The 57,671-nt window shown below is 32.9% G+C and carries 61 protein-coding genes, 2 tRNA genes, 1 pseudogene and 2 riboswitches (1 of these 66 running past the window's edge); of the genes and pseudogenes, 49 read left to right on the top strand and 15 right to left on the bottom strand.

Features of this window, described 5'->3' with window-relative positions; genetic code table 11:
- From addA to AB8U03_RS08775, 3 genes are all read left to right on the top strand, one after another.
- A protein-coding gene (gene addA / locus AB8U03_RS08785) for a helicase-exonuclease AddAB subunit AddA (RefSeq protein ID WP_369704174.1) crosses the window boundary here: on the top strand, nucleotides 1–408 show its 3' end. The gene continues 3,300 nt to the left of window position 1, outside the view; only the last 408 of its 3,708 coding nucleotides appear in the window; the start codon falls outside the window, past its left edge; it ends in the stop codon at nucleotides 406–408.
- A 151-nt stretch (nucleotides 409–559) separates the two neighbouring features.
- Nucleotides 560–1,789 carry a peptidase T gene (gene pepT / locus AB8U03_RS08780; protein WP_369704173.1) on the top strand — a complete coding sequence of 410 codons (1,230 nt, stop codon included), beginning with the start codon at nucleotides 560–562 and terminating at the stop codon, nucleotides 1,787–1,789.
- A 72-nt stretch (nucleotides 1,790–1,861) separates the two neighbouring features.
- Nucleotides 1,862–1,984, top strand: coding sequence for a hypothetical protein (locus AB8U03_RS08775; RefSeq protein ID WP_369704172.1), 123 nt, complete (start codon nucleotides 1,862–1,864; stop codon nucleotides 1,982–1,984).
- Between the two features lie 24 nt (nucleotides 1,985–2,008).
- On the opposite strand, the gene AB8U03_RS08770 is transcribed toward AB8U03_RS08775, so the two are convergent.
- The 6 genes from AB8U03_RS08770 to AB8U03_RS08745 form a co-directional block, all read right to left on the bottom strand.
- A complete protein-coding gene (locus AB8U03_RS08770) occupies nucleotides 2,009–2,647 on the bottom strand; it encodes an amino acid ABC transporter permease (RefSeq protein WP_369704171.1) in 639 nt (212 codons plus the stop codon).
- A gap of 20 nt (nucleotides 2,648–2,667) precedes the next feature.
- Nucleotides 2,668–3,471 (bottom strand): amino acid ABC transporter substrate-binding protein, encoded by an 804-nt coding sequence (locus tag AB8U03_RS08765; protein WP_369704170.1) that lies wholly within the window; start codon nucleotides 3,469–3,471, stop codon nucleotides 2,668–2,670.
- A 162-nt stretch (nucleotides 3,472–3,633) separates the two neighbouring features.
- Nucleotides 3,634–4,248 (bottom strand): thiamine phosphate synthase, encoded by a 615-nt coding sequence (thiE, locus tag AB8U03_RS08760; RefSeq protein ID WP_369704169.1) that lies wholly within the window; start codon nucleotides 4,246–4,248, stop codon nucleotides 3,634–3,636.
- Nucleotides 4,239–5,048, bottom strand: a complete 810-nt coding sequence (gene thiM, locus AB8U03_RS08755; RefSeq protein WP_369704168.1) for a hydroxyethylthiazole kinase — start codon at nucleotides 5,046–5,048, stop codon at nucleotides 4,239–4,241. Before thiM ends, thiE begins: the two co-directional genes overlap by 10 nt.
- 44 nt (nucleotides 5,049–5,092) lie before the next feature.
- A complete protein-coding gene (gene thiD, locus AB8U03_RS08750) occupies nucleotides 5,093–5,896 on the bottom strand; it encodes a bifunctional hydroxymethylpyrimidine kinase/phosphomethylpyrimidine kinase (protein ID WP_369704167.1) in 804 nt (267 codons plus the stop codon).
- Nucleotides 5,897–6,049: 153 nt separating this feature from the next.
- Nucleotides 6,050–6,152: riboswitch (TPP riboswitch) on the bottom strand.
- Between the two features lie 97 nt (nucleotides 6,153–6,249).
- Nucleotides 6,250–7,680, bottom strand: a complete 1,431-nt coding sequence (locus AB8U03_RS08745) for an amino acid permease (protein WP_369704166.1) — start codon at nucleotides 7,678–7,680, stop codon at nucleotides 6,250–6,252.
- Between the two features lie 368 nt (nucleotides 7,681–8,048).
- Between AB8U03_RS08745 and AB8U03_RS08740 the strand changes: the two genes are divergently transcribed.
- The 12 genes from AB8U03_RS08740 to AB8U03_RS08685 all read left to right on the top strand — a co-directional run bounded on the left by AB8U03_RS08740 (nucleotide 8,049) and on the right by AB8U03_RS08685 (nucleotide 20,944).
- Nucleotides 8,049–8,135 (top strand) — tRNA-Leu (locus tag AB8U03_RS08740).
- Between the two features lie 316 nt (nucleotides 8,136–8,451).
- Nucleotides 8,452–9,135, top strand: a complete 684-nt coding sequence (locus AB8U03_RS08735) for a GntR family transcriptional regulator (protein WP_369704165.1) — start codon at nucleotides 8,452–8,454, stop codon at nucleotides 9,133–9,135.
- A 421-nt stretch (nucleotides 9,136–9,556) separates the two neighbouring features.
- Complete coding sequence (locus AB8U03_RS08730; RefSeq protein WP_369704164.1) at nucleotides 9,557–11,671, top strand: AAA family ATPase; 2,115 nt, start codon at nucleotides 9,557–9,559, stop codon at nucleotides 11,669–11,671.
- A 51-nt stretch (nucleotides 11,672–11,722) separates the two neighbouring features.
- Nucleotides 11,723–12,376: an oxalate oxidoreductase subunit delta gene (locus AB8U03_RS08725; RefSeq protein ID WP_369704163.1), complete on the top strand. Its 654-nt coding sequence runs from the start codon at nucleotides 11,723–11,725 to the stop codon at nucleotides 12,374–12,376.
- Nucleotides 12,377–12,407: 31 nt separating this feature from the next.
- Complete coding sequence (locus tag AB8U03_RS08720) at nucleotides 12,408–12,701, top strand: 4Fe-4S binding protein (RefSeq protein WP_369704162.1); 294 nt, start codon at nucleotides 12,408–12,410, stop codon at nucleotides 12,699–12,701.
- Between the two features lie 52 nt (nucleotides 12,702–12,753).
- Entirely contained in the window at nucleotides 12,754–13,923 is a 1,170-nt protein-coding gene (locus tag AB8U03_RS08715) for an oxalate oxidoreductase subunit alpha (RefSeq protein WP_369704161.1), read from the top strand.
- A gap of 20 nt (nucleotides 13,924–13,943) precedes the next feature.
- Nucleotides 13,944–14,888 carry an oxalate oxidoreductase subunit beta gene (locus AB8U03_RS08710; RefSeq protein WP_369704160.1) on the top strand — a complete coding sequence of 315 codons (945 nt, stop codon included), beginning with the start codon at nucleotides 13,944–13,946 and terminating at the stop codon, nucleotides 14,886–14,888.
- A 209-nt stretch (nucleotides 14,889–15,097) separates the two neighbouring features.
- Nucleotides 15,098–16,390, top strand: coding sequence for an oxalate/formate MFS antiporter (oxlT, locus tag AB8U03_RS08705; protein ID WP_369704159.1), 1,293 nt, complete (start codon nucleotides 15,098–15,100; stop codon nucleotides 16,388–16,390).
- A 203-nt stretch (nucleotides 16,391–16,593) separates the two neighbouring features.
- The gene (locus AB8U03_RS08700; protein ID WP_369704158.1) at nucleotides 16,594–16,923 is read left to right on the top strand and encodes a hypothetical protein; all 330 of its coding nucleotides are present in this window, start codon (nucleotides 16,594–16,596) and stop codon (nucleotides 16,921–16,923) included.
- Nucleotides 16,924–17,135: 212 nt separating this feature from the next.
- Nucleotides 17,136–19,634 carry an MBL fold metallo-hydrolase gene (locus AB8U03_RS08695; RefSeq protein ID WP_369704301.1) on the top strand — a complete coding sequence of 833 codons (2,499 nt, stop codon included), beginning with the start codon at nucleotides 17,136–17,138 and terminating at the stop codon, nucleotides 19,632–19,634.
- 117 nt (nucleotides 19,635–19,751) lie between these two features.
- The gene (locus AB8U03_RS08690) at nucleotides 19,752–20,102 is read left to right on the top strand and encodes a hypothetical protein (RefSeq protein WP_369704157.1); all 351 of its coding nucleotides are present in this window, start codon (nucleotides 19,752–19,754) and stop codon (nucleotides 20,100–20,102) included.
- The gene (locus AB8U03_RS08685; RefSeq protein WP_369704156.1) at nucleotides 20,099–20,944 is read left to right on the top strand and encodes a diguanylate cyclase; all 846 of its coding nucleotides are present in this window, start codon (nucleotides 20,099–20,101) and stop codon (nucleotides 20,942–20,944) included. The genes AB8U03_RS08690 and AB8U03_RS08685 overlap by 4 nt, the downstream gene beginning before the upstream one ends.
- Nucleotides 20,945–21,142: 198 nt before the next feature.
- Here the strand turns inward: AB8U03_RS08685 and AB8U03_RS08680 are convergent, their stop codons facing one another.
- Nucleotides 21,143–22,066: a D-alanine--D-alanine ligase gene (locus AB8U03_RS08680; protein ID WP_369704155.1), complete on the bottom strand. Its 924-nt coding sequence runs from the start codon at nucleotides 22,064–22,066 to the stop codon at nucleotides 21,143–21,145.
- Nucleotides 22,067–22,296: 230 nt separating this feature from the next.
- Here AB8U03_RS08680 and pdxR point away from each other — a divergent pair, with 230 nt between their 5' ends.
- The 26 genes from pdxR to AB8U03_RS08550 all read left to right on the top strand — a co-directional run bounded on the left by pdxR (nucleotide 22,297) and on the right by AB8U03_RS08550 (nucleotide 46,471).
- Entirely contained in the window at nucleotides 22,297–23,742 is a 1,446-nt protein-coding gene (gene pdxR / locus AB8U03_RS08675; RefSeq protein WP_369704154.1) for a MocR-like pyridoxine biosynthesis transcription factor PdxR, read from the top strand.
- Entirely contained in the window at nucleotides 23,742–24,296 is a 555-nt protein-coding gene (locus AB8U03_RS08670) for an NUDIX domain-containing protein (protein WP_369704153.1), read from the top strand. Before pdxR ends, AB8U03_RS08670 begins: the two co-directional genes overlap by 1 nt.
- A 96-nt stretch (nucleotides 24,297–24,392) precedes the next feature.
- Nucleotides 24,393–25,199 carry an energy-coupling factor transporter transmembrane component T gene (locus AB8U03_RS08665; RefSeq protein ID WP_369704152.1) on the top strand — a complete coding sequence of 269 codons (807 nt, stop codon included), beginning with the start codon at nucleotides 24,393–24,395 and terminating at the stop codon, nucleotides 25,197–25,199.
- Nucleotides 25,196–25,921, top strand: coding sequence for an energy-coupling factor ABC transporter ATP-binding protein (locus AB8U03_RS08660; protein ID WP_369704151.1), 726 nt, complete (start codon nucleotides 25,196–25,198; stop codon nucleotides 25,919–25,921). Before AB8U03_RS08665 ends, AB8U03_RS08660 begins: the two co-directional genes overlap by 4 nt.
- A gap of 112 nt (nucleotides 25,922–26,033) precedes the next feature.
- Nucleotides 26,034–26,207, top strand: a riboswitch (cobalamin riboswitch).
- Between the two features lie 151 nt (nucleotides 26,208–26,358).
- On the top strand, nucleotides 26,359–27,876 hold the full coding sequence (locus tag AB8U03_RS08655; protein WP_369704150.1) for a cobyric acid synthase: 1,518 nt from the start codon (nucleotides 26,359–26,361) through the stop codon (nucleotides 27,874–27,876).
- Between the two features lie 72 nt (nucleotides 27,877–27,948).
- Nucleotides 27,949–28,902: an adenosylcobinamide-phosphate synthase CbiB gene (cbiB, locus tag AB8U03_RS08650; protein ID WP_369704300.1), complete on the top strand. Its 954-nt coding sequence runs from the start codon at nucleotides 27,949–27,951 to the stop codon at nucleotides 28,900–28,902.
- A gap of 30 nt (nucleotides 28,903–28,932) precedes the next feature.
- Nucleotides 28,933–30,024 carry a pyridoxal phosphate-dependent aminotransferase gene (locus AB8U03_RS08645; RefSeq protein WP_369704149.1) on the top strand — a complete coding sequence of 364 codons (1,092 nt, stop codon included), beginning with the start codon at nucleotides 28,933–28,935 and terminating at the stop codon, nucleotides 30,022–30,024.
- Nucleotides 30,025–30,040: 16 nt separating this feature from the next.
- Entirely contained in the window at nucleotides 30,041–30,697 is a 657-nt protein-coding gene (locus AB8U03_RS08640) for an NAD(P)-dependent oxidoreductase (RefSeq protein WP_369704148.1), read from the top strand.
- Between the two features lie 35 nt (nucleotides 30,698–30,732).
- On the top strand, nucleotides 30,733–31,605 hold the full coding sequence (gene hemC, locus AB8U03_RS08635; protein ID WP_369704147.1) for a hydroxymethylbilane synthase: 873 nt from the start codon (nucleotides 30,733–30,735) through the stop codon (nucleotides 31,603–31,605).
- Nucleotides 31,606–31,616: 11 nt separating this feature from the next.
- A complete protein-coding gene (cobA, locus tag AB8U03_RS08630; RefSeq protein WP_369704146.1) occupies nucleotides 31,617–33,083 on the top strand; it encodes a uroporphyrinogen-III C-methyltransferase in 1,467 nt (488 codons plus the stop codon).
- 50 nt (nucleotides 33,084–33,133) lie between these two features.
- Complete coding sequence (gene hemB, locus AB8U03_RS08625) at nucleotides 33,134–34,108, top strand: porphobilinogen synthase (RefSeq protein WP_369704145.1); 975 nt, start codon at nucleotides 33,134–33,136, stop codon at nucleotides 34,106–34,108.
- Between the two features lie 47 nt (nucleotides 34,109–34,155).
- Entirely contained in the window at nucleotides 34,156–35,490 is a 1,335-nt protein-coding gene (locus AB8U03_RS08620) for a cobyrinate a,c-diamide synthase (protein WP_369704144.1), read from the top strand.
- Between the two features lie 18 nt (nucleotides 35,491–35,508).
- Nucleotides 35,509–36,585, top strand: coding sequence for a nicotinate-nucleotide--dimethylbenzimidazole phosphoribosyltransferase (gene cobT, locus AB8U03_RS08615; protein WP_369704143.1), 1,077 nt, complete (start codon nucleotides 35,509–35,511; stop codon nucleotides 36,583–36,585).
- A gap of 33 nt (nucleotides 36,586–36,618) precedes the next feature.
- Nucleotides 36,619–37,242 (top strand): precorrin-8X methylmutase, encoded by a 624-nt coding sequence (locus tag AB8U03_RS08610; protein ID WP_369704299.1) that lies wholly within the window; start codon nucleotides 36,619–36,621, stop codon nucleotides 37,240–37,242.
- Nucleotides 37,243–37,262: 20 nt separating this feature from the next.
- A complete protein-coding gene (gene cbiD / locus AB8U03_RS08605) occupies nucleotides 37,263–38,342 on the top strand; it encodes a cobalt-precorrin-5B (C(1))-methyltransferase CbiD (RefSeq protein ID WP_369704142.1) in 1,080 nt (359 codons plus the stop codon).
- 23 nt (nucleotides 38,343–38,365) lie between these two features.
- A complete protein-coding gene (cbiE, locus tag AB8U03_RS08600; protein WP_369704141.1) occupies nucleotides 38,366–38,989 on the top strand; it encodes a precorrin-6y C5,15-methyltransferase (decarboxylating) subunit CbiE in 624 nt (207 codons plus the stop codon).
- Nucleotides 38,986–39,549, top strand: a complete 564-nt coding sequence (cbiT, locus tag AB8U03_RS08595; RefSeq protein ID WP_369704140.1) for a precorrin-6Y C5,15-methyltransferase (decarboxylating) subunit CbiT — start codon at nucleotides 38,986–38,988, stop codon at nucleotides 39,547–39,549. Before cbiE ends, cbiT begins: the two co-directional genes overlap by 4 nt.
- A gap of 54 nt (nucleotides 39,550–39,603) precedes the next feature.
- On the top strand, nucleotides 39,604–40,269 hold the full coding sequence (locus AB8U03_RS08590; protein WP_369704298.1) for a cobalt-factor II C(20)-methyltransferase: 666 nt from the start codon (nucleotides 39,604–39,606) through the stop codon (nucleotides 40,267–40,269).
- Nucleotides 40,270–40,282: 13 nt separating this feature from the next.
- On the top strand, nucleotides 40,283–41,059 hold the full coding sequence (gene cobM, locus AB8U03_RS08585) for a precorrin-4 C(11)-methyltransferase (protein ID WP_369704139.1): 777 nt from the start codon (nucleotides 40,283–40,285) through the stop codon (nucleotides 41,057–41,059).
- Complete coding sequence (gene cbiG, locus AB8U03_RS08580) at nucleotides 41,040–42,026, top strand: cobalt-precorrin 5A hydrolase (RefSeq protein WP_369704138.1); 987 nt, start codon at nucleotides 41,040–41,042, stop codon at nucleotides 42,024–42,026. Before cobM ends, cbiG begins: the two co-directional genes overlap by 20 nt.
- Before the next feature lie 35 nt (nucleotides 42,027–42,061).
- Nucleotides 42,062–42,796, top strand: coding sequence for a precorrin-3B C(17)-methyltransferase (cobJ, locus tag AB8U03_RS08575; protein ID WP_369704297.1), 735 nt, complete (start codon nucleotides 42,062–42,064; stop codon nucleotides 42,794–42,796).
- 23 nt (nucleotides 42,797–42,819) lie between these two features.
- Nucleotides 42,820–43,632 (top strand): sirohydrochlorin cobaltochelatase, encoded by an 813-nt coding sequence (locus AB8U03_RS08570; RefSeq protein ID WP_369704296.1) that lies wholly within the window; start codon nucleotides 42,820–42,822, stop codon nucleotides 43,630–43,632.
- Nucleotides 43,633–43,657: 25 nt separating this feature from the next.
- Nucleotides 43,658–44,422, top strand: coding sequence for a cobalt-precorrin-6A reductase (locus tag AB8U03_RS08565; RefSeq protein ID WP_369704137.1), 765 nt, complete (start codon nucleotides 43,658–43,660; stop codon nucleotides 44,420–44,422).
- Between the two features lie 164 nt (nucleotides 44,423–44,586).
- Nucleotides 44,587–45,429, top strand: coding sequence for a GHMP family kinase ATP-binding protein (locus AB8U03_RS08560; RefSeq protein WP_369704136.1), 843 nt, complete (start codon nucleotides 44,587–44,589; stop codon nucleotides 45,427–45,429).
- A gap of 63 nt (nucleotides 45,430–45,492) precedes the next feature.
- Nucleotides 45,493–46,014, top strand: a complete 522-nt coding sequence (cobO, locus tag AB8U03_RS08555; protein WP_369704295.1) for a cob(I)yrinic acid a,c-diamide adenosyltransferase — start codon at nucleotides 45,493–45,495, stop codon at nucleotides 46,012–46,014.
- Nucleotides 46,015–46,174: 160 nt separating this feature from the next.
- A complete protein-coding gene (locus AB8U03_RS08550; RefSeq protein WP_369704135.1) occupies nucleotides 46,175–46,471 on the top strand; it encodes a DUF2325 domain-containing protein in 297 nt (98 codons plus the stop codon).
- Nucleotides 46,472–46,571: 100 nt separating this feature from the next.
- On the opposite strand, the gene AB8U03_RS08545 is transcribed toward AB8U03_RS08550, so the two are convergent.
- The 6 genes from AB8U03_RS08545 to AB8U03_RS08520 all read right to left on the bottom strand — a co-directional run bounded on the left by AB8U03_RS08545 (nucleotide 46,572) and on the right by AB8U03_RS08520 (nucleotide 52,094).
- A complete protein-coding gene (locus tag AB8U03_RS08545) occupies nucleotides 46,572–47,366 on the bottom strand; it encodes a metal ABC transporter permease (protein ID WP_369704134.1) in 795 nt (264 codons plus the stop codon).
- A gap of 20 nt (nucleotides 47,367–47,386) precedes the next feature.
- Nucleotides 47,387–48,043, bottom strand: a complete 657-nt coding sequence (locus AB8U03_RS08540; RefSeq protein WP_369704133.1) for a metal ABC transporter ATP-binding protein — start codon at nucleotides 48,041–48,043, stop codon at nucleotides 47,387–47,389.
- A gap of 176 nt (nucleotides 48,044–48,219) precedes the next feature.
- Nucleotides 48,220–50,118, bottom strand: a complete 1,899-nt coding sequence (locus AB8U03_RS08535; protein WP_369704132.1) for a PTS fructose transporter subunit IIABC — start codon at nucleotides 50,116–50,118, stop codon at nucleotides 48,220–48,222.
- Nucleotides 50,119–50,186: 68 nt separating this feature from the next.
- A complete protein-coding gene (pfkB, locus tag AB8U03_RS08530; protein ID WP_369704131.1) occupies nucleotides 50,187–51,092 on the bottom strand; it encodes a 1-phosphofructokinase in 906 nt (301 codons plus the stop codon).
- On the bottom strand, nucleotides 51,092–51,841 hold the full coding sequence (locus tag AB8U03_RS08525; RefSeq protein ID WP_369704130.1) for a DeoR/GlpR family DNA-binding transcription regulator: 750 nt from the start codon (nucleotides 51,839–51,841) through the stop codon (nucleotides 51,092–51,094). The genes pfkB and AB8U03_RS08525 overlap by 1 nt, the downstream gene beginning before the upstream one ends.
- A gap of 118 nt (nucleotides 51,842–51,959) precedes the next feature.
- The gene (locus AB8U03_RS08520; RefSeq protein ID WP_369704129.1) at nucleotides 51,960–52,094 is read right to left on the bottom strand and encodes a hypothetical protein; all 135 of its coding nucleotides are present in this window, start codon (nucleotides 52,092–52,094) and stop codon (nucleotides 51,960–51,962) included.
- Nucleotides 52,095–52,404: 310 nt separating this feature from the next.
- Here AB8U03_RS08520 and AB8U03_RS08515 point away from each other — a divergent pair.
- The 3 genes and pseudogenes from AB8U03_RS08515 to AB8U03_RS08505 all read left to right on the top strand — a co-directional run.
- A pseudogene (locus AB8U03_RS08515) lies at nucleotides 52,405–52,536 on the top strand (DUF2284 domain-containing protein); the annotation flags it as partial.
- A 148-nt stretch (nucleotides 52,537–52,684) separates the two neighbouring features.
- Entirely contained in the window at nucleotides 52,685–53,440 is a 756-nt protein-coding gene (locus tag AB8U03_RS08510) for an SDR family NAD(P)-dependent oxidoreductase (RefSeq protein ID WP_369704128.1), read from the top strand.
- Between the two features lie 280 nt (nucleotides 53,441–53,720).
- Nucleotides 53,721–53,795 (top strand) — tRNA-Glu (locus AB8U03_RS08505).
- Between the two features lie 86 nt (nucleotides 53,796–53,881).
- Here AB8U03_RS08505 and AB8U03_RS08500 read toward each other — a convergent pair.
- Nucleotides 53,882–54,235: a tyrosine-type recombinase/integrase gene (locus AB8U03_RS08500; protein WP_369704127.1), complete on the bottom strand. Its 354-nt coding sequence runs from the start codon at nucleotides 54,233–54,235 to the stop codon at nucleotides 53,882–53,884.
- A gap of 49 nt (nucleotides 54,236–54,284) precedes the next feature.
- Between AB8U03_RS08500 and AB8U03_RS08495 the strand changes: the two genes are divergently transcribed.
- Entirely contained in the window at nucleotides 54,285–54,440 is a 156-nt protein-coding gene (locus AB8U03_RS08495; RefSeq protein WP_369704126.1) for a hypothetical protein, read from the top strand.
- A gap of 94 nt (nucleotides 54,441–54,534) precedes the next feature.
- Here the strand turns inward: AB8U03_RS08495 and AB8U03_RS08490 are convergent, their stop codons facing one another.
- Nucleotides 54,535–54,771, bottom strand: coding sequence for a hypothetical protein (locus tag AB8U03_RS08490; protein ID WP_369704125.1), 237 nt, complete (start codon nucleotides 54,769–54,771; stop codon nucleotides 54,535–54,537).
- A 523-nt stretch (nucleotides 54,772–55,294) separates the two neighbouring features.
- On the opposite strand from AB8U03_RS08490, the gene AB8U03_RS08485 reads away from it, so the two are divergent.
- The 4 genes from AB8U03_RS08485 to AB8U03_RS08470 all read left to right on the top strand — a co-directional run.
- Nucleotides 55,295–55,717 (top strand): ASCH domain-containing protein, encoded by a 423-nt coding sequence (locus AB8U03_RS08485; protein WP_369704124.1) that lies wholly within the window; start codon nucleotides 55,295–55,297, stop codon nucleotides 55,715–55,717.
- 126 nt (nucleotides 55,718–55,843) lie between these two features.
- Entirely contained in the window at nucleotides 55,844–56,380 is a 537-nt protein-coding gene (gene terS, locus AB8U03_RS08480; protein WP_369704123.1) for a phage terminase small subunit, read from the top strand.
- Nucleotides 56,373–56,636, top strand: a complete 264-nt coding sequence (locus tag AB8U03_RS08475; protein WP_369704122.1) for a hypothetical protein — start codon at nucleotides 56,373–56,375, stop codon at nucleotides 56,634–56,636. The genes terS and AB8U03_RS08475 overlap by 8 nt, the downstream gene beginning before the upstream one ends.
- On the top strand, nucleotides 56,629–57,671 hold a 1,043-nt coding region (locus AB8U03_RS08470; protein ID WP_369704121.1), incomplete at its 3' end, for a terminase B. The genes AB8U03_RS08475 and AB8U03_RS08470, both read left to right, overlap by 8 nt.

Genomic DNA, 57,671 nt, shown 5'->3' with positions numbered 1-57,671 from the left:
AGAGAATTTATAACTGGTGAAGAGGCCAAATCTGTATCCATACAGAAAATATTAAAATTTTTTAATTCTCCTCTTGGAGCAGGAATGAAAGTGGCCAAGAATTTATACAGAGAAGTTCCATTTTATATGGAAATTGACAGTAGTGAAATATATAAAGAATTACCACAGGAGATCTATGGAAGTGAAAAGGTATTGGTCCAGGGAATAATAGATTGTTATTTTCAGGAAAAAAATGAATTAGTGCTTGTGGATTATAAAACGGATTATGTTGAAAGTGTAGAAAAGATAAAAGAAAAATATAGGATTCAAATTTATTATTATGCACGGGCATTGGAAAAACTAACAGGTAAAAGGGTTAAAAATAAATATTTATATCTATTTTACAGTGATAATACATTGGAAGTTTAAAAGTTAGATAAAGTGGGCATATAGTACAGTATAATTATTAATATAATTTTATGTAAAGCTTTAATGTTGTAAATTGTGGTTTTTATATAATGGTGATATAATTTCATAGAAGACCAATAAATAAATATTTTATTGCATGGGAGGAATTTATATGGAAAATGTTGTTGGCAAATTATTAAGATATGTAAAGTTCGATACTAGTTCTGATGAGGAATCCAATACTGTTCCAAGTACTTCAAAACAACTAAAACTGGCAGGTCAGCTGTCAAAGGAGTTATTAAGATTTAAAATGAAAGATGTGTCCCTGGATGAGAATGGTTATGTCATGGCTACTCTACCTGGCAATATTGAAAAATCAGTCCCTGCAATTGGATTTATAGCTCATATGGATACCAGTCCGGAAACTTCAGGAAGAGATGTAAATCCTCAGATAATAGAAAATTATAATGGTGAGGATGTAATCCTAAATAAGAAGGAAAATATAGTTTTAAGTGTTAAAGACTTTCCAGAAATAAAATCTTATAAAGGCAAGACACTGATAACTACGGATGGAACAACTTTGCTTGGTGCAGATGATAAAGCTGGTATTGCAGAAATAATGACTGCTGTAGAATATTTAATAGAGCACCCGGAAATAAAGCATGGAGATATAAAAATAGGATTTACTCCAGACGAGGAAATAGGGAGAGGTCCAGATCATTTTGATGTGAAAAAGTTTAATGCTGAATTTGCCTATACTATAGATGGAGGCTCCATTGGAGAATTAGAATTTGAGAATTTTAATGCGGCTTCTGCAAAAATAACGGTTTCAGGGAGAAATGTACACCCAGGTGAAGCAAAAGGTAAAATGATAAATTCAATGCTTATAGCCGGTGAATTTATAAACATGCTTCCTAAGGATGAAATACCAGCAGCTACATCAGGTTATGATGGATTTTATCATCTTGTTTCAATGAAAGGTGATGTGGATAAAACCACACTTAATTACATTATAAGAGATTTCAACCAAGAAAAATTTGATAGAAGAAAAAAATTGGTAGAAAAATATGCAAATGAAATTAATAAAAAGTATAATAAAGATGTCATGAAGGTTCATATATCAGAACAATATAAAAATATGAAAGAAAAGATTGAATCTGCAAAATATACAGTTGATATAGCTTTTCAGGCCATGAAAGAAGTTGAAGTAGAACCTAAGATTGTACCAATTAGAGGGGGCACTGATGGGGCTAGGCTTTCATTTATGGGACTTCCAACTCCTAATATATTTACAGGAGGACATAATTTCCACGGTAAATTTGAATATATACCAGTGTTTGCCATGGAGAAGGCAGTACAGGTTATAATTAAAATAGCTGAGATAGCCGCAAAAAAATTATAGTAACTCTTTTTAAAATTTGTAATATTATATTCAATATAAGATATCAAGTGATTTTTAGTGGAGGGGGTATGGATGAAGGATATTAATGAATTTAAAATAACAATGGAGATAATAGAAGAATGTTTACAAGAATGTCTTGAAAATAAAGATGGGCATGAAGAAAAGGATAAAGCACGCCCTGTTAGTAATAGATAAGAGCGTGCTTTTCATTATAAAAATTTAATCAATTGAATATTTTTTTTCAAGATGTCTAAAAGCGATGACTAAAATTGAAGTTATAACCAGATATATTACAGCAGCTATTATAAAGGGAGTAATGGTAAAATCACGAGTTACCACTTCCTTTGCTGCTCTTAAAAGATCACCCACTCCAATGGTTGCAACTAAAGCAGAATCCTTTATTAAATTTATACTTTCATTACATACAGGAGGAAGTACATTTCTAGCAGTTTGTGGAATTATTATTTTTGTCATAGTCTGATAATAATTCATTCCTAAAACCTTGGAAGCTTCGTATTGACCCTTATTTATGGATTCAATGCCGGCTCTAAATATTTCCGCCAAATATGCAGCGTAATTTATAGTAAAAGCAATGCTGGCAGCAGCTAAAGGGGATAATCTTATTCCAATTACAGGAAGACCAAAGTAAGCAAAAAATAACTGTAAAAGCAGAGGAGTTCCCCTGAAGATCCAGGTGTATAAACTCAGTAAAGCTCTTAATGGTTTGATCTTAGATGTTTTTCCTACTGCTACTATGCATCCAAGAGGTACTGAGAATATAGCAGTTATAAAAAATAATTCTGCAGTTATTAAACTTCCCTTTAATATAAATCCTGTAATATCCATAAGATCAACCAATTAAATCACATCCTAACCAATTATTTTGCAATTATATCCTTATCAAACCACTTCTGGGATATTTTATCTGCGGTTCCATCTTTTTTCATAGAATCCAGTGCTTCATTCAACTTGTTTTCAAAGGTTGTGTCAGTTTTTCTAATGCCAACACCATAATCTTCCTTTCCAAAATTGTCATCAAGTATTTTATATAATCCAGGTTTTTTCTGTAAATAGTACCTCCCGACAACTTCGTCCACTACAACAGCATCTATACGACCTTGATTCAAATCCAGTAGGGCTTCAGTATTATTTGAATATTTCCTGACCTCTTTTAAGGATTTAGAAGTGGCAGTATCTGACTTCAATGCAGTCTCACTGCTGCTTCCCAGTTGAAGCCCTACAGTTTTACCTGATAAATCTTTCTTGTTTTTTATGTTGGAGTCATTTTTTACCACAATTATTTGCTTATTTTGAAGATATACTTTTGAAAAGGATATCTGTTTTTTCCTGTCATTTGTTATAGTTAGACCATTCCATATAACATCTATGTCTTTGTTTTTTAAACTGAGAATAATACCGTCCCATTCTACGGGTTTAAAGACCACCTTCACCCCCATTTTCTTTGCTGCTGCCTTGGCCATATCTATGTCAAATCCTACAATTTGTCCTTTGGAATCCCTAAATCCCATTGGAGGAAAGCTGTCATCCAGACCTACTACAAACTCACCTTTTGATTTTATATCATCCCAGGATTTATCAGTCTGCTGAGTTTGTCCACATCCTGAAAGCATTGTTCCCACTAGAAAAGCCACAAGGGCTAAAACACCTAACCTTTTTTTCATTTTATTACCTCCCATTAAAATTATAATTACAATAAATATTATAATTTACCGTGATAAATTTGTAAACTGATAAATCTAGAGGAAGGATAATAATTAAATATAAAAAATACCGAGCAAATTATAAGACAGGATATAATTTACTCAGTATTTAGTATTTTTTAGTTAATATTGCCTGAGACTTTGGGCAGCAGCTTTTATATTGCTTTTTCCTAAAATGGCGGATATTACACAAATGCCGTCGACTCCTGTGGACAATATGTCTTTGAAGTTATGTTCATTAATACCTCCTATGGCAACGGCAGGTATGGTTATACTATTGTATATTTTACGGAGCCCTTCTATACCTATAGGAATATCTATGTCTTTTTTAGTTCCAGTATAGAATATGGTGCCTATTCCAATGTAATCTGCACTATTTTTTTCTGCCTCTACAGCTTCTTCTACATTGCCGGCAGATATACCTATTATTTTATCTTTACCTAATATTTTCCTGGCAGCAGTTAGGGGAATATCACTTTGACCAAGATGTACACCATCTGCATCTACAGCTTGAGCTATATCTAATCTGTCGTTTATTATAAAAGGGATTTTATAATGAGTGGTGACTTTCTTGATTTCCAAGGCAATATTGTAAAATTCTTTTGAAGAAATGTCTTTTTCTCTCAGCTGTACCAGAGTAACACCACCTAAAATTGCATCTTCTACAGCCTTGGATAAGTTATCTTCTTTTAATAGGTTTCTGTCTGTAGCAAGATATAAACTATAATCTATTTCCATGTTATTTTTGCACCTTCTTTTAATCTTTGCTCACTTAATTCATATATGCAGTCTATGAGTTTAATTCTGAAGCTTCCAGGGGCAGTGGCTATTTTAAAAGCTTCTTCTCCAGCTATATTCATTGAAAGTATGGCACTTACAGTAGCTGTAAATTTATCTTCGGAAGCTCCACAGGCAGCGCCACAAAGAGCACCTACCATGCAGCCTGATCCGGTAACTTTAGTTAACATTTTTGTTCCGTTTTCAATTATGGCACTATTTTCGCCATTTGTTATGAAATCTTTTTTACCAGTGGCGGCAACTATGCAATTATATTTACGGGATAAGGCTATGCAGCACTCTAAAGCTCCCTCTCCAGTGTCTAAAGAATCAACACCTTTTACCTTGGAAGATTGTCCTGCTAAAAATTTAATTTCTCCTATATTACCTTTTATAACATCAATTTTTCCAACCTGGAGTATCCTATTTATAACTTGGACTTTCTTTGGAATAGCAGCACAAGCTACAGGATCTAACACTACAGGGATATTATGGATTTTTGCAGAAGTACTGGCTAAAATTGCAGCCTCTTCTTGTTCTTTATTGAGAGTCCCTAAATTTACATATAAGGCAGATGATAATTTGACAAAATCAAAAACCTCATCATAGGCTTCACACATAGCAGGCGAAGCGCCATAAGATAAAAGAATATTTGCACAGTCGTTTATGGTAACGTAGTTGGTAATACAATGGACAAGAGGCATTTTATTTCTAACCTCTGATAATGTTTTTGCTACTCTGTCTAAATTTGAATTGTTCAATTTTTAACCTCCTTTAATTTTAATATATTAATTGTAATTTATATTTATTGAAAAGGTATACCAGCTTTTTTATAAATTTCAACAAAATGTCCTACAGGGCCAACGCCACTGCCTATGGGAAATGAATTTTCTATTGCCTTAGTTATATACTGCTTTGATAGTTCTACTGCTCTGTCGATGGTATAGTTTTTAGCCAGATAGGAGGCTATGGCGGAAGATATAGTGCAGCCAGTTCCATGTGTGTTTTTAGTATTTATTCTGTGGCCTTTCAGGGTAAGTATTTTATTATTGTAGAGTAAAATATCATTGGCGTCATTACATCTATGACCTCCTTTTATAAATACATTTTTTACACCTGATTCTTTTATTTTAAAAGCTGCCTCTTCCATTTCACTTTCACTTTTAATTTTTAATCCGGTTAGAACTTCCGCTTCCGGTATATTCGGGGTTACTATATCTGCAATATTTACCATATCTTTTATGGCTGTTTCAGCTTCAGGTTTTAGGAGGAAATACCCACTTTTTGATATCATTACTGGATCCAGTACTATATTTTTAGCCTTATATTCTATTAGGAGCTTTTTTATTACAGATATGGTTTTGCTATTTGAAACCATTCCAATTTTTACTGCATCTACTTTAATGTCATCAAATACAGATCTTATTTGAGCCTCTACAATTTCAGGACTTATATCAAGTACATTCTGTACTCCCACTGTATTTTGTGCTGTAACAGCAGTTATTACACTCATGCCGTATACACCAAGGGCACTCATGGTTTTTAAATCGGCTTGTATTCCGGCTCCGCCTGAGCTGTCAGAGCCTGCAATTGTCAATACTTTTTTCATCTAAAACACCTCTGATTTATATTTATAAAGTGATTCCAGGGTTCAACATTGCTTATCATTCCCGCTTTGAAAAAGCTGTGGATGTTAGCAATGGTAGCCATCGGATAAATATAAAAGGTGTATGCGGAAAAGCATACACCTAATAAAAATCAAAAATTATGTGAAATTGCTTCCCTACGCCAGTTTTACCTGGATCAGGTTCAAAGGGTTAGAGAATATCTCTTCTCAGCTATACAGAGCACCCCCACAAACTATCCTATTTTTAAATTTATTGTACTACAGTAATAAAAATTTGTAAATTAAATTTGTTAATAATAAGAAAAAATAATTATAAAAAACTTTTACTATTAATTTTATTTTCCTAGAATTTCTTGTCCAGAATCTGATTGCCCAGGATTTGGATCTTTAGAATCAGCACTTTTCTTGTTTAAACCAAATATAAAGTAAAAAGCAAATAAAAGTACGAACCAGATAGCTCCTACAACAAGAGAAATCATAGTATCTTTGTTAAAAGCCAACATTACAACGACAAAAGCCAAAAATGCTAGGGTAATCCAGTTTAGATAAGGATAGCCAAACATTGGAAAATGCAGTTTTTTCACCTGATCTGGATTAAGTTTCTTTCTAAATTTCATCTGAGCTATTAAAATTATTCCCCAAACCCAAATCGCACCAAGTGTAGCGACACTTGTTACATAAGTAAATACCTTCCCAGGAGCTAAATAGTTAAGGACGACCCCAATTAAAAGGAAAAATGCAGAAACTATAATACCAGTAGTTGGAACATGAGTTTTACCCAGCTTTCCAAATACTTTTGGTGCTGTTCCCTGCAGGGAAAGATTGTAAAGCATACGTCCGGTACTAAAAATGCCGCTGTTGCAAGAAGATAATGCCGCAGTTAATACTACAAAGTTTATTATACCTGCTGCTGCTGATATACCCAGTTTACTAAAAGTTAAAACAAAAGGACTTCCAGTTGTACCAAGGGTATTCCACGGATAAAGTGACATTATTACAAAAAGTGCTCCTACATAAAATATCAATATTCTCCAGAATACTTTATTGATAGCTGATGGTATCGTTTTCTCGGGATTCTTTGCTTCTCCTGCTGTAACACCGATAAGCTCTGTACCCAAATAAGCAAACATAACCATTGTTACTGCCAGTGCTGGTCCAAATGCTCCTTTAGGGAAAAATCCGCCATGTGTCCATAAATTTGAAATCCCCATAGGTTTTCCGCCATTACCAAGACCAAATACAATCATAAGTAGACCCAATACTATCATTGCAATAATTGTAACTACTTTAATAAGTGCAAACCAGAATTCAAATTCACCATAAGCTTTTACTGCAATTAAATTTACACATGTCATTACAACAAGTGCTGCTAGAGCAGGTATCCACTGGGGCATGGTTGGAATCCAGAATTTAACATATACACCTACCGCGGTAATTTCGGCCATACATGTTACCACCCACATGAACCAGTATGTCCATCCAGTCATGTAACCTGCCAATGGTCCTATGAATTCGTTGGCATAGGCACTAAAGGATCCAGAAACAGGATAGGAAGTTGCCAGCTCACCTAAGGCCCTCATTATGATAAACATAGCAAACCCAGCTATAACATAAACGAATAGAATTGCCGGTCCAGCCGTTTGAATAGCAGTAGCAGATCCTAGAAATAAACCTACACCAATTGCTCCGCCTAGGGCAATTAACTGAATATGACGTTCTTCTAGACCACGTTCGAGATTTTCATTTAACGCATCTTTTTTACTCATAGTATTCCTCCTTAGTAGTTAGATAGACTCTATAATAAGTAATAAAAAATATTTGATTGAATTTAAGTCACCTCCGTTAGTCATCATACACTATTTAGAATATTCTTAAATAAATAGTATCATATTTTTTATTTATTCACAACTACTATTTCAAATTTCTGTGAATTAACAATTATTTTAGATTTAAATTATATTATTTAAAAAAATATATAAATAGTCTAGTAAAAATCATATATTATTTTAAAATACAAATGTATTATGAAAATAAAATTCATTTTTAAAATTATTCTAAGAAATAGGACAAATTTGGATTTTATAACTACCCCTTGACCTTAAATAATATTTATGATATTATATCTTTGTTACATGCCGAAGTGGTGGAATTGGCAGACGCAACGGACTCAAAATCCGTCGATAGTGATATCATGCGGGTTCGACTCCCGCCTCCGGCACCATAATAATTATACATAAATACTTAAAAGCGCTTTGAATATTCTATTCAAAGCGCTTTTAAGTATTTTAATATAAAAATGAACTCTCATATTAAAGATATTTTTATAGATTAGGAATAATTTCAATTTTATCATCATAATTATTTTATATACAGATTTTTTCATTCAGGATCAATCTATTGATTACAAGAAAGAATATAGTAATGAATTTTATATTTGAAATAAATGGTATATTATATTTCACTTGCATTTAATATACTGGGGGAATTATAATTAATTATATAGAATTAATTAAAAAGTTTTGAGGGAGGTAATGCAAGTGGAATATCAATTTTCACCCATAAGATTTGATAACAGGGGTTATATTAGAGATTCGGTATTTTCTATTTTGCGAAATGCAATATTGGACGGAAAATTGGAACCAGGTCAGCGATTAGTGGAACGTAATATTGCAGATCAGTTGAGAATAAGCAGGACTCCGGTACGCGAAGCAATTCGTCAACTCCAATATGAAAGGCTGGTAACCTATATTCCACGTAAAGGTGTAGTGGTTTCGGGGTTTAGTAAGGATGATATTGAGGAAATTCAGCTTATTAGAACTACACTGGAAGCATTGAGCTGCAGTATTGCAGCTGTGAAAATTAGTAATAAGGAATTAGATTATCTAACTTCAATTATTAACCAGATATCAGATGAATGCGAAAAGGGAAACAATGGAAAACTGAGTTCGTTGAATAAAAAATTTCATGAATGTATCTGGAAAGCGGCGGATAGTCCTCATTTATATTATTTCATAAACACACTTTGTGAATATGTCAATAAATTCACTCATTTAACTTACACTAAACCTGGTAGAATTGAAGAAGTAGTATTAGAGCATAATGAAATAATTGATGCTTTACAAAAACATGATGGTTCAGCTGCCTATGAGGCCATGAAAAAGCATGCGGAAAAATCCGGAGAAATATTTCTTAAAATGGCTTATGCAGATAAAAAGCATTGATTATGCTGTAATGCTTATGTATTTTGATGAAAATAATTATAGTGGAATTGTGGTTTTTTATATATAGGAGATTAAATACTGACTAAAAATATTCTAAAAATATTCTGAAAATTTGTTGAAATTAATATCAAAGGGTGATATAATAAAAATTGGAAAAGTTAATATTTACACTGTGAGAGTTACAGATAATATATAAACATATAGTTGTTAATGGAATTAATAAAGGCAATAGTCTTATATCAATATGGTATACCGTATACCATATTGACACAAGAATAAATTTGATTTTACATTGATTCTATTATAATCAGTGAGGATAATAGGTAAAAGGTATACATTATTGATTAATGGTATACCGTATACCATTAATTATAATTTGATATAATTGATACTCGCTCTAGAACACCAGGAGGTAAATAAAATGGCTGGGCTTAATTCTGTTAAATTGAAAGTTAAAGAAGGGTTAGTGGAGGATTCTCGTAAGGGTATTGTGAGAATAAATCGAGAGGATATGGAACAATTAGGCGTGGATACTGGAGATGTTATAAGCATAAGAGGTAAAAGAACTACTGCAGCAAAGGTTTATCCATCTTTTAATGATATTTACGGTAGTCCATTAGTTCAGATGGATGGGATAATTAGACACAATGCTGGTGTGGGAATAAACAATGAAGTAACAGTGAGTAAAACTGAAGTGAAAATAGCACGCAAGGTGGTACTTTCTCCACTTGAAAACTTTTCTGATTGGACACAAGAAGATGAAGAGGAAATAAAGAGTATATTGAGAGGAATGCCAATGATCTGTGAAGATGAATTATCCTTAATCCTTTTTGGCAGCAGCGAGCGTGGCTTTCTTGTAAGTGGAACAGCGCCATCGGGAGTTGTCAAAGTGAATAAGGAAACTGATATTATTTTTGTACAACCAGAGCTTGGCACTACTGGATCAAGAATTACATATGAAGACATAGGTGGATTAAATGAACAGGTTCAAAAAATAAGAGAAATTGTGGAGTTACCTTTAAAATATCCAAATGTGTTTAAAAAATTAGGTATTGAGCCACCTAAAGGTATATTGCTTTATGGTCCTCCGGGTACAGGAAAAACTTTAATTGCCAGAGCAGTAGCTTCTGAGACAAAGGCTTATTTTGTCCATGTAAATGGACCGGAAATAATGAATAAGTTTTATGGGGAAAGTGAGGCCAAACTGCGAGAAATTTTTAAAGAGGCTAAAAGTCGATCACCAAGTATAATTTTTTTAGATGAATTGGACTCAATTGCACCAAGGCGAGAAGATGTACATGGTGAGGTTGAAAAAAGAGTAGTGGCCCAACTTCTTGCACTTATGGATGGATTGGAAAGTCGGGGGCAAGTTGTTGTAATTGGTGCCACCAATATACCTGATTCATTAGATCCGGCACTTAGACGTGCAGGAAGGTTTGATAGAGAAATTGCCATTATGCCTCCAAATAAAGAGGGAAGGCTTAAAATATTACAGATTCATACAAGAGCTATGCCACTTGATAAAGATGTAAAATTGGGCCGATTGGCTAAAATAACTTATGGATTTGTTGGATCAGATCTTTCAGCTTTGTGTAAAGAAGCTGGAATGATAGCATTGAGAAAGATATTACCAAAAATCACAGAGGGTAATAATATTCCTTATTTTAAGGTTTCAATGGATAATTTTACTGATGCACTAAGAGAAATTCAGCCTTCATCTACCAGGGAATATTATTCAGAAATTCCAGATATAAAATGGAAGGATATAGGAGGACTAAAAAAGACTAAAGAGATTTTGCAGACTTTAGTAGAACTTCCGCTTCATCATCCTGATTTGTGTCAGAAATATAAGTTTATGCCGCCTAAAGGTATTTTGTTGACAGGCCCTTCAGGTACAGGTAAAACCATGTTGGCAAATGCTGCTGGAAACTCTGCAAAAGTAAATTTTATAATCATAAATGGTCTTACATTAGATTCCCATTGGAGGGGAGAGGCAGAAAAGGCCTTACATGATATATTTGTTAAAGCTAAACAAACTGCTCCTTGTATTTTGTTTTTCGATGAATTGGATGGTATTGTCCGTTCTCGTTCCTCGGGGGCAAGTAATTTAAAAGACAGGCTTATAAGTCAACTCATATTAGAATTTGACGGTTTAGAAAAAATCCAGGGAGTTACGGTATTAGCTGCCACTAATAGAATAGATTTAATTGATCCCGTTTTATTCAGGGAAGGGCGCTTTGAATATATTTTGGAACTGCCTTTACCAGAAATTGACGAAAGGGAATCTATTTTAAAAATTCATTCCCAAGATTTGCCTATATCTGAAGATATAAATTTCAGACAGCTGGCTGAGGACACCAAGGGGATGAGTGGTGCAGAATTGGCCACCTTATGTCATAAGTCTTCATTTATAGCACTTATGTTGGCAATAAAAAATGGTTTGAAAGTAAAGATAAATCAAGATATCTTTAATCAGGCCATTGCTGAAATAAATAGACAAAAGAAATTTGGGGAGGTGATTAAGACAAAATCTTAACATTTAAATTCAGCATAATGTTAACCATTAAAGAAAGGAAGGTGGAACAAGGTGTCAAGTCAAAATTTGTTTGATGAACCAGGGTTAAGGCAAATTACAGTTTGGGGTAGAGGAGTTTATGAAAACAAAGAGGCTCGTGATGTAGTGGTTTCTTTAACTGAAGCTTCTGCAATAGAAGGTAAATATGTTCAAGCATGGGAGGATTATGTTGATCTTCCCGATCGTATCTATGTTCCAGTAAGGGCATATGGTAAAATCAGTCCTCAGGAAATTGAGTCCAAGTATGTTTATGAAAATGAAGCTCCTGATATTGTGGTACTTACAGAAGAAACTCTTGTAAAAGGTGTGGATATTTTATCAGGAATAAAACCAGGAGCTGTTCTTGTAATAAATACAAAACGTTTACCAGAATATCTATTTGGATTTATTAAAAAGAATACAGAAAATCTTTCAAAAATTGTTACAGTGGATGCAAATAGCCTGTCAAAATCTATTATTACTCTTTCCGGAGCTGAAGGTGCTACAGATGCATCTGGAATAGGAAAAGGTATTGGTGCTGCGTTAGCTGCTGCTGTTGTCAAAGGTACAGAAATTGTACAATTTGATAATTTACTTAAGATCATTGCCAATAAGAGTGCTGCAAAGAAAGCTTATAAACAAGCAGTTGTTGTAGATGTAAATACTATACCGAAAGCTTCTGTTTAACGATTAAAAAATATTAAGGAGGTGCTGTAAAATGGCTGTACCATATGAAAAAATTCCCTTTGCAGGAACCGTGCCTTCCCCTCAAAAAGAAAATGAAGGTATGATTACCGGCAGTTGGCGTACTAGAAGGCCAATATTGGATGCTGAAAAATGTGTAGAATGTCAAACTTGTTGGATTAGCTGCCCTGATTCTTGCGTCAACCTTATGACCGAGGATAGCCCTATTACTTTTAATTTAAAATATTGTAAGGGTTGTGGAGTTTGTGCTGAGGAGTGCCCTGTAGGAGCAATTACTTTAGTACCTGAATTGGATTTTAAAGATTAAGTTTATATTTAACAGGAGGTGAATTAAATTAATGAAAACCAATATAAAAAGAATGTCAGGATGCGTGGCAACGGCTAACGCAATTAAATTGGCTAATGTGGATGTTATCTGTTCATATCCTATTCGCCCATATACTGGAATTATGTCGGAATTGGCAAGGATGGTGGCAGATGGAGAGTTAGATGCTGAATTTGTTCTCGGTGAAGGAGAACATGGACAGTTGAGTGTTGTCTATGGTGCTTCAGCTGCTGGAGCCCGAGCTTTTACAGGTAGTTCAGGAGTAGGTGTAACCTATGCAATGGAAGTGTATTCTCCAATTTCGGGTGAAAGACTTCCGCTTCAGATGGCAATTGCTGACCGTACCTTGGATCCTCCAGGTGATTTTGGGTCCGAACACACAGATGCTATGTGCTGCCGTGACCAGGGATGGATTCAAGGCTGGGCTTCTACTCCTCAGGAAGCTTTGGATGTAAGCCTTATGTATTATCGTATTGGTGAAGATCCACGTGTTCTTTTACCACAATATGCATGTCAGGATGGATACTTCGTATCTCATATTCTTGGTGAGGTTGATGTGCCATCACAGGAACAGGTCAATGCATTTTTACCGCCTTATAAAAATCATCACGTGCTGGATACAAAAAATCCTATGATTATTGGACCACAGATGGAACCTGAAATGGGCCCTGGAACTCAGTATCAACGACATATGGCTGTAGAAGGAGTATACAAAGTATTTGAAGAAGTTCATGAAGAATTTGCTGATATTTTTGGACGTAAATATGATCCTTGGCTTGAAGAATATATGACTGAGGATGCTGAATCGGTTATCTTTTTACAAGGAGGACATGCCGAAACAGCTAAAAATGTTGCAAAACATTTGAGAAATCTTGGTGAAAAAGTTGGTGTAGTCCGACTGCGTACAGTACGTCCTTTCCCTACTAAACAGGTACGGGAAGTCCTGAGTAAATTTAAAGTTGTAGGTGTAGTTGACAACTCAGTCAATTTTGGAATTTCCTGTGGAGCAGGTGTTTTATTAACTGAAGTTAGAGCAGCTTTATATAACAATGACAAGAAAGTAGAGACAATCGGATTTGTTGCAGGGTTAGGTGGTTCTATGATTACTCAAGACGAATTTTATAAAATTTTTAATATAATGAAGAATGTGATTAAAACTGGAAGAAATGAAAAACAGAGCTATTGGTCGCCATTTGAATTGTAAATATGAAAGGAGGAAGTTAAGTGTTAGAACAAATTAAATCTATTAAAAAAGCACCAAAAGAGGAATATTATGTTCCAGGTCATCGTACTTGTGCTGGATGTGGGCCAGCGCTTCAATATAGATTAGTGGCTAAAGCAGCAGGAAAAAATACAATTTTTATTGGACCTACAGGTTGTATGTATGTTGCAAATACCAGTTATGGATGTGGACCTTGGGCTGTCCCATGGATACATGCACAAATTACTAATGGCGGAGGAGTTGCATCTGGAATATCATCAGCATTTAAAGCTATGATACGTAAACATGAAACGGATGCAGAATACCCTAATATTATTGTCATGGCCGGTGATGGTGGTACTGCTGACATTGGAATTCAATCTCTATCTGCAGCATTTTATCGCGGACACAATATAGTATTTATCTGCTATGATAATGAATCCTATGCCAATACCGGTATTCAGGCTTCTCCTACTACTCCTTATGGTGCCTGGACTACTTTCACTCCAGCTGGTCCTGTAGTCCCAGAAGGTAGAAAACTCATGCCTAAGGATATTACTAAGGTTATGGCTCATGGACATCCTGAATTAAAATACCTGGGTACTGCATCAGTAGGGTATCCATTGGATCTAATGAATAAAGTACGTAAAGCCTGTAATGCTGATGGACCAGCTTTTCTCTACATTCACGCACCATGTCCAAAAGGCTGGAGCTTCCCGGCAGAAAAAACAGTTGAAATTGCCAAGTTGGCAGTTGAAACTGGTATGGTGCAATTATATGAACTTGTAGAGAATCAATACAAACTAACCTATAAACCTGCTAAATTGAAACCAGTTAGTGAATATATAAAATATCAGGGACGTTTTAGCCATCTGCAGCCTGAACATATTGAAAAACTTCAGGAATTTGCAAATCAACGTATGAAAGAAGTTGGAATAGAATACCGTGTACCTCCAGTAGCAGAATAATAAATTTTAAATATAATATAATATAATATATAATAGTACCATAATTTGTAATGTACTTGGTAAAGTTTTACCCCCGGATTGGTTTACTAACTCCGGGGTTCTAATTAATAAAAAAAGTAAGGTGATAAAAAAGTAAGTATTATTAATTATTTCATTAATTTAAATCTGGATCTTTGATAATTAAATATGAATTTAAGGAGGAATAATGCATGAATAATGTTGACGAGATGAAAGTTAAAAATATCAATGCATATGGCTCAATCTTGGGTAATCGTTGGGTTCAGTTGATTGCCGCTGTTATAGCTATGGTAATGATTGCTAATCTCCAATATGCTTGGACTTTGTTTACTACTCCATTAGTTGCACAATTAAAGTCATCTCTGACTGTCATTCAATATGCTTTTACCTTATTTATTATGTTTGAAACGTTTGTACAGCCGGCGGGAGGTTATCTGCTTGATAGATTTGGTTCAAAGTTAATGTTTATTATTGCCGGTTTATTGATTGGGTCTGGTTGGAGCATGATGGGACAGGTAAATTCCGTTACTGGTTTGTATTTTTCTTATGCTATGGCAGGAGTTGGTGCAGCAATTATTTATGGCGGATGTGTCAGTGTAGCAATCCGTTGGTTTCCGGATCGACGGGGTATGGCTTCTGGTATAATAGCAGGTGCCTTTGGATTGGGCTCAATGCCATTTGTTCCTGTAATCGATAACTTATTGCAAAGCAGTGGTGTTACAAAAGCATTTATGGTTACTGGGATATTACAAGGTATTGTAATTATAATTGTAGCCTTGATTTTACGCTATCCGGTTGGATCAAAGATGCCTAATAAAAAAGAAGAAATTGCAAAATTAGATCAATCAAAAATCGGATTTAGTCCTCTGCAAATGCTAAAAACCCCAAATTTTTGGATTATATGGTCCATGTTCTTTTCTATTAGCGTGGGTGGACTTATTATTACAGCTAATACAAAACCTTTTGGAAAGGAAATGGGTATAGCTTCTTCGGTTATTGTACTGGCAGTTATGTTGAATAGCCTTGCCAATGGAATAGGTCGAATTTTCTGGGGATGGATTTCAGATAGACTAGGTCGTCCTAAAACTATGTTTATATCTTTCGGTCTAAATGCAATATTTTTGTTTGTTTTACCTATTATAGGTGGTAACAATATTTTATATATAGTTTGTTTAATGTTTATAATGTTTACTTGGGGACAGCTCTTTTCTCTATTTCCACCAACTAATGCTGATGTATTCGGTTCCACCTATGCCGCTACCAATTATGGCTTTTTATATAGTGGCAAAGGAATAGCTTCTATTTTAGGTGGTGGTCTCGGAGCATATCTAGCTAGCTCCTTTGGATGGAATGTTGTATTTTCCTGTGCTGCAATACTTTCACTATATGCCTGTATAATGTCACTGGTTTTGCCTCGCATACCAAAACCAGTGAAAAAACAACCTGTTGTAAGTAAGGAAGAAACTACTAAAACCACCACTTAGTGTTCAATTAAGAATATTTTTTAAAACTGCTTTGTTTCTACTCCTCACTCTACATTTACAGTATATCATAAGACACTTATGATTTCAATAGTATTTGGTATACCAAATACCCATTTTAGTAAAGGATATGCTGTAAACTGTTTAAAAATACTGGTTTATTATACAAAATAAGTATAATTATAAGAAGATGGGAGGAGTTAATAATGTTGAAACAACTAGAGGATGAGGGATTTGAAGATTTTATAAGAGATGGTTTTTATTCGGTGGTAGGTTTTTATTATCCCTCTGCAAAAAACAGAGATGAAATGTTGAATGCTATGGAGGAATTCTCAAAAAAACATGGAAATGTAGCATCCGCTGTTATGGACATTACAGGAAAAAGTGTACCAGAGGAATATGGAATTGGAGAAGATGAAAGTCCTATTGTGGTTGTATTTAAACAAGGCAATGCATTTAAAACCGTTACTAATTTTTCAGTTAAAAATATTGCAAATGCAATTACGCCTCCTGGAAAAAATATAACATTACAATAAGGGATGATCAATTGGAAATTCAGTTTTAGAACATGTATTATCATTAAGGTATAGCTTTATTTTAAGCTGTACCTTGTTTTTTAATGTAGACAAAATATAGTTTGATTATTTTGTGCTTAATATATAATAATAATATATATTAAGCACTTGATAGAAATTATAATTGGCAGAAACCAATCAATATGGAATTAGAGAAGGGAGAAAAGAGAAATATGGATGTTTCATTTTTAGGAGGAGCCCGTGAAGTGGGAGGCAGCTGTATACTCTTAAAAATATATAATAAAAATATATTATTGGATTGTGGTATAAGGCAAAGCTCTTCTAAAGATGCTTTACCTGATTTTAAATTAGTTCAGGATAGTGGAGGTGTTGATGCTATAATTATAAGCCATGCCCACATGGATCATATAGGTTCACTCCCTATGATAAGCAAGGAGTATCCAGAGGCTAGAATATATACAACTAAGATGACAAAAGATTTAATGAAAGTATTGATTTATGACAGTTTAAAAATTATGAACAACAGAGAAGGCGAAATCCCCCTTTATGCAGAAGGGGATGTTATTAGTATGCTAAATCATGTGTTCCCAATTAACTATATGGTTAAATTTCCAATATTTAAAAACATAGTTCTCACTTTTTATACCGCAGGACATATAGCAGGAGCTGCCTGTATTTATATTACTACACCGGAGGGTTCATTTTTTTATTCCGGAGATTTTTCCCTGTTTTCACAAAAAACTGTGGAAGGATTAAAGGTACCAAAGTTGACACCAGATGTGGCAATTTTCGAATCCACTTACGGAGACAGGCTCCATTCAAATAGGGAAGTGGAAGAGGAAAAACTTATTGACATAATAAATGAATGCAGCAGAAAAAGAGGTAAAATGCTTATTCCGGCATTTGCCCTTGGAAGGGCACAGGAAGTAATCCTTATTTTAAAAAAGGCAATTAATAAAAAAATAGTGAAAAATATTAAAGTTTATGTAGATGGAATGATAAGAGATATAAATAGAACTTATAAATTAAATCCGCTCTATCTTAAAAATTCCTTGGGGAAAAAGATATTAAAAGGTAATGAACCATTTTATGATGATAATATAATTGCATTGGATAATAATGAAATCAGGAAAAACATATTGGAAAATCAGGAGCCCTGTGTGATAGTAGCAAGTTCAGGTATGCTTACAGGGGGATTCAGTCAGTATTATGCAGAAAAGATAGCTCCAATGGAAGAGGGTTATATAGTTATAACAGGCTACCAGGACGAAGAATCTCCTGGAAGAAAATTATTGGATCTTTTAAAAGATGAAGAAGATAAAAAATTGTGTATAAATGAAAAAACTGTTGAAGTAAATTGTGATGTGAAAAAAATAGGACTTTCAGCCCACAGTGATAAATCTGAAATAAAATCTCTAATCCACTTTTTAAATCCAAGGAATATATTTATTGTTCATGGAGGTGAAAAGGTAGTGGAAGGTTTTTCCAAGGAACTTTTTTCAGAGGTAAATGGAAGAGTGTATGCCCCTAAATGTGGAGAAAGCTATGAAATCAATATACATAAACCTCGAAAACAATGGAGAAAATATATAGATAAAATTATGAATTCTTATGAAGAATTGGATGAATTTAATGTAGAAAATCTATGGAAATTTGTGCTTAGTAATTATAATAAAAGGTTATTTACATTGGAAGAACTTTTTTATATATGGAAAGGGAATAATAAATTAAAAAATACTTTTGAGGATTTTCAGAAAATTATAATTGAGTCCCATTATTTTGAAAGTGACAGTAAAAGATTATTTTTGTTTAGCTGTAAAGGAAAAGAAAAAGTACAGGAAAGTATGGATAAAAATGAGCTTAAACCAAATGAATTGAGAGAACTTGTATATAAGTATTTTAATGAGTTTCACTTTAAAAAAGCCAGCTATATGTATGATGAGAAAAAAGTTGTTCTGAATTTTGATTTTCCAGCTGTGATCAGTGGGAATATATATGATGTAATGAAAAAATTTCAAGAAGAATTGGGATGGAAAGTGAAGATAAACAATATAGTAAATATAAACGAAGCTTCTAAAGTGGTGAAAAAATTTTTTCAGCAAGATCATATTAAAAAAATATCGTATAGGCTGGAGAAAAATGAAGTCGTAGTAACCTTGGATTCTGTATTGAATATAGCAGAAAGTAGATTGACTGAATTTAAAAATATTACAGGACTTGACATTCTGCTTAAGGTGCCTGAGGTTTTCGCAGGAGAAAGTTCAGATAATATAATTATAAAGACTTATGATAAATGTAAAACTGTAGAACAAAACCAGGCTCTAAAATTAATTGATGAATCTTTTTATAGAGAAGAATTTAGACCATATAAAAAAAGTGTAAAATCCTATTTGAAAAAAAAATATATAGAACTTTCTTTTATAAGCCCTGTAATAGGGAAAAAATATGAAAAAAATATTGAAAAAATAGCAAACAGTATAGGATGGGATATAAGTATATCAAGCAGTGCAAATCAAAATGAAATAATAAAAATTGCATTAGAACTTTGTAAAGGAAAAGACATAATATTAAAGAAAAATCCAGCCTTTAATAATTTTGACCTGAGTGTGGAATTGAAAATTGAAAACAACTGTCAAGAGATTAATAATAAAAAATTAAATATGATAAAGGATGAATTTGAACGTAAAACCGGTTGTGTACTAAAATGGTAACGGTGAATGTAAAATACAGCTCCTTACATTGAATATGACAAACATAAAATAATTTATAGAAAATTTAGACAAAATATGATAATATTATATATGAATTATAGGGAAGGTGACATATTAATGAAAAATAGAGTACAAGGAACAAAAAAAGCGGAAATTTCGATGTATTTTTCAGAATTTGAAGTACCACCAATGCAAGATGTGTTGATTGTTGGCAGAAGATCACCAATTGGCCCGGAAGCTGCTAAAAGAATGGTGGACATGCTTTCACCGGATCAATATGAAGTTATTAAAATAGAACACCAAAATGTAGAGGCAGTTGTACTTAAAAAATCTTTAATGAATTTAATTCCTGTGAATAAGCTAATTGATATAATTATGGAGGAAGGAGGTAAAATTGCTGACGAAACAATGATTATAAAAGCACAGGTTAATATAACATTGCATGTTAGTAAATCTATAAATTTATGATACAAAATATTTTAAGTATGATGAATAAAAATTTTGTGAAAGTTGATATGTTTTCTGGAGTCAATTCCATTCAACGCCATTTTTATGAAAATAATATTAAATGTTTTGTAGTTTATGAATTTAATGAATTAGTAGGTGTAGTTACAGAAAAAGAATTGATTACAGCCCATCCAAACAGAATAATTGCAGATGTTATGTCTGATAAATATGTATATGTAAATAGAAATGCATGTATATGGGAAATTATGGATATATTTAACTTGAATAAAGATTTAGAAGTTGTATTGGTAAAAGAAAAAAATATAGTTGCAGGGTTTATTACGAAAATAGTTTTAAAAATTGAATTGGGAAAACATATTGATTTACTTACAGGACTTTATAAAAATGATTACATATTTTATAATGTATATAAGTTTATAAAAAAAGGTAAGCAAGTTTCAATTATATTTATAGACTTGGATAACTTTGGATTTATAAATAAAAAATATGGACATGTAAATGGAGATAAAATATTAAAATTGGTAGCTTCTATTTTAAAAGAAAATATTACATCTGAAGATGTTTATCTGTGTAGATATGCTGGTGATGAATTTGCTATATTAACGCCTTATTATCTAAATGAAAGCAAAGTATTTGCAGAAAAATTAATAAAATTAATAAGAAAATATAATTTCCCTGATGAAATTTTAGTTTCGATATCTATAGGAATGACAGAATATAAAGTAGATAATTTCAATGGAGAAAATGATATATTTGATTCTATAAATAAATTAGTTAATAATGCAAGCCTTGCCTCTACTAAGGCAAAGAGTATTAGCAGTCATCTGTTTGTAGCAGGATAATAAGGATAAAATGAAAGCTTGATTTTTTATAGACTTAAACTTGTATGTAAAGAAATAATTTTATAGATGAGTAATTCTTATATTTTAAAAAAGTGAAAAACTGTTTCAAAATAAAGATTTGAAACAGTTTTTCATTTTTTATGAGAAAACTCCACCGTACTCTAGAATCGCTTGATGAAAAAGTATATACACAATTAACTATTTGACAATTGAAGATACTGTAGATGTGGAATCAAGAGAATATTGGATTATCTTGTCTAGTAATTCTGCAAATTCCATATTTACAGCCCGGGCACTTTTAGGGAAAAGACTGTTTTTGGTTAATCCCGGAAGAGTATTTAATTCCAGCACATATGGAATATTATCCTTTATTATCATATCTACTCTTACATAACCGATGCATTTTAAAACTTTCCAACATTTAATACATATCCTCTCTATTTCACTTTGAAGAGATTTTTCAAGTTCTACTATTATTTCATCGGATCCGCCATCTGCATATTTTGAAGTATAATCAAAAAAGTCAGCTTTAGGCTTTATTGAAATTAGAGGAAGAGCTTTTCCATTTAATATACAACAGGTCACTTCTTCCCCCTTTATATATTTTTCAATTATGATTTCTCTATCATAATTGAGAGCAAGTTTTACAGCATCTTCCACCTGATTCTTTTCAGTTACTATATTAGTGGCCACACTTGAACCACCGCAATTAGGCTTTACAACTACAGGATAACCTATTTCATCTAAGTATTTATAATTTATTTCTTCCACTGAATTAATACATATCCATTTTGCAGTATTAATTCCTACGGATTTAAATATTTTCTTGCTTATATCCTTATCCATGCAGATGCCGCTGGTTAAGGGACCGCAGCCGGAATAAGGAATATCCATGGTTTCAAATACAGATTGAATTATACCGTCTTCCCCAAATTTTCCATGAAGTGCAATAAACGCAAAATCTATATCTGCTGCTTTTTCAAAAATATCACTTTTCCTGTCTATAACAATAGGTTTAACCTCATATTTATTCTTATCTAAATAATTAACTATTTCTTTACCTGAGTTTAATGAAACTTCTCTTTCTGAAGATATTCCACCCATTATAACTCCTATTTTCATATTAATTCCTCCACAAAATTATTCTTTTATTGATTTTGTCTTTTAAAATATTATTCTTAATATTTATTCTATACATTTGCCATATAAAATAAAGAACCACACTAAGGTCATTTTACTTAAACTGTGGTTTTGTAATCAGTGTTTGTAAAATTTCCTCCAATTTAGGTAGTAGATATTATTCTTTATTTATTTCTTTAATTGTGTAAAATATAATTGAGGTGAAATTTATTATGTTCTCTGATATGAAAATAACAAAGAATAAGTTTGTATATATACAATTAAAAGATTATATTAAGGGTATGATATTGAAAGGATTGCTCCGGGGAGGTGAGAAACTCCCATCTTCCAGAGAAATGGCTGTCATGTTAAATGTAAGCAGAAATACAGTGTTATATGCTTATGAGTTTTTACAGGATGAAGGATTTGTTTATATAAAAAAAGGAAAAGGTACTTTTGTTTCAAATGTAAAAGTAGATCTTCAGGGAAAATGGAATATAAATTGGAAAGATGAAATAAATGGCTATGGGAAACTGTCAGAAGAATTGGATATAATTAAACATGAAACAAAATGGCAGAGTGGAATGATATCTTTTAAGAGTATAGCTCCAGATGAAAAACTTTTTAATATAGAGGAATTTAAAAAAGCATTTTTGAACCGCATGTCTATAGAAGGGCAAAAAGTATTGAATTATGGGTATGCCCAGGGATATAAATCCCTCATAGAATATTTGCTTAAATATATGGAGAATAAGGGAGTTGACATAGAGGGAAAAGATATACTTATAACAAATGGATTTACAGAGGGATTTGACTTGGTGTTATCTTGTCTTACCAATAGGGGAGATAATATATTGTGTGAAAATCCTACCCATAATACTGCAATTAAAATTATGAAATTGCACGGACTAAATATAAAGGGAGTTCAAGTTGGAAAAGAGGGTATAAATTTAAATGATCTTAAGGAAAAATTGGAAAGAGAAAAATTTAAAATCTCCTATTTTATACCTTCTTATCACAATCCCACAGGCATTGTGATGTCACCGGAAAAGAGGGTGGAACTGTACAATATACTTAAAAACTATAATGTACCAATAATTGAAGATGGTTTTAATGAAGAGCTAAGGTATTCAGGTGCACATGTGTCACCTATAGCTGCTTTTAGTGGAAAAGGTAATAGTGTTGTATATATAGGAAGTTTCTCAAAAATATTATTCCCGGGAATAAGAATAGGTTGGATATTATCAGATAAAATACTTACAGGATATTTAGAAAGTGCCAAGAGATCCAGGAATATTCATACATCATCCCTGGATCAGGCGGTTTTTTATGACTATCTTGAAAATGGAAATTTTGATAAATACATTAAAAAGGCAAGGAGAGTATACAGAGAAAAATATGAATTTGCATTAGAGTGCGCAAGGCAATATATATCAAGCAGAGAGATACTTGGAGAGGGAGGACTGCATATATTTATAAAATTAAAGAATATAAATTCCAGGGAGCTTTTACAGAGATGCTGCGAGAGAATGGTAATATTTACTCCTGGAGATGTATTTTATGTAGACGATGGTGGAAAGGATACTTTAAGACTTGGGTTTTCGAGAGTAAGTAAAAAGAATATTAAGAAGGGCTTTAAGATAATTGGAGAAGAAATTAAAAAACTGGGGGGAGCATAATGAAAAAAATATCACAGAGAACTGTGTATAAAGGAAATTGGATTAAATTAGAAGAGATAACTTATCTGGGGAAAAATCATGAGCAGCTAAAATGGGAGAGTATAGAGAGGACTAATACTATAAATACAGTTGTGATAATAGCTAAAATGATACCATCTAATAGATACATACTTATAAAACAATATAGACCGGCCATAGACAATTATGTTATTGGATTTCCAGCAGGACTTGTAGAAAGTGGCAGTTTACCGGAAAATGCGCTGAGAGAGCTAAAGGAAGAAACGGGATATATAGGAAAAGTAAAATCAGTAGGACCTTCACTGTATTCAAATGCGGCACTGTTAACGGATAAGGTAAGGGTAGCTAAAGTGGAAGTGGATGAAAATTTAGAAGAAAATAAAAACCCCAAGCAGCAGCTGGAAGCAGCAGAGGATATACAGGTGATTGCTTTAAAAAAAGAAGAAATGAAAAAATTTTTTATTAAAGAACAGGCAAGTGGAACTGCTTTGGGTATTGGTCCCTGGTATGCCTTTTTTGCTATGGATGATATGTAATAAAAGCATAAGCTAGAAGTTTGTTTGAAATATACTTATAATTATGATATATTTTTAACATGAGCATATTATAATTTAAAATTGAGGGTGTAATTTATGGAAGACTGGCTTTTAAAAAAGGATAACTATGTCCCTACAGAAGATAAAGATAAATTTATAGATAAAAGTATTTTTTCTATATTACATCTTCTGTCTCTTATTAAAAGAAATAATAGAAGAGGAAATAATTTTGTATACAATTTAAATCCTACAGTGAAATTGCTTTTTACCATTTTAAATATAATATTTTTATCTTTATCCAAGAGCTTTCACTATGTATTTCTGGTGGATGTATATTTCTTGTTAGTATTGAGCCTTTTGGATATAAGGGAAATAAAAAAAATATTGATTTTAAGTACAGCTGTGCCATTGTTTACTGTTGTAATGCTAATACCATCTATAATTATGGGAAATACGAGAAATAGCATATTGCTTATATTAAAAGTAGTTGGAACTATAATCTCCATAAATACTTTATCCTACACTACCAGCTGGCATGATATAATAAAAGCGTTAAAAAAGTTTTTTATACCAGATATTTTTATTTTAGTATTTGATATAACTTTAAGATATATTTATATTTTAGGAGAATTTGCACTAGATATGTTTTATTCTCTTAAGCTTAGGTCTGTGGGAAGAAATAACAATAAGTATTCTTCTATTTCAAAACTGATGGGGAGTTTGTTTTTAAAATCTAAAGAAATGGGGGATGAGATGTACTATGCTATGGAATGTAGAGGATTTACAGGGGAATACATCTCTCATGCAAAGTTTAAGTTTAAGTTTACAGATTTTTTATATTTAATAGTAAATATTTTTATTATAATTATGTATTTTTACATAACTGGGATGAGGTTAAGATGATAGAATTTAAGAAAGTATTTTTTAAGTATAAAGATGAAGAAGTTTTGAAAAATATAAATGTTAAAATAGCACAGGGAGATTCAGTGGCACTTATAGGGGCCAATGGAAGCGGTAAATCAACTTTTTTGAAACTATTGAACGGAATGATATTTCCTACAAATGGAAGCTACTATTTTAACAATTTAGAAATATCCAGCGATAAATTGGAACAAGGCAATTTTTCAAAGAAATTCCATAAAAAAATGGGATTTGTTTTTCAAAATTCAGATGCACAGCTTTTTTGTTCCAGTGTCTATGAAGAGGTGGCTTTTGGTCCAAGACAAATGGGCATGGATGAAATAGAAGTAAAAAAAAGAGTGGAAGATTGTTTAAATCTTTTAAATGTAAAGAATTTGGAAAATAAGGAGCCATATAATATAAGTGGAGGGGAGAAAAAGAGAGTTGCCATAGCTTCCGTACTTGCTCTTAATCCAGAAGTATTGGTTTTAGACGAACCTATGAGTGGAATAGATCCCAAAGGTAAAAAGTTTTTAAATAATTTATTTATAGAGTTAAATAAAGCTGGAAAAACTATAATATGTTCCACTCATGATTTTGAATATGTAAACGGACTTTTCAAACGTGTGTTGGTATTTTCGGAAGATCATTGTTTAATAAGAGATGATATTTATAATGAAGTAATTGAGGATAATGATTTTTTAATAAAATATAATATCAAGTGATTTTGGAGTTTAGGTGGAGATTGTCTATAAGGAGTATTTTCATCTAAATGGTAAAAATTTGCTTATATCTGTTGGTTGACATGAAAGCCGGATTATAATAAACTTAGACTATAATTAAATAAAAATTTTAGGTGCCTTATATAGGTGAAAAGGGAATACGGTTAAAATCCGCAGCAGCCCCCGCTACTGTATTTGATAATGAGTTTTGTTTTATCATTTTAGAATAAGAAGATAAAAACAAGCATTTATCATAAGTCAGGAAACCTGCCTAATTTATTTTGCTTTCGGAGGGGAAGAAACTTTTAGTATGATTGATTTCTCAGCACAAGCTGGGTTTTTATGTTAAAGGCAATGAGCTCTAGAGGCTCATTGCCTTTCGTTTTTATTTAAAAATAAATTTTTATTATACTTAAGAAGGTTAAGGAGGAGTAACCATTATGGCAAAAATTATGATTCAGGGAACAGGTTCTTCTGTTGGTAAAAGTATAATTGTTTCTGCTCTCTGCAGAATATTTAAACAAGATGGATATTCAGTATGTCCGTTTAAATCTCAAAATATGTCATTGAATTCATATATAACACTGGATGGCAAAGAAATGGGACGAGCTCAAGTACTTCAGGCTTATGCAGCTGGGTTGCAGCCAGAGTCCTATATGAATCCCATATTGTTAAAACCAACATCAGATAAAAAATGTCAGATAATAGTAAACGGCAAGGTATATGGAAATAGTACCGCAATGGAATATCACAATATGAAATTGGAATTTAGAGACATGCTTAAAAATCATTTTGAAAAAATGGAAAAAAGTTTTGAAATAATAGTTATGGAAGGTGCTGGAAGCCCTGCAGAAATAAACTTGAGGGACAGAGATATTGTAAACATGGGTATGGCAGAGATAGTAGATGCACCAGTGCTTTTAGCAGGTGATATAGATAAAGGGGGAGTATTTGCTTCTCTTGCAGGAACTATGTTATTTTTTACGAAGGAAGAAAAAAACAGGGTAAAAGGTACGATAATAAATAAATTTAGAGGAGATGTAGACATATTAAAGCCTGGTCTTAAAATGCTGGAGGATGTTATTAAAGTGCCGTGTATAGGAGTTATACCTTATTTTAATCTGGCATTGGAAGATGAAGATGGAGCTGTGGAATTTAACAAAAAGGTTACAGCACCTATAGATATAGCTGTAATAAAATTGCCTCATATATCCAACTTTACGGATTTAGATGCACTAAAAAGTGAAAATGATATTTCTGTAAGATTTATAACTTCCACAGAGGAATTTGGGAATCCTGATCTACTCATAATTCCTGGAAGCAAAAACACCATAGAGGATTTAATAAAAATCAGACAGTGTGGACTTGAAGCCTGTATTAAAAAATACAGTAATAGCGGAATTATAATAGGAGTATGCGGCGGCTATCAGATGCTTGGAAAGTCCATAAAGGATCCTTATGAGACAGAAACAGATGTAGGAGAAGTAGAAGGACTGGGACTTTTAGATATAGAGACTGTGTTTGAAAGGGAAAAAGTCACTACTAGAATAAAGGCTAGAAGTAATGTGGATTTTCCCATGACAAAAAATGATGGAGCTTTAGAAAAAAGGAAATTGGATGTATATGGATATGAAATTCATATGGGAATATGTAAATATGGTGCAGATGCAAAACCACTGTTTAAATTGATAGAAAAAAATAAGGAGAAGGTCAACATAGAAGATGGAGCTTTAAATGCAAAACAAAATGTATTTGGAACCTATATACATGGTATTTTTGATGCCATTGATTTTAGAGAATACATTGCAAACAGGATAAGAGAAAATAAGGGATTGAGTTATAAAAAATCAACAATCTATGAGGATCTTAGAGAAAAAGAAATAGACAAGCTAGCTAATATAGTCAGGGAGAACATTGATGTGGGTAAAATATATGACATTATGGGCATTAAAAGATAAAAATTTGATACACTACTACAATAATGTCAGAATAGGGGGGTTAATTTGTCCATTTCCTTTGTATATATGAATATCATGGACCTTTTTGCAGCAGTTATAATAGATTGGATAATTGGGGATCCGCATTGGTTTTCCCACCCTGTTATATATATAGGAAAACTTATATCTTATTTGGAGAAGAAAGGCAGAAAACTTTGTAAAAAAGACAATACTTTGAAAGCTTTTGGAGGTTTAATAGTTGTAATAGTAGGAGCAGTAAGTTTTTTCATACCCTTTACAGCACTTGTATTTCTAAGAAAACATGTGATTTTATATCAAATAATAAATATATTTATTATTTGGACAACTATTTCCGCTAAATGTCTGGCTGTAGAAGCTAAAAAGGTATATTATGCTTTAAAAAAAGAAGATATTGAAGATGCCAGGTTAAAGCTCTCTTATATAGTGGGCAGGGATACTTCTAATTTAAAAAGTGAAGAGATAGTAAGGGCAGATGTGGAGACAGTGGCGGAAAATACCTCTGATGGAGTTATAGCTCCTCTAATATATGCAGCTGTATTTGGAGCACCCTTTGCAATGCTTTATAAAGGTATAAATACCATGGATTCAATGTTGGGTTACATGAATGAAAAGTACAGATTTATAGGATTCTTTCCTGCTAAAGTAGATGATATATTTAATTTTATACCCTCAAGGATTACAGGAGTGCTCATGTGTATGTCATCTTTCATGGTAAGGGGCAACCCAATAAAAGCCTTTAAAATAATGATTAGGGACAGAAAAAATCATAAGAGTCCCAACTGTGCCTACCCTGAAGCAGCAGCAGCAGGTGCCATGGGAATCCAGCTGGGTGGCACCAATATCTATTTTGGAGAGGTAGTATATAAGCCAACTATAGGGGATAAACTGATGGAATTAAATTTTGAACACATAAGATATTGTATAAATCTCATGTATTTTACTGAAATACTAATGGTAATTTTATGGGGAATAATATTTATTGTGTTGAGTTTGGATTGGATGTAATAATAAAAATAAGAATTAGGACGTGTTTATATGGAGCATGGTGGGGATATATATACGGAGGGACTTCTTAAGGGAAGGGAGCTTTTGGATTTCAGTTCCAATATAAATCCTTTAGGAGTACCTGATAGTTTTAAAAGAAATATAGAGGAATCACTTAAGGCTGTAGAAAAGTATCCGGACATGGAATACAGGGAATTAAAGTGGAATATAAAGCAATATTTAAATTTTTCAAAGGACTATTTTGGAAATCATGAGTATAACAAAAAAAGTACCCTTGAAGATAGAGATATTGTTTTGGGAAATGGAGCTGCAGAAATAATAGATCTGGCCATAAGCTGCTTTAAAAGTATATGTATTGTAGTACCTTCTTTTATAGAATATGAAAAAGATGCTGCAAAATGGAACTGCAATATAAGCTATTCTAATTTAACGGAGAATATGGACTATGATTATGAAGATATCAAATTAAAACTTAAGTGTGCAGAGGCTTTGATTTTAGGAAATCCCAACAATCCCAATGGGGGAGTAATAAATAAGGACAAATTTAGGGAAATCATAAATTGGTGCAGCAAAAACCACAAAACCATAATTATAGATGAAGCATTTGTGGAATTTACAGGCAAAAGTGGATGCAGTTTTTTAGAAGAAATGGAGCAGTGTAAATGTATTTTTATAGTCAGAGCTCTTACAAAGTTTTTTGCATTACCTGGAATAAGAATGGGTTATGGACTTTGTAAAGATGAGAAGTTAATGGATATGATAAGAGCCAGACAAAACCCCTGGAATATAAATTGTTTTGCGGAAACAGCAGCTAAATATGTGTTGGGGGATAGGCATTATATGGATAGTTCTCTAAAATGGATTGAGAATGAAAGAAAATTCATGCTGGAAAATTTGAACAAAATCCCCATAATAAAAAGAGTATACCATACATATGGCAATTTTGTATTGTGTGAAATTCAGAATATGAACTGCCAGGATTTATATGAGTTGTGTTTAAAAAAAGGAATACTTATAAGAAAGTGCAGTAATTTTAAGGGATTAGATGATAAATTTATTAGAGTGGCGATAAAAGACAGGGATAAAAACAGGAAGATATTAAATGTATTAAAAAAACTATAGGGAGAGGAGAGTAAAAGTGAATAAGAACCTATTAAAAGATGAATCAAATACACTTCTTGCTCTCTTATCGCCAAAGATAAAAGTTATTATAATAGGCGGAGGGAAAGCAGCTTATATAAAATCTAGAACTTTTGCATTAAGAGGATGTCAGGTTTATGTGCTTTCCCCTCAATATATCAATGAATTTGACAATATAAAAGATTATTTAAATATACACATGATCTTAGGAAAATATGAAAAAAGATACATAGAAGATAAGCATATTATAGTAATTGCCACAGATGATACAGAATTAAATCTTTCTATAGGGGATCACTGTAGAAAACTTTGCAAAATTTATTTGGATGCATCACAGCCTAAAAGGGGCAATTGCATTACACCTTGTCAGAGAAATACTAAAAATGTTTCTCTGGGAGTCAATACCAGGGGTGTGGGGGTGTCTCCTATAACTTCAGTATTTATTGCTGATCAAATAGCAGAATATGTGAAGGACTATGATGATTTTGTGGAGTTTACTTCTGGAATTAGAAACAGTATAGGTAATGTGGAAGATAGAAGAAAAGTTATGAAGTTCATATGTAGTAGAGATTTTTACTTTTTTTATAAAAAGGGAAAAGCTGCTGTCATAATGGAAATGTTTTATAATAAAAAAATTGAGGAGCATCTTATATAAAATAATAATTGCTTTTTGCAGGATGGTGATAATATTTGGAGTTTAAAATTGCAACTAGAAAGAGCAGGCTGGCTCAAATTCAGACTGAAATAGTAATGGGTATACTGAAAAACAATTTTGGTGTTAAATGTAAAAAAATACTTATAGAAACTACCGGAGATAAAAGACTTGATATAGCTTTGAATAAAATAGGCGGGAAAGGTCTGTTTTTAAAGGAAATTGAGCTGGCGCTTTTACAGGATGAGGCGGACGCAGCAGTGCACAGCATGAAAGATATACCGTTTGACGTTCCAGAGGATTTTGAAATAGCTGCTACTTTGGAAAGAGAAGATGTAAGGGATGCCTTTATTTCTGCAAATAATATACATTTTAAAGAATTACCGGAGGGAGCCAGAATTGGAACCAGCAGCAACAGAAGAGCCGCCCAAGTGAAATTATTAAGACCTGATTTGGAGATAGTTGCCATAAGAGGTAATGTACAAACCAGGATAAATAAGATGAAGGAACAAAATTTACATGGAATAATTCTGGCGGCTGCAGGTGTTGGAAGGTTAGGACTTGAAAAATCAGTAACGGATTATTTTTCAATAAAAGAACTGATACCCGCAATTGGACAAGGAGCTTTGGGAGTTGAAATAAAAAAGAACAGTTTGCATAGAAATTCCTTTATAAAGTTGAATGATGAAAATACAAGGGTTTGTGTGGAGGCTGAAAGAAGTTTTATGAGAACATTGAATGGAGATTGCCATTCTACCATAGGTGCCTATGCCCAAATAGATGGACAAATTATAAATATTATAGGAGTATTTATGGTAGGCACAAGGTTGATAAAAAAAGATATAACAGGTAATAGAGAAGATTACATGAATTTAGGAAAAAAACTTGCTAAAGATATAGTAAATTCTTAAGGAGGTTACATATGGGTAAAGTTTATCTTATAGGTGCGGGTCCCGGTGATGAGGAACTTATAACTTTAAAAGCAGCAAGAAAACTTGGTGAATGTACTGCGGTGATGTATGACAGATTATCAGGTTCTGGAGTTTTAAAATATCTAAATGATAATTGTAAAATATATTATTGTGGAAAAGAACCAGGTTGTCATTATAAAAGTCAGGATGAAATAAATGCCATGTTAATTAAACTGGCGAAAGAAGGACATATTGTAGGAAGAATTAAGGGAGGAGATCCATATATATTTGGAAGAGGAGGAGAAGAAGCCCTTGCCCTTTTAAAGGAGCATATTGAATTTGAAGTTATTCCTGGAATTACATCTCCCATTTCCGTTTTGAATTATGCAGGTATACCTGTAACACATAGGAAAATAGCTCAAAGTTTTCATGTCTTTACAGGGAAAACTGCAGACAAATTAAATATAGACTGGAATGCGGCTGCTAAAATAGGAGGAACTCTAATTTTTTTAATGGGTTTTAAAAACTTAGATGTAATATGCAGCAATTTAATAAAAAATGGCATGAATAAAAATACCCCCTGTGCAGTAGTCATGAGGGGAACTACCTCAAGGCAAAAAAAAATTGTGGGACAACTACATGACATAAGTGAAAAAACTAATAGGGCTTTATTAGTTTCTCCTTGTATTATAGTCATAGGAGAAGTGGTTAATTTTAATGAACAGCTGGACTGGTATGAAAAAAAGCCCCTTTTTGGAAAAAATATTTGTATTACAAGATCCAAAGCCCAGTCAAGGGAAATGTGTCAGAAGCTTTTAGATTTAGGTGCAGAAGTTACTGAAATACACTCCATTGAAATAAGGTATACTTCAGAAAATATTAAAGCATACATGAATAAGCTACATGATTATGATTATATTGTGTTTACAAGTGTAAATGGAGTAAATAGTTTTTTTGACAGACTTTTAAATGAAAATTATGATATTAGAAAAATAAGAGGAAAGTTTGCGGCTATAGGTCCTGCCACAGAAAAGGCTATAAGGCAAAGAGGAATTATACCGGAAATGGTAGCAGAAAAATTTGTAGCTGAAAGTCTCCATGATAAAATGAAAGATTTTATAAAAAAGGGAGATAAGATTTTTATTCCCAGATCTAAAAATTCCAGACCTTATCTGGCGGAAACTTTGCGTCTAGAAGGATGTATTGTGGATGAATGTTATACATATGAGACAATAAGCGGGAAATTGCCAGATAAAGATTGCTTTGATAATGTAGATACAGTTGTTTTTACAAGCCCAACTACAGTTAATAACATGATACAGCTTGTGGGAATTACAGCTATAAAAGAAAAAAATGTAGTGGCTATAGGACCTATAACGGGAAAAGAGCTGGAAAGTCATAATATAGTCTATGATATGTCCCATGAGTATACCACAGAGGGAGTTATAAATACTATACTCAATGGGAGTGAGTTGTAGCAATAGACCTATTTATTATTAAAATATTTAAATGAAAGGTAGTAATAGAAATGTTTACAAGACATAGAAGATTGAGAAAAAATCAAGTTGTAAGAGATATGGTTAGAGAGACAGTGCTTAACAAGCAGGACTTTATCTATCCACTGTTTGTGGTGGAGGGAGAAAATATTAAAAAGGAGATACCTTCTCTTGAAAATAATTACCATTATTCTGTGGACAGGCTCCATGAAATTGTGGAAGAACTGAAAGAGGCAGGAGTTAAAGCTGTTATTTTATTTGGAATCCCAGGGTATAAAGATGAAGTGGGAACTTCAGCTTTTGAAGAAAATGGAATAATTCAAAAAGCCATTAGAAAATTAAAAGAATTAAATCCGGAGCTTTTTATAATTACTGATGTATGTATGTGTGAATACACCAGTCATGGTCACTGCGGCATATTGCACGATCATGAAGTTGACAATGATGAAACCATTAAATATATTGCAAAAATAGCTTTGTCCCATGCCAGAGCCGGTGCAGATATGGTGGCACCTTCGGATATGATGGATGGAAGAGTTGAAGCCATTAGAAATTCATTGGATAAAAATGGATTTAAAAATGTGTCCATAATGGCCTATAGTGCTAAATATTGCTCTGCATTTTATGGCCCTTTTAGAGAAGCTGCTGATTCATCTCCCAAGTTTGGAAACAGAAAGGGCTATCAGATGGATCCAGCTAATATAAGAGAGGCCATGCTGGAAATAGAAGATGATATAAAAGAAGGAGCAGATGTAATAATGGTGAAACCTGCCCTGCCATATTTAGATGTAATTAGATGGGCCAGAGACAGATTTGACTTACCTGTAGCAGCTTATAATGTAAGTGGGGAATTTGCCATGGTTAAGGCGGCATCCAAAGCCGGGCTTATAGATGAAAAAGCTATAGTAAAGGAAATGCTCACTTGTATAAAAAGAGCAGGGGCAGGTATGATAATTACTTATTATGCCATGGATATATGCAGGTGGATAAAGGAAGAGAATAATTAGAATTTGTAAATTGAGATAGAATTGAGATGCGAAAGGTAGAGGTTATTTTGAAAAGTATTATTATATCTTCAGACAGCAGCGGTGGTGGAAAAACTACAGTAACTCTTGGTATTATGAAAGCTCTTATAAAAAGCGGATATAAGGTTCAAGGATATAAAGTGGGACCTGATTACATAGATCCTGCATTTCATAAAAGTATAACGGGAATAGCTTCTAGAAATCTTGATCTCTATCTTATGGGAGAAAGTGGAGTAAAGGCGTCTTTCAGCAGAGGTCAGGGAGATTTAGGTGTAATTGAGGGAGTTATGGGACTTTATGATGGAAAGGGAATAGATAGTGAATATTCTACGGCACATGTAGCCAGAGTATTAAATTTGCCTGTGGTTTTGGTTATAAGTCCGAAATCTCAAAGTACAACCCTTTGTGCTGAAATAAATGGAATGGTAAATTTTGAAAATATAGATATATGCGGGATCATTTTTAACAATATAAGTGAAGGTTATTATAAACTTTTAAAAGCCGCTGTAGAAAAAAACTGCAATATAAAAGTTTTTGGATATGTACCAACTGACGAAAGGCTGTCTCTTAAAAGCAGACATTTGGGATTGGTACAAAGTAGTGAAGTAGAAGATTTAAATGAAAAGATAGAATTATGCAGTGAACTTATTTTGAAAAATATAAATGTGGAAATGTTATTGAAATTCTTTAGGGAAAGTTTTGATTTTCAAGATGGATATCATGTTGAAAATAGAAAAATAAGAACGGCAGTAGCTTATGATAAAGCTTTCAGCTTTTATTATAAAGAAAACATAGAACTTCTTGAAGAATGTGGAGAAACTGTATTTTTTAGTCCACTTGAGGATAAATGCCTTCCGCCCAATATAGATTTTTTATATATAGGAGGAGGATATCCGGAGGTTTTTATAAAAGAGTTGAGCAATAATAAATCCATGCTTGAAAGTATAAATAAAAAATTAAAATCAGGTCTTACATGTTACGCGGAATGCGGAGGTCTCATGTATTTAATGGAAGGTATTGAAGATGTGAATGAAAATCATATTTTTCATACAGTAGGATTTTTTAAGGGAAAATCATTTATGACTTCCAAATTGCAGCATTTTGGATATGCTCAAATTGAAGTAACTGAAGAAAATAATATTTTGCCGCTAGGATTAAAAATAAATTGTCATGAATTTCATAAATCTTATATTAGCTCTAATGAAAAGAAAATTTTCACATTAACTAAGGATACTTATAATGGAAAAATAAAAGAATGGAACTGTGGTTATATAAATGAAAATACGCTAGGGGCCTATGCTCATGTCCATTTTTTTGGAAATCTGAATATGATTAAAGAAATTTTAAAAAAAGCTAAAAGTTAAAAAATTGGAGGAATATCAATGGGGTTATTAAAAGAAACTTTAGATAGTATAAGAGGAAGTGATAAGGAGGCTGTAAAAAAGGCGTGGATAGATATAGACAATCTTGCAAAACCTATAGGAAGCCTTGGGCAATTAGAGAAAATAATAGCTAAGATGGCTGGAATAACGGGAAAAACTCATAATAAAATAAATAAAAAAGATATAGTTATAATGTGCTCGGATAATGGAATATGGAATGAAAAGCTCAGCAGCTGCCCTAAAGATCTTACTGTAACTATTACTAAAAATTTTGTAAGAGGTATAACAGGAGTTTGTGTACTTGGGGATTTTTTTAAATCAGATAGGACCGTAGTGGATATTGGTGTGGATTATGATTTTAAAGATCCGGGAATTATAGATAAAAAAGTAGCTTATGGTACTAAAGATATGACCAAGGAGCCTGCTATGACAAGAGAAGAATGTATAAAAGCAGTGGAAGCTGGTATCCAAGTGGTAGATGATTTGGTGAAAAAGGGATATGACATGTTTGGTACTGGAGAAATGGGAGTATGCAATACAGCCACCAGTTCGGCAGTTTTAAGTGTGCTTAAAAATTTGCCTGTTGACATAGCAGTTGGAAAGGGATCAGGAGTTACGGACAGTCAGTTTGATTTCAAAAAGAAAGCAGTACAAGCAGCTATTGACATAAATAGACCGGATCCTGAGGATGCAATTGATACCATGGCAAAAGTTGGAGGGTTTGATATAGCTGGAATATGCGGCTGCTTTTTAGGAGCTGCCAAAAACAATGTTCCTATTGTAATTGACGGATTTATATCTTCAGTAGCTGCCCTTTGTGCTTTCAGATTGAATAAGAAGGTAGGTGATTATTTATTTGCCTCTCATCTTTCAGCTGAACCGGCTACAAAATATATAATGGAGGAACTGGGACTGACACCTATGTTGAATTTGGGCATGAGGCTGGGAGAAGGCTCAGGGTGCCCCATGGCATTTGGAATAATAGAATCGGCTCTTTATGTAATGGATAATATGGCAAGTTTTGCTGATGCCGATGTAGATGGTTCGGTTCTTGTAGATATTAGAGAAGATCAATAATTTAACTTCATATATAGAAATGGAGAAGGAGTCATTATGGATTATATAAAGTCACCTATGGATATAGAAAAGAGAAGTTTCGAGATAATAGAAGAGGAAATGGGAAAATATGATTTTTCAGAAAGAGAACTTTCTGTAGTAAAGAGAGTAATACATACTACAGGGGATCTTCAATATAAGGAAATTGTGTATATAAGAGAGGGAGCCATAGATAGTGCACTTAAACTCTTGAAAAAAGGGACAACCATATATACGGATACCAATATGGCTGCGGCTGGTATAAATAAGAAGGTATTAAGCAAACTGAATTGTAAAATAGAGTGTTTTGTAAATAGGGAGGAAATAGCAAAGATAGCTAAGGATAAAGGAATAACCCGTTCTATGGCGGCAGTTGAAAAAGCAGTAGAAGAAGGGGTGGAGTTTTTTGTATTTGGAAATGCTCCTACAGCTCTTTTTAAATTAAAAGAACTTGTATTGCAGGGAAAAGCAAAACCTAAATTTATAGTGGGAGCTCCCGTAGGTTTTGTGGGAGCTGAAGAATCAAAAAAAGAGATAGAAAAATTGAATTTACCCATGATAACCATAAGGGGAAGAAAAGGCGGAAGCAATATAGCAGCAGCAATAGTAAATTCACTTATGTATATGATAACCAGATAATCTTTTTGAGGTGATATATTTTGCTGGATATGTATGTAAATTGTGATGGAAAGAAATTGAGATGTGGATATACCACAGGCTCTTGTGCAGCAGCAGCGGCAAAGGCCGCTGCAACCATTCTATATTTTGGGAAAAGTTTAAAAGAAGTTAGGATAGATACCCCAAGGGGAATTGAACTCTTAATACCTGTACATAAGATAAAACAGGAGAAGGATTATGTAGAGTGTTGTGTCTTGAAAGATGGGGGAGACGATATTGATATAACTAATGGCATAGAAATATGGGCAAAAGCAAAAAAAATCTCCTATGGTTATGTGCTTAAAGGTGGCAGGGGAATTGGAATAGTCCAGGGAGAAGGACTATATGTAAAAAAAGGAGAACATGCCATAAATCCAGTTCCCAGAAAGATGATTGAAAAAGAGGTAAAAGAAGTACTGCCAAAAGGCAGTGGTATAGAGGTGACTATATTTGTCCCTGAAGGAGAGAAAATAGCAAAAAAAACTTTTAATCCAAGATTAAATATAGTTGGAGGAATTTCCATACTGGGAACTACGGGAATTGTGATGCCCATGTCTGAAGAAGCTTTAATGCAGTCTGTGAAGCTGGAAATAAATCAGAAAGTAGCGCAGGGCTGCAAGGATCTAATTCTTCTTTTTGGCAGTATGGGCGAAAATATGGCATTGGATTTAAAACTGGATAAAAATAAGATGGTCATAATGTCTAACTATGTGGGATTTGCATTAAATTGCTGTATGGATAAAAAGATAAAAAAAGTGCTTGTAGTAGGCCATATAGGAAAGCTGAGCAAGATTGCCTCAGGATGTTTTAACACTCACAGCAGAGTGTGTGATGTGAGACTTGAAACATTAGCTCTGGAACTGGCTCTTATGGGAAAACCCGGAGAACTTGTAAAGAATGTATATGAGCAGAAAACTACAGAAGGAGCTGTAGAATTTCTGGGAAAGGGATATGAAGAACTATATAAAAATATAGGATTGAAAATAAAAAACAGAATAGAACAATATACTTATGGTTCTATTAAAGCAGAGGTTATAATGTATTCCATGAAAGAAGGGGTACTTTATAATAGTATTAAATAGATTTAATAGTAGGTGGAAATAAAATGGATACAAAAGTTTTTATAGTGGGTATAGGACCTGGAAGTATGGAATATATACTTCCCAAAGCTGTAGCTGTAATAAATCAATCTGATGTGGTTGTTGGATTTCAAAGAGCTGTGGACAGCCTTAATTTTATAAATGTAAATAAAATAAAAGTAAAAAAGCTAAAAGAAATAATAGATATTATAGAGCTGAACAAATATAAAAGTATATCAATAGTGGCCTCTGGGGATCCACTTTATTATGGTATAACTGAATATTTAAAGAAAAATTACCGGGGAAATATAGAAGTTATCCCAGGTATCAGTTCTTTCCAATATATGATGGCAAAAATAAAATTAAGCTGGCAGGGAGCTTTTTTGGGAAGTCTTCATGGCCGTCAGGATGATTTTTGCAATATAGTAAAAGAAAATCAGGTGTCCATATGGTTTACGGATAATGTACATTCTCCGGATTATATGTGCAGCATTCTGGAAGATAAATCTATAGAGGGAAAAGTGTATGTAGGAGAAAATCTTTCCTATGATGATGAAAAAATTACTGTAGGAAGTGTAAATGAAATAAAAACTAAAAAATTTGGTGGGCTTTCTGTAGTTGTGATAGAAAAAAAGGGAGAAATTTTATGATATATATAAAGGATGATGAATTTATAAGAGGAAATTGTCCAATGACAAAAGAAGAAGTTAGAGTACTAAGTATTTCAAAGCTAGGAGTTAAAGATAATTCCAGGGTATTGGATATAGGAGCTGGTACAGGTTCAGTAAGTATACAGCTGGCTAAAATATGCACTGAAGGTCAGATTATTGCCGTTGAAAAAGATGAAGAGGCACTTCAGATTATTGAACAGAACAGAAAGAAGTTCAATATTGACAATTTGACTGTTGTAAAAGGAGAGGCCCTGGAGGTTGAGAATAATATAAATTTCTGTTTTGATGCTGTATTTGTAGGTGGAAGTGGTGGAAATATAGAGGACATAATAAGAGCATATAGTTTAAAATTGAAAAGTCATGGAAATATGGTATTGAATTTTATAACTCTAAATAATCTGTATAAAACTTTAAATACTTTAAAGGATATGAATTATGAAGTGGAGTGTATGCAGGTGTCCATAAACAAGACAAGGAAAAACAGCTACATGATGACTTCCAATAACAGTATATTTATAGTTACTGCAATTAAGCCATAATAAAATTATACATGGAAAGGACGAGAGGGGTAGATGAAAAATATAAATATACCTATGGGCACTCTTTATGGAATAGGAGTTGGACCTGGAGATGAAGAGCTGCTTACATTAAAGGCTGTAAAGACCATAAAAAATTGTGATGTAATAGTAGCTCCTTGTGCTAGAGAAGGACAAAACAGCATAGCACTTAACACGGCTAAAAATTTTATAGATCAGCATAAGGAAGTTATAGTAAAACATTTTCCAATGGGAGGAAAAGATCAGGATAAAAAGATATTTGAGGCTTTTGAAATTGTAGAAAAAAAATTGAAAGAAGGCAAAAATGTAGCATTTTTGACCATAGGAGATCCATTTATATACAGTACGTATATATATCTTCTCACTCATATTAAAGATAAGGGTTATGCTACGGAAACCATACCGGGAATAACATCTTTTTGTGCAGCTGCCAGTCTGGCAGGTGAAAATATTGTCATAGGGGATGAGAGGGTACTAATTCTTCCTGCTACTCAAGTGGATAAAATAGAAGATGAAAAGTTTGTAGTCATAATGAAAGTATATAAAAATGAAGAGAAGGTTTTAGATAAATTAGAAGAAAAGGGCTTTAAATATGTATTTGTAAAGAGGGCATATAGAGAAGGACAGCAGGTTTTGAGAAATAGGGAGGATATACTGAAAAATAAGGATTATATGTCAATTATAATGGCACAAAGAAATTAATGGAGGGATAAATATGACTAATAAAGTTTACTTTATAGGAGCAGGTCCTGGGGATGTAGATTTGATAACGGTAAAGGGAAGAAATATATTGTCCAGTGCAGATGTAGTAATATATGCAGGTTCTCTTGTAAGCAGAGAACATATGAATTGCTGTAAAGATGGAGTAAAAGTTTATAATTCGGCCTCCATGACATTAAAAGAAGTTATTGAAGTTATAAATAAATATTATAGCAAAGATAAAAAGGTAGTTAGATTACATACGGGAGATCCTACCATATATGGGGCTATAAAAGAACAAATGGATGAATTGGATAAACTTAATATACCTTATGAAGTAATACCTGGAGTAAGTTCTTTTACAGCTGCCGCAGCTGCAATAAAAAGTGAATTCACCCTTCCAAATGTAAGTCAGACCATAATACTTACAAGGATAGAAGGCAGAACACCGGTACCTGAAAATGAAAGTTTGGAAAAACTTGCATCCATAGGAGCGTCAATGGCACTATTCTTATCTGTGAGCATGATAGATAAAGTGGTGGAAAGATTGAGAAAGGGATATGGAAGAAATGTTCCTGTAGCTGTTATCCAGAAAGCTACCTGGCAGGATGAAAAGTGTGTTGTGGGTACATTAGATGATATTGTAGAAAAAGTAAAGAGCGAGAATATAACAAAAACAGCACAAATACTGGTAGGGGATTTTATCCACTGCAAATATAATAAGAGTTTGTTATATGATGAGAACTTTACACATATGTACAGGAAGGGAAAAGATGAAAATAGCAGTAATTAGTGTTACAAGTGCTGGAGATAAAATAGCAGAAAGACTTGGACATTATTTTTCCATAGATCTTTATTCCAAAAAAAACAATTGTATGTTCAATTTAAAACACACCGCTGAAATGGTCATGTCAAAATACAGGGGAATTGCATTTATAAGTTCTACAGGTATAGCTGTAAGGGCCATAGCACCATTTATAAAAACCAAGGATAAGGATCCGGCAGTGATTGTAATAGATAGCTCCTGCAAATTTGTCATAAGTCTTTTAAGTGGTCATTTGGGAGGAGCAAATGAACTTGCAATAAAGGCAGCGGAGCTTTTAAAAGCTACTCCTGTTATTACAACTGCCACTGATAATATGGGAATAAAGGCACCGGATGTTTTAGCCAGGGAAAAGGAACTTGTTATAGACAGTTTAGAGGATGCAAAGTATATGGCAGCACTTTTGGTTGATGGCAAAAAAGTTGGATTTATAGATGAAGATAATTTAATAGATACTCCTAAGGGGTACAGTTGTGATTTGGAAAATGTCCAGGGAATTGTATATGTGACAAGTAAAAATAAATTAAATGTAGATAATGTGAGAATTTTAAAACTCATAAGAAAGGATATTGTACTGGGGATCGGATGCAGAAAAAATTTTAAACCCTCGGATATGATAGATAAAATAAAGAAACTTCTTGGAAACTATAATATAGATGAAAGATCTGTAAAATACATAGCTACTGTAGAAATTAAATCTGAAGAAAAAGCCATAATTGAACTGGTAAAGTATTTTAAGTGCAGCTTGAAAATATTTTCTATAGAACAAATAAAGAATGTACAGGATAATTATAAAGGCAGTGATTTTGTAGAAAAATCCGTGGGAGTGAGGGCAGTGTGTCAGCCCTGCGTGAAACTTACAGGAGCAGCTTTGATTACGGATAAAATAAAAGCAGATGGTATGACACTGTGTATTGGAAAATTGAATGAAAAATAACTGAAAAGATGAATTTACAAAAGGATGTGTTAAATTTGGGCAAGCTTTATGTAGTGGGAATTGGTCCCGGCAGTGTTGAAAATATGACCGTCAGGGCTGTAAATGCAATAAAAAATAGTGAGATAATTATAGGATATACTAAGTATATAGATATGATAGATAGTTTTATTGAAAATAAAAAGGTATTTTCCACAGGCATGAGGGGAGAACTAGAAAGATGTAAACAGGCTCTTCAGCTTTCCAGAGATAATGTAGTTTCCATAGTTAGTACGGGAGATTCCGGAATATATGGAATGGCAGGACTTATTTTAGAGTTGAGAAAAGATGAAGATGTTGAGATCATTCCAGGAGTGACAGCTTCTTCTGCTGCTGGTTCTGTAGTTGGAGCACCGCTTATGCATGACAATTGCAATATAAGTTTAAGTGATCTTATGACACCTTATGAACTTATAAAAAAGAGGGTAAAACTTGCAGCTTCAGGAGATTTTGTAATATCTTTTTACAATCCTAAAAGCCATGGAAGACCTTATTATTTAAAAGAATGCATGAATATCATAAGGGAATATAGAGATGGATCCACTCCAGTAGCTGTGGTTAGAAATGCTTTGAGAGAGGGACAGAGAACTGAGATTTTTACCATTGATTCTTTTGATGATAACAAGGTGGATATGATGTCTATAGTAATAGTTGGCAACAGTAACAGCTATTTAAAAGAAGGCAAATTTATAACTCCAAGAGGATATAAATTGACTGAATCAAGTGATTATTAGCTGGAGGGTGGTATAAGTTGAGCATTTTAAAAAAAGGTATTCTGGTAGTTAGTTTTGGCACTAGTGTATTGAAAGCACTTAAAAATTGTATTCAGGCTACAGAGCAGGAAATTGGGAAAGAATTTAAAGGATATGAAGTGAGGCGAGCTTTTACTTCAGGTGTAATAATCAGAAAATTAAAGAGAGAGATGAAACTTAATATAGATACAGTGTCGGAGGCACTGGATAAAATGAAATATGAAGGATTTTCAGAAGTATATGTGCAGCCCCTTCATATAATGCCAGGAGATGAATATGACAAAATAATATGTGATGTAAAGAAGTATGAAGCTTTTTTTGATAGATTAATAGTGGGGAAACCTGTGTTATATAGAAAAGATGACTATACAATAGCAGCTGAAGCTTTAAAAAGCCAGATTCCTGATTTGAGAGAGGGCGAGGCCGTGGTACTAATGGGGCATGGATCTTCTCATCCTTGTAATGCTTCTTATGTTATGTTTCAATATATATTGGATGATATGGGAATGAAAAAAATTTTTGTAGGTACAGTAGAAGGGTATCCGGTAATTGAAAATATAATACCTAAATTAAAGGAAAACAAAATAAGAAATATTACTCTAATGCCTTTTATGCTGGTAGCAGGTGATCATGCATTAAATGATATGGCAGGAGAAGACAGCAGTTCATGGAAAGAAATACTTAAAAATAAAGGATTTCAAGTTAGTACATATATTCATGGATTGGGAGAGAATAAGGCTTTTCAAAAAATATATGTACAACATGTTAAGGATTGTATAAAAGGCAATTTATTTATGAATGAAAAGGTTAAGGTTTAAGTGATTTATTAAGGAGATTTTTAATATGATAGGATTAATTCTTGGAACTTCTGAAGGGAAAAAAATACTTTCACTGCTAAATGAGTTTACAGAAGATATATTTATATCTACTGCAACTGAATATGGAGCTTCACTTCTTAGAAATTATAAATATAACTACATGAACAGCAAGCCCCTTGATTTTGAAAAACTTGTGGATGAACTTAAAAAAAGAAATATAAAAGTATTGGTAGATGCATCTCATCCCTATGCAGTGGAAGTTACTAGAAATGCAATTAAGGCTTGTAATAAATTAAATATAGAATATATAAGATATGAAAGACCATCCTGTATAGAAGAATTTAAAGATGAATTTAAGGTTATAGAAGTAGAGGATTATAATGAACTTAAATTAAAGCTTAAAGATATAAAAGGTACTATATTAAATACTACGGGAAGCAAAAGTGTGGATAAGATACTGGCATTAAAGCTTGAGAATAGAATAGTTTACAGAGTCCTGCCTACTTTGAAGGTTTTAAAAGAACTTTATGATAGGAATATAGAATTAGGTGATATAATTGCATTAAAGGGACCTGTGGGCTACGAATTAAATTGTGGTTTTATAAAAGAATATAAAGCACAGGCCATGCTGCTTAAGGATAGTGGTATAGAAGGTGGTACTTTTGAAAAAATAAGGGCTTGTTTAGATTGTGGAATATATGCTTTTATAATAGAAAGAAAGAAAATAAATTACCAGCATGTTTTTCACAATGTAAATGAAATGGTGAAATATATAAGGACGATAAATTGATTCTGGGATTCAGGCGGAGTTTATCTATAAGAAATGCTCTTACCCTTTGAATCTTAGAAGAACTTATTCAGAGGCGTAACATTGCTTATCATTCCCACTTTGAAAAAGCCGGGAATGTTAGAAATGGTAGCCATTGGGTAAAGAATTTGTAAAGGATGTATCTTATGGAGGTTACAGCAACTTATCCTGGAAGTTTTGGCGAAATACTTCAGGGAAAAATAGAAAATAAAGATATTTTATTGTCTTGTCCTGTAAATATTTATAGTGAAGTTAAACTTATAGAGTGTGATAATCCTTTGAGAAGAGTGAATCTAAAAAAATCATCGGATTTTTTATTAAATATTCTTAAGTCTTGGGGATATGAAAGGTATTATAAAAATATAGACATAGAAATAAATTCCAAAATTCCACAGGGAAAGGGACTTGCCAGTAGTACAGCAGATTTATGCGGGGTGTATTATTCTCTTATAAATATGTTTAATAGAGAATTTAATGAGTCAGAGCTTATAAAAAATTGTGTAAATATAGAGCCCACGGATAGCATAATATTTAAAAAAATGACCTTGTTTGATTATAAAAATGGAAAGTATAAGTATACTTTAGGGGATTATCTATCTTATAATATACTTGCTTTTGAAGGAAATAAAATCATTGACACTGTGGAATTTAACCACAGGAATTTACCGGAGTTAAGTGATGTTAAGAGTTTAATACCTGTACTTAAAGAGGCAATAAAAGAAAGAAATTTAGAAAAGCTTGCATATGTATCCACAGAGAGCATAATAAAAAATCAAAAAAGACTTTATTATGATTTTTTAAATACAGTAATGGATATAAAAAATAGAACTTCAGGACTTGGAATAATGGGAGCTCACAGTGGAAATGTGCTGGGTATAATATACGAAGATGAAGAAAGATTTCATTTTGGAGAAAAAATTTCAAAAAAGCTAGAATTAAAAAATATTAAGTTGTATGGGTTAAAAACATTAAATAAAATTTCAAATTAGGTGTATTGAATTTAATTTCACATATATGAAGATAATAATAAATTATTATGAGAAAAGGGGTTGATTTTAATGGATAAAGGATACATTCAAGTTTATACTGGAAATGGTAAAGGCAAAACTACAGCAGCATTAGGCTTATCTCTTAGGGCCATATGTGCTGGGAAAAAGGTATTTTTCGGGCAGTTTGTAAAGGGAATGGATTACAGTGAATTAAAGGCGGGAGAATATTTGCCTAATTTTACATTAGAGCAATTTGGAAGAGATGTTTTTATATTTGACAAGCCAAGTAAAGAAGATATAGAAGTGGCTAAGGATGGCTTGGAAAAGGTTAAGAAAATACTTAGTTCAGGAGATTATGATGTGGTTGTATTGGATGAGATAAATATAGCTGTGTTTTATAAACTTTTTACTGTGGATGAAGTATTGGAACTTTTAGACATGAAACCGGAAAAAACGGAAGTTATATTGACTGGAAGATATGCTGATAAAAGAATAATAGACAGGGCAAATTTGGTTACAGAGATGAAAGAGATAAAACATTATTATACGGAAGGTGTCAATGCCAGAAAGGGAATAGAAAATTAATTTGTGAATATTTTAATATAATAAGTTTCAGCCTAACAAATTTTGTTAAATTTGTTAGGCTTTTAATTTTTGCATTTACAAAACAGGAGAATTAAGTTAAAATTGAATATGATAATCAATATCAATTAGAACATAAAAATATATGAGGGAGGATGTTATTATGAGTATTTTAGTTATCGGGGCAGATAGACTGGGAAATATAAAAGATAAATTAAAAGAAAATGGATTTAATAAGATAGGACATGTTAGTGGGAGAAAAAAGGGTGATAGAAAAATAAAAATTCCTGAAAGTACAGATTTAGTACTGGTATTTACAGATTATATAGGTCATAATATATCGGAAATAATAAAAAACAAATCCAAGAGAAGTGATGTAAAAATTATGTTTTGCAAGCGATCCTGGTCAAGTATGTATAAGAATATAGAAAGTTATATGGAACAAATAAGAAAACCTTAGAGGATGTCTGTGAATAATTGTAAGTTTATGTTCATAGGTTTATGGAGTTTAAAATGAGTAAATTTTTGTCTGATATAATGTATAATGCACTTATAAAAAATTATTTGCTAAATAATTTTTTATAAGTTAATACAATTAAAAGTAACAGTACTGAAGTCAATGCAATAGTACCACCGGGAGCACTGTTTATATAATAAGATAGAAATAATCCACCCATTATATCTATAAATCCAAATATTATGGAAAGTATAAATGTGAGTTTAAAGCCTTTGTGAAGTTGAAGTGACGCAGCCACAGGCATGGCAATCATAGATGAAATTACAAGAATACCAAGGATTCTTATGGATACTGAAATTGTAGCACCTACCAAAAGAGCAAAGAGGTAATTTATAAGTTTTACCTTTATTCCACACACTTTAGCACCATTTTCATCAAATGTTATATAAAGAAGTTCATTGTATAATAGTGATAAAGTCAGGACTGAAATTATACTTAATGAAAATACTGTATATAGTTCGCTTTTAGATACTGTAAGTATACTTCCAAACAGGTATGAATTTACATTTGCATTTGCTTTTCCGGTACTTATAAGTACAATTGCAATACCAACTGATAGAGTAAGTATTATTACAAGTATCAATTCAGCATATTTTTTATAATAACTTCTTAAAAACTCTATTGCCACACCTGCAATAGAGGTGAATATAAAAGAGGTTAATATGGGATTATATCCACATACCAAACCTATTGCCACACCTGCAAGAGATGAATGGGATAATGTATCCCCCATCATAGAATATCTTTTTAAAACTAGAAATGTACCTACTGCAGGACACAATATAGATATAAATATACCTGCAATAATTGCATTTTGCATAAAACTGTATTGTAACATAACTTCCCTCCAGTAAAAGTTTAATTTTTGAAAGTTATTAATTCTTTATATTTCTCAATACTGTACATACACGCATTCCCATCATTCATAGTACATATTTGAGTGGAATTTTCAAGGGCAGCTTTTAAATTGTGTTCTACGGATATTACTGTTATGGATGAATTCCTGTTTAAATTCCTTATTATTTTATATATATCCTTTTGACTTGGAATATCAATACCTGTAGATGGTTCATCAAATATCAAAAGTTCAGGATGACCTATAAGTGCTCTTGCTATAAATATTTTTTGACGCTGTCCTCCAGATAGATTTCCTATAAGGCTGTTTTTAAAAGATCTCATTCCAATGAAGTCCAAGCATCTATCCATGGAGCCTTTATCCTTTATTTTTAAAACTTTCATATGACATTTGATTAATTCAGAAACAGTAATGGGAAATTGGGAATTAAAAGTTTCCATCATCTGGGGAACATAGCCAATTTTTTTTGTTGACACATATATACTGCCTTTTAAAGGGTGCAATAACCCTAAAATTAGTTTTATTAAAGTGGTTTTAGCACTGCCATTTTCACCTATAATTGAAGCATAGGTTCCTTTTTTTATGCTTAAATTTACTTTATTTAGTAAATAAGGGGGATTGCCAGTGTAGGAAAAAGTCAAATCTTTTATGCGGATCATACTAAAATTTCCTCCGTTTACTTATTGGTTTGTATAATATTATGGTAAATATAGTTAAGATAATAAAAATATATACAATAATATAAAATACATTTTCATATTATTATATAACCACTTGCAAACAATTTGCAAGTGGTTATAAGAATTTTTAAATAATCATACTGGGGTTTTTTATTTTATAATTTTTTATCCAAAGGTTTTTTCATGAAACCAAGCAGAAATGCAGTTATAAAAGATCCTATCAATATGGAAAAAATATATAGAAGAGGATTCCCATTGATTATTGGTATTACAAATATACCGCCATGAGGTGCAGGCAATCCTATATTGAATATCATAGAAAGTGCTCCTGCAGCTGCGGCTCCTATTACAGAGGCAGGAATTACTCTTGCAGGATCTGAGGCTGCAAAAGGTATGGCACCTTCTGTTATAAAGGTCGCCCCCATTATATAGCATGTTTTTCCCGTATCTCTTTCCTGAGCTGTAAATCTATTTTTAAACAATGTGGTGGCAATGGCAATTCCAAGAGGTGGAACCATTCCTCCTGCCATTATTGCAGCATGGGGAGTGAATTTCCCGGCAGCTATCATGGCTATTCCGAAAGTATAAGCTGCTTTATTTACAGGGCCACCCATATCTACAGCCATCATTCCACCTAGTATAATTCCCAAAATGACTTTATTTGCGGTTCCCATTGATCCAAGCCATTGCTCCAGTGCTGCATTTATGGCTTTAACAGGATCTACAATAAATAATAGCATTATAATCCCGGTAATTAGTATACCGAATAGGGGATACAATAGTACAGGCTTTATACCTTCAAGTGAAGTGGGTAATCCAGAAAATGCTTTTTTTAGCAATACCACAACATAACCACCTAAGAATCCTGCAATCAATCCGCCTAGAAATCCTGCTCCATTGTTATATGCTATAAGTCCACCTACCATTGCAGGTGCAAAACCAGGTCTGTCAGCTATGCTCATTCCAACAAATCCGGCAAGCACGGGTATCATAAGTGAAAATGAATATGTGCTTCCCACATCATGTAAAAGCTTGGCTATAACATTAAAGGATGGATCCTTTGGATCAAAGCTTTTAATACCAAACATAAATGATATGGCTATAAGTATACCGCCGCCCACAACAAAAGGAAGCATATTTGAAACACCGCTCATCAGGTGTTTATAGAAACCGTTTTTTTGTTTTACCTCTGATTTTGATATTTCACCTTTTTTATCTGAGTGATACACAGGTGCCTCACTGCTTATAGATTTATTTATAAGTGCTTCAGGATCTTTAATGGCATTGGATACAGATACTTGAATTAAATTTTTACCATCAAACCTTTTCATTTCAACTTGTTTGTCAGCAGCTACAATTATTCCATCTGCCTTTTGTATATCTTCATCAGTAAGTTTGTTTTTTACACCTGTAGCACCATTTGTCTCTACTTTAATTTGAATTCCCATATCCCTGGCTTTGTTACTTAAGGCATCTGCTGCCATATAAGTATGTGCTATACCTGTAGGACAAGCTGTAACTGCCAGTATTAATTTATGAGACTTTTCATCTAAATTATTTTCCGCAGGTTCAACATTGATTTTTTTAGATTTTATATATTCTTTCTCCTGTTCATCTATGAGATTTAGCACTGTGTCCTTGGATTCAGCATTCATAAGTTTATTTTTGAATCCTTCATTCATCAGCATACTGGACAATCTTGCAAGAGTATCTAAATGCTCATTGTCAGCTCCTTCAGTTGCCGCTATCATAAAAAACAATTTAGCATCAGTTCCATCTAAGGACTCATAATCTAGTCCTTCTTTTTTTATACCAAAAGCCAGAGAAGGAATTTTTACAGCAGATGTTTTTGCATGAGGTATTGCTATGCCTTCTCCTATACCAGTAGAAAATTCAGATTCCCTTTTTAATATTTGTTTTTTATACTCTTCCCTGTCATTTAATTTTCCTGCAGAATCAAGTATATTTACAAGTTCATTTATTACTTCAGATTTAGTATCTGATTCCAATTTAAGCTTTATTGTATTCTTTTCTAAAAGCTCAGTAATTTTCATAATTTTACCTCCGTTTCAAATTGATATTAGAGATCTTGCACCAAGTATCCTGGTATTTTAGAGTTTTATTAGAATCTGGTTATATTCACGCTGGAAAGTAAATTATCTACATCTTCTTTTTTACACAAGTCCATAGAAAAAGCAGTGGCACTTCCAGAAGCTGCACCATATTTGAAACTGTCAACCAAGTTAAAACTTCTGGTGTATTCAGCAAGAAATCCAGCTACAACGGAGTCACCGGCACCTACAGAGTTTTTGACTTTGCCTTTTGGTGCAGAAGCGGCGTAAACACCTTCATCGCATATAAGCAGAGCACCTTGTTTTCCCATGGAGATTATTACGTTTTGCGCTCCCATATCCCTTAATTTATTTGCATAATGAACAATTTTTTCTGTATCTTTCATTTTTACATTAAATATATCCTCCAGTTCATGTATGTTAGGTTTTATTAAAAAAGGTTTATATTTTAATGTAGCCCTTAGGGAGTCACCGGTTGTATCCACTATTACCCTGGCATTTGGGCATTTTTTTTGAATTATGGAATATACGTCTGTCTTTACAGACTTCTGAATATTTCCCGCAAGTACTATAAAATCCTCAGATTTTAAGTTTTCTACTTTTTTGAATAATTTATTTAAACTGTAATCATCTATATAAGGACCTGAACCGTTTATTTCAGTTTCTTTATTGGATTTAAGTTTTACATTTATTCTTGTATCTTCACTAATCTGTATAAAATCAGTGGAAATGCCTGCATTTTCAAGAGAATCTTTTATGAATTTTCCGGTGAATCCACCTATAAAGCCAAGTACTTTACTTGATACTCCCAAATTATTAAGAACCCTTGATACATTTATTCCTTTTCCACCAGCATATTTTTTTTCATCAGTGGTCCTATTGACAGTGCCTAAAATTAAATTGTCAATCTGTATTACATAATCTATGGAGGGATTGAAGGTTACAGTATATATCATTAATTCATCACAACCTTTACTTTGGTTTTTTTTGCATATTTTTCATAATTTTTTACTTTATAATCGGTAATTACAGAAGCTTGTTCCAAATTGGCTACCTTTACAAAACTCACTTCTCCAAATTTGCTTCCGTCTGCCAGAATATAGCTTTGGGATGAGTGGTTAATAGCATTTTCTTTAAGTATGGCTTCTTCAGAATCGGGAGTAGTAAAGCCATACTGTAGGTGAATGCCATTTATACCCAAAAAACATTTGTCAAATCTGAACTTTTCAAGGCTTTTAAGTGCATCTGAACCTATGACAGCTTTTGTCCTGTTCTTTACTTTTCCTCCAAGTATATATCCATTTATATTGTTCTCAATAATAGAATTTATGTGATTTAAACCATTGGTTACTATTATTATTGATTTCTTGTTTATATATTGAATCATTTCAAATGTGGAGGTTCCTGCGTCCATATATATGCAATCTCCCTCATCTATACAAGAGGCTGCAAATTTTGCTATTTTTCTTTTTTGTTTTATATTTTGAATTTCTTTTTCACCATAACTTGGTTCAATAAGTCGCCCTTTTGGAAATGTGGCACCGCCATGAATCCGCTTTATTGCATTTATATTTTCTAGATAGGTTAAGTCACGTCTTATAGTAGATTCTGATGTATTTAAAAGGGTTACCAGTTCATTGATCTTTACAATTTCCTTTTTTTTTAATTGATCTAATATTATCTTATGCCGTTGTTCTGTTAACAAAAATAGTTACCATCCCTTCTATAAACATTAAATATATCTTATATGAATATTGTAATATAAAAGTTTTTATAAATCAATCATTATAAGCCAAAAATAATCATTTTTTTTCATATATAAGTCATAAATAATCATATATATTTTTTAAAAATTTAGTTTTCTCCATGATTATCATTGCTAAGGCCTCATCTTTTTCAAAGCTGAACTTAAGCACTGCTATGTCCTGGATAAGTTCTTTTAAACAGGTAGACTCCACATGAACCCAGGAATCACTTGGTAGAATTATAGTTCATTTTAGAGACAACTTTACTGAAGTTTATACAATATTTTTATAGCTATAAATGAATCCAGTATTTAATAAATTATGTTGGATTAAATTGGGTTATATGATACTCTATATTTAAAGAATGCTTTGCTACTTTCAAACCTTAAAGTAATTATAAAAACAATTGGATTATATGGTAAACGATTATTTTGTAGGGGAGTTATTATATGGAAATTGATCTTGATAATTTAGTTAAAGATACACTGAAACTTAATTCTGATAATGCTGCAATTGTAGATATCCTGACAAGGCACTTTCCTCTGTTGAAGCTTATGGAATTGATGTTATTTCTCTCGAAGAGGATGTTCGAATTTCATATTATAATAGTCCCAACACAGTTCCTTATGTAGGTCTTATATTTTTCAATGAATAATTTATCATGTTTGGAAGAGAACAATATTTTCATAAGTGTTTTTTTCTAAATTATAAAACATTCCTTAAAAAAATATAAAACATTACTTGACACTGTAAATATTTTAGAAGATATTTAAGTAAATAAATAAAATAGGGGATGGAGATGCATGTATAATTTTAAAGATAAAGTGGTTGTAGTTACCGGCAGTACTAAAGGCATAGGTAGAAGAATAGCAGAGAAATTTTTAGAGGCTGGTGCCAAGGTAGCAATTTTAGGGAGAACATTTAATAATAATATGCTTGAAGATTTTGCAGGAGGTGAAGGGCTTGAAAGGGTATTTGGTAAAGCTATTGATGTAAGTAATGTTTCTCAGCTTCAGGGATTTTTACAAAATGTAATTGACAAGTTCGGAAAAATTGATATTCTAATTAATAATTCAGGTATTTACAAACCAGTATCTCACTTGGAAGTGACGGAAGACATGTGGGATCTTTCCATGTCCGTTAATGTAAAAAGTTATTTTTTTGCTTCTCAGTATTTTGCAAAGCACGTGAAACAAAGAGGTGGAAAAGGTATTATTGTAAATATTGCATCCATAAATTCTCAATCAGTTGTAAAGAATAGTGCGGCTTATGTTACCAGCAAAGCAGCTGTTGCAATGCTTACAAAATCACTTGCTCTTGATTGGGGGGAACTTGGTATTAGAGTTAATGCGGTGGGACCGGGAAGTGTACCAACTGATATTAATGCCAAGATTTATGAAGATAAAGCAAAATTAAAGGCTTTGCAGGACAGGCTTCCATTGGGAAGGCAGGGAACTAAAGATGAAATTGCAAATGCAGTACTATTTTTAGCTTCAAAAGAGGCTACATATATAACAGGTCAAATTCTATATGTTGATGGTGGATGGCTTTTACAGTGAAAGGTAGTATGTACACTAAATGAAAAAGTTAATCCCATTGTACAGAAAATAGGAAGATATTTAATTATGCATAATGGAGTTAGTTAAAAAGATATACCTCAAAATAATTTTGCCGTTATTTTGAGGCGTTATGTTTTTAATCTCTAATGTCACGAATACATTCCATAATAAGGATTATAGTCATTTAAAAATGTTTTTATTTAATTTATGTTAAAAGGATATTGACTAAATGGATAAAAAAATATATAATAATATTTGTTGATTGCAAAAATTAATATGAGGTCCCTTGGTCAAGCGGTTAAGACGTCACCCTCTCACGGTGAAATCAGGAGTTCGATTCTCCTAGGGACTACCAAAGTTAAAAGAATGGCTTAACTTCAATAGTTAAGGCATTTTATTTTTGCAGTTTTTTAATCTGTTTTTGGGAAATTTACACCATTTTTACACCATAGTTTTTATATCACCCAATATATCTATAGATTTTTCTTTTTCTTTTTTTAAAACATGAGTATAAATGTTGGCAGTTATTTCAATACTGCTATGACCCAAAAGCATAGAAATGGTTTTTAAAGGTATATTATTTTCAAATTGCTTGGTGGCATATGTATGCCTGAGAGCATGAAATTTTTTATGAGGTATATTTAAATCCTTTAAAAATTTTGCCCATGTCTTGTCCAGATTTCCAGCATTAATCAAATTACCTTGCTCGCTCAAAAATATATAATCTAAGTTATCTTTACAATAGCTAGTACCGGCTTTTAGTTTTTCCGATTTTTTAATTTTAAGTGCATTCAAGTTGAGATATCCGGATGTGGATTTAAATGTGTTAAAGGGGGTATGAGCCATGATAATAACTGAGTTCTACAGGCAGAGGATTGCAAAGATAGAGAAGGAAATTAGGGTTGCGGAGCTGGAGAGGGATTTCAAGAAGGTTGCCAAGCTACAGGTTGAAAAAGTGGAAGTAAGGAAAAGGATTGGAGAGATTGAGGGGAATTTATAAAGTGAAAATAATGCAAAAGGGTTGAAAATAGTCTGAACAATAATATTAATAATCTAAAAAATACATAGATAGTTTACTATCTATGTGCTATAAGCTACTTTTTAAGTTTCTTAATTTGTTTTTTAAGATTTTTAATTTGTTTGTGCTTTTCTTCTAAAGACTTAAGATGTTCTTGTTGGGCCGCAATATTAAGTATATTAGTTGAAACAGCAGCTAAAAAATTGCCAAATACATTATTGTCGCTAGCTGATTTTCCTTCTGTAAGTGTAAGTGCAAATAAATTTGCTAGAAAAGACAAATCTTCAGGAGTTATTGAATCAAAAAGTGACATTGTAACTCACCTCAAACTTAGTATATTAAAATAAATTAAGGATAGTTACAACTAAGGTATATATGAAGTTGTAACTAAGCTAATAGCGTACTTTGAAAATTTTGCAAAGAAAAAGCCAGGGATAAAATCCCTGGTATAAAGGTACCAAAATGTTATTTAATATAGAAAACTTGATATAGGGATTAAACACTGGGGATTTACCATCCCCAGCATAAATAAGTATCAACATATTGAAGGACAAATATCCTGGTTCATATGAGACTTTAAATATTTAAATATCTTAAATACATTGATAACTTATATATAGAATGTGCAGAATTTAGATTATTATACTGGTAATTTTAGGAGTGGTGTATATGGAAAAGTTAACAGCAAGGCAGAAGGCTGAAATGACTTATAATATGCTGCAGAAACGGAAGATTAGGAAAGCCAAGGAAAAAGAAAACATGGTTTATGAGGTTGTGGGTTAATCGGTTAAAAGATGCATGAAAGGGATTCGTTTTAAGTAGAAAGGAGAAAAGGTATGAAGGTATTGACTATCAGGCAGCCATGGGCTTCACTCATAGCCCTTGGTGAGAAACATATAGAAACTAGGTCATGGAAAACAAATTATCGGGGACCATTGTTAATACATGCAGGTAAAAATATAGATAAACAGGCTTTAAAAAATCCAATAATTAGAGAATCACTTAAAAGTATAAATATAAATGAAATGCCAATAGGAATGATTATTGCTAAGTGTAATTTAGTAGATTGCGCAAAAGTTAAATCATCAAAGAGTGATGTTATATATACCGATGTTCCTAGAATTATAGTGGAAGGTAAAGAGCTGATTTTTGGAGATTATTCACCAGGTAGATATGCATGGATCTTAGATAATATTGAACCTTTAAGGAAACCAGTGTCGGCCAAAGGACAGCTGAGTTTATGGGAATACAGGGAGTGATGCCATGAAAGCATTAATGCATTTTGTGATTTTGTATTTGGTATGCATGGGTATATTTGTTGGAGTAATGGCTGTGACTGTATTGATTTTTAGGCATAAGTAATAAATAAGTAGGAGGGAATGCCAGTGGACAAGGAGACATTAACGCATGGCTTTTTTTCTAAGATTTTTCCGCCTGAAACAATAGAAATGGTGGAGGACATTATGGTTAAAGATCCGTTGGATATGCTTTGGGAAAATATAATAATTCAGTATACTGCCATAGCAAGGTCCCAGAGAATTATGGATGTTACCGAAAAATCAGAAATGATTAAGGAACTTAAGAAATCCAAAGTTAAAACAAAGGATAGAAGTACAGAGAAAACTTCCACTAATGAATCAGAGAAAGAGTATGAATATGAATTCCAGTTTGCTTGGGACAGACGGGCCACATTCCTACAAGCTCAATCAAGGGCAATGTCAGAACTGAGAAGTCTCATAAAGCAGTATGATGAAATGCTCCATAACAATTGGGATAAAGCTACGGAAGAACAAAAATTGAGGATTGAGAAGCTGAGAGCTGAAGTTGACAAGGTTAGGGGAGATGGTAAAAATGATGAAGCTAAGACATGGGCTGATAAAATTCAGGAGATAGCAGCGAAGAGACGTGGTAAAGATGGATAAAGGATTGATAACTTTATTGGATAATTACTGGGATAATCCTGTATGGTTTGCTGAAGATATGCTGAAATTTCATGCTGATAAATGGCAGTCAGATGTACTTATGGCATTAGCAGGGGATCCAAAGGTAAGTGTAAGGTCTGGACAGGGAGTAGGGAAAACAGGACTTGAAAGCATAGCTGTTACATGGTATTTATGTACAAGGCCATTTCCAAAAGTTATTGCCACAGCACCAACAAGACAACAGTTATATGATTGATGTACTTTGGAGTGAAATATCAAAGTGGCTATCAGGAAGTATGGTAGATAAATTACTGCAATGGACCAAAACAAAAGTATATATGAAAGGCTATGAGGAAAGATGGTGGGCTACTGCAAGGACGGCTGTTAAACCTGAAAACATGCAGGGATTTAATGAAGATTACATGCTGTTTGTTGTTGATGAAGCTTCCGGTGTTGCTGATCCAATTATGGAAACTATACTTGGAACATTGACCGGCTACGAAAACAAGCTCCTTATGTGCGGAAACCCTACAAGAACCAGTGGAACATTTTATGACAGCCATAACAGAGACAGGGATTTATATAGGACTTTCAAAGTATCGTCTTTGGACAGCCCCAGGACATCACAGGATAATATTGAAATGCTCAAAAGAAAGTATCTTGAGGATTCAGATGTATATAGAGTCAGAGTACTCGGAGAATTTCCCAAAGGTGAATCAGATGCACTTATCCCTCTTGAATATGCTGAAACTGCTACAAATACTAAGGTAAGTATAAAAGACTGCTTTACTTTCAATCTTGGCGCTGACATTGCCAGGTTTGGTAATGATAACACTGTAATGGCTCCGAGAATAGGGAATAAGGTATTTCCATTACTTGAATACAGTAAGAAAGATACTATGGAGACCAGTGGAAATATATTGAGAGCTGTAGACAAATTTAAAAATGAGTATCATCAAATTAATAAAGTAAAGATAAAGGTTGATGATGATGGACTTGGTGGAGGAGTAACCGACAGGCTCAATGAGGTAGTGAGACAGCAAAGATTGGGCTATGAGATTATTCCTATTAAAAATGGTGCAAAGGCAGATGATGATGAACACTACTCAGATAAATCAGCCGAGATGTGGGGGAATATGAGAGACATTCTTGAAGAAAACTTTACTAATTTTGTTCAGGGTAAAGAACCTACAATTGAACTTCCTGATAATGAGAAATTAATTAAGCAGTTGTCAAACAGGAAATATACTGGTGTAGATGGTAATGGGACACATATGGGAGTAAGAGCGAC

Source organism: Clostridium moutaii, from assembly GCF_041205085.1.
GTDB classification, from domain to species: Bacteria; Bacillota; Clostridia; order Clostridiales; family Clostridiaceae; genus Clostridium_B; species Clostridium_B moutaii.
This window is presented reverse-complemented; position numbering and strand designations above follow the sequence as displayed.

Bases quoted from the DNA above. Each gene is read 5' to 3' on its own strand.
- pepT (WP_369704173.1), top strand. From the start codon at position 560: ATGGAAAATGTTGTTGGCAAATTATTAAGATATGTAAAGTTCGATACT.
- AB8U03_RS08775 (WP_369704172.1), top strand. From the start codon at position 1,862: ATGAAGGATATTAATGAATTTAAAATAACAATGGAGATAATAGAAGAA.
- AB8U03_RS08765 (WP_369704170.1), bottom strand. From the start codon at position 3,471: ATGAAAAAAAGGTTAGGTGTTTTAGCCCTTGTGGCTTTTCTAGTGGGA.
- thiE (WP_369704169.1), bottom strand. From the start codon at position 4,248: ATGGAAATAGATTATAGTTTATATCTTGCTACAGACAGAAACCTATTA.
- thiD (WP_369704167.1), bottom strand. From the start codon at position 5,896: ATGAAAAAAGTATTGACAATTGCAGGCTCTGACAGCTCAGGCGGAGCC.
- AB8U03_RS08745 (WP_369704166.1), bottom strand. From the start codon at position 7,680: ATGAGTAAAAAAGATGCGTTAAATGAAAATCTCGAACGTGGTCTAGAA.
- AB8U03_RS08730 (WP_369704164.1), top strand. From the start codon at position 9,557: ATGGCTGGGCTTAATTCTGTTAAATTGAAAGTTAAAGAAGGGTTAGTG.
- AB8U03_RS08720 (WP_369704162.1), top strand. From the start codon at position 12,408: ATGGCTGTACCATATGAAAAAATTCCCTTTGCAGGAACCGTGCCTTCC.
- AB8U03_RS08715 (WP_369704161.1), top strand. From the start codon at position 12,754: ATGTCAGGATGCGTGGCAACGGCTAACGCAATTAAATTGGCTAATGTG.
- oxlT (WP_369704159.1), top strand. From the start codon at position 15,098: ATGAATAATGTTGACGAGATGAAAGTTAAAAATATCAATGCATATGGC.
- AB8U03_RS08700 (WP_369704158.1), top strand. From the start codon at position 16,594: ATGTTGAAACAACTAGAGGATGAGGGATTTGAAGATTTTATAAGAGAT.
- AB8U03_RS08695 (WP_369704301.1), top strand. From the start codon at position 17,136: ATGGATGTTTCATTTTTAGGAGGAGCCCGTGAAGTGGGAGGCAGCTGT.
- AB8U03_RS08690 (WP_369704157.1), top strand. From the start codon at position 19,752: ATGAAAAATAGAGTACAAGGAACAAAAAAAGCGGAAATTTCGATGTAT.
- AB8U03_RS08685 (WP_369704156.1), top strand. From the start codon at position 20,099: ATGATACAAAATATTTTAAGTATGATGAATAAAAATTTTGTGAAAGTT.
- AB8U03_RS08680 (WP_369704155.1), bottom strand. From the start codon at position 22,066: ATGAAAATAGGAGTTATAATGGGTGGAATATCTTCAGAAAGAGAAGTT.
- pdxR (WP_369704154.1), top strand. From the start codon at position 22,297: ATGTTCTCTGATATGAAAATAACAAAGAATAAGTTTGTATATATACAA.
- AB8U03_RS08670 (WP_369704153.1), top strand. From the start codon at position 23,742: ATGAAAAAAATATCACAGAGAACTGTGTATAAAGGAAATTGGATTAAA.
- AB8U03_RS08665 (WP_369704152.1), top strand. From the start codon at position 24,393: ATGGAAGACTGGCTTTTAAAAAAGGATAACTATGTCCCTACAGAAGAT.
- AB8U03_RS08660 (WP_369704151.1), top strand. From the start codon at position 25,196: ATGATAGAATTTAAGAAAGTATTTTTTAAGTATAAAGATGAAGAAGTT.
- AB8U03_RS08655 (WP_369704150.1), top strand. From the start codon at position 26,359: ATGGCAAAAATTATGATTCAGGGAACAGGTTCTTCTGTTGGTAAAAGT.
- AB8U03_RS08645 (WP_369704149.1), top strand. From the start codon at position 28,933: ATGGAGCATGGTGGGGATATATATACGGAGGGACTTCTTAAGGGAAGG.
- cobA (WP_369704146.1), top strand. From the start codon at position 31,617: ATGGGTAAAGTTTATCTTATAGGTGCGGGTCCCGGTGATGAGGAACTT.
- hemB (WP_369704145.1), top strand. From the start codon at position 33,134: ATGTTTACAAGACATAGAAGATTGAGAAAAAATCAAGTTGTAAGAGAT.
- cobT (WP_369704143.1), top strand. From the start codon at position 35,509: ATGGGGTTATTAAAAGAAACTTTAGATAGTATAAGAGGAAGTGATAAG.
- cbiE (WP_369704141.1), top strand. From the start codon at position 38,366: ATGGATACAAAAGTTTTTATAGTGGGTATAGGACCTGGAAGTATGGAA.
- cbiT (WP_369704140.1), top strand. From the start codon at position 38,986: ATGATATATATAAAGGATGATGAATTTATAAGAGGAAATTGTCCAATG.
- AB8U03_RS08590 (WP_369704298.1), top strand. From the start codon at position 39,604: ATGGGCACTCTTTATGGAATAGGAGTTGGACCTGGAGATGAAGAGCTG.
- cobM (WP_369704139.1), top strand. From the start codon at position 40,283: ATGACTAATAAAGTTTACTTTATAGGAGCAGGTCCTGGGGATGTAGAT.
- cbiG (WP_369704138.1), top strand. From the start codon at position 41,040: ATGAAAATAGCAGTAATTAGTGTTACAAGTGCTGGAGATAAAATAGCA.
- AB8U03_RS08565 (WP_369704137.1), top strand. From the start codon at position 43,658: ATGATAGGATTAATTCTTGGAACTTCTGAAGGGAAAAAAATACTTTCA.
- AB8U03_RS08560 (WP_369704136.1), top strand. From the start codon at position 44,587: ATGGAGGTTACAGCAACTTATCCTGGAAGTTTTGGCGAAATACTTCAG.
- AB8U03_RS08550 (WP_369704135.1), top strand. From the start codon at position 46,175: ATGAGTATTTTAGTTATCGGGGCAGATAGACTGGGAAATATAAAAGAT.
- AB8U03_RS08545 (WP_369704134.1), bottom strand. From the start codon at position 47,366: ATGTTACAATACAGTTTTATGCAAAATGCAATTATTGCAGGTATATTT.
- AB8U03_RS08540 (WP_369704133.1), bottom strand. From the start codon at position 48,043: ATGATCCGCATAAAAGATTTGACTTTTTCCTACACTGGCAATCCCCCT.
- AB8U03_RS08535 (WP_369704132.1), bottom strand. From the start codon at position 50,118: ATGAAAATTACTGAGCTTTTAGAAAAGAATACAATAAAGCTTAAATTG.
- pfkB (WP_369704131.1), bottom strand. From the start codon at position 51,092: ATGATATATACTGTAACCTTCAATCCCTCCATAGATTATGTAATACAG.
- AB8U03_RS08510 (WP_369704128.1), top strand. From the start codon at position 52,685: ATGTATAATTTTAAAGATAAAGTGGTTGTAGTTACCGGCAGTACTAAA.
- AB8U03_RS08495 (WP_369704126.1), top strand. From the start codon at position 54,285: ATGATAATAACTGAGTTCTACAGGCAGAGGATTGCAAAGATAGAGAAG.
- AB8U03_RS08490 (WP_369704125.1), bottom strand. From the start codon at position 54,771: ATGTCACTTTTTGATTCAATAACTCCTGAAGATTTGTCTTTTCTAGCA.
- AB8U03_RS08485 (WP_369704124.1), top strand. From the start codon at position 55,295: ATGAAGGTATTGACTATCAGGCAGCCATGGGCTTCACTCATAGCCCTT.
- AB8U03_RS08475 (WP_369704122.1), top strand. From the start codon at position 56,373: ATGGATAAAGGATTGATAACTTTATTGGATAATTACTGGGATAATCCT.